Raw genomic sequence first — 54,372 nt, 5'->3', positions numbered from 1 at the left:
TACCTGGCGCTGTACCCGGGCCTGGCCAGCTGGCTGAGCGTACGCATGCACGACCGGCCCGCAGTGCGCTGGCTGCTGCTGTTCCCTGCGGCTTGGACGCTGGGCGAATGGCTGCGCAGCTGGGTCATGACCGGCTTCCCCTGGGGCGCTATCGGCTATAGCCAGATTACCGAAAGCCCGCTGTCGGGCCTGGCGCCGGTAGGCGGCATTCACGCCGTGACGCTGGCGGTCGCGCTCAGCGCCGGCATCCTCGGGCTGCTACCCCAAGCTGGCTTGCAGACCGCACGCCGTGCCGCACTGGGCGGCTTGCTGCTGGCCCTGTGGGGCAGCGCGGCCTGGCTGCAACAGCAAAGCTGGACCACGCCAGCCGGCCCGGCCATGCGGGTGGCGCTGCTACAAGGCAATATCCCGCAGGCACTGAAGTGGGACCCGGCCACGTTTGACTACACGCTGGCTACCTACTACCGCATGGTAGTGCAAGCGCCGGCGGCCAACCTCATCCTGCTGCCGGAAACCGCCCTGCCAGTGTTTCTGGACGATCTGCCCTCCGGCTACCTCACCATGATAAATGGCGCCGCAGATCGCAAAGGCAGCACACTGATCGCCGGGCTGCCACGGCGTACCCCGGATGGTCGTGGCTATCTCAACGCTGTGATCGCCCTGAACCAGCCTGCGCAAGACTACTACGCCAAAAACCACCTGGTACCGTTTGGCGAATTCATCCCGCTGCCAGCCATCACCGGCTGGCTGTACCGCTTCATGAACATGCCACTGGCCGGCTTTACCCCTGGCGGTGACAATCAGCCCCCCCTCACGGTCGGGCAACAAAAAGTAGCATTCAACATCTGCTACGAAGATGGCTTTGGCGAAGAGTTGATCGGCCCGGCAGCAAACGCCACCATACTGGCCAACGTCAGCAATCTGGCCTGGTTCGGCAAGAGCAATGCCATGAGTCAGCATCTGCAGCTGTCACAGGCACGGGCACTGGAAACTGGCCGCCCCATGCTGCGTGCTACTAATACCGGGATGACCGCCGCCATCGACCATCGCGGGGAACTGATCGCCGCTGCCGCGCCAGACACCCGCCAGACACTGCTGGCCACGGTGCAGGGCCATAGCGGGCTGACACCCTATATGCGCCACGGCAACGCGCCGGTGCTAATGCTATGCGTGGCACTGCTGCTACTGGCCGGCGGCTGGGGGCTGTGGCACCGCCGCACGGCCCAAAGCAACGACCATGCTGCGGCGTGAATGTATAGTGGGCAAGGTCATAAGGCCTTTGCCCACTTTACTCACGACTGCTACATTATTTCCGAGCCGGCCTAATATCAATATTGCATACATAAATCACATCATGCTTCCATGGTGATCCATCAGCTACGTGTGTTGCATTGTTAGCTGGAGACAAACCAACAGCCCAAGGATGAGCCATGGAAGAAGTGAGCCTAGTCGTGATGATTGAAGTGATCCCTGGGCAACGCGATGCCCAGCTTGATCTGTACAGAAAACTTAAGCCATTAGTTGACGCCGAGCCAGGATGTTTGCAGTACACGCTATTCTCGGATGCCGCTAACGAAAATAGATTTGTGCTGCTTGAAAAATGGGCAACTCAAAGTGCACTTGATGCACACGATGTCACCGAACACATGATTGCCGCCGATGCCCTTACCCCTACTTTCCGGACCGGTCCTGCACGGGTAATCAGAATGAGCGCAATCACAGCCTAAGCCTGTATTAGCCTGATACCACAGCCCTGTCTGCAGCGATCGCCAGGCGAACCCAAGCTCCAAACCCTCCTAAACATGCCAAATCAAGAAAAAGGTTGGCCGCATGCCCTGTAACAGGATGTGGCCAACCTTTTTTTGTCTTACCAGTAACGTCGCCTGGCTACACCTGAAAACGCGACACCATCGCCCGCAGGCGCTGGGTCAGCTCGTTCAGCTCGCCAATCGCCTGTGACGACTGGCTGGAGGCTGCCGCGTTACTGGAGGCCGCCTGGGCAATCTGCTCCACATTCCGCGTAATCTCCTCGCTGGCGTGGCCCTGCTCGGCCAAGGCCTGCGAGATGTCTTTCACCACCCCCACCACGCCATTGGCGCTATCGCGGATCTGGTGAATCGCCTCGCCGCCTTGCTCCGCTAATGCCAGGCCCGCTTTCACCCGGTTGACAGCCTCTTCCATATTGCTACGCGACGCTTCCGAACCAGCCTGGATCTCGCTGATCATGCCAGCAATCTCCTGAGTAGCGGCAGCCGTGCGCTCCGACAGCTTGCGCACCTCGTCTGCCACCACCGCAAAGCCGCGACCGGTTTCGCCAGCGCGCGCCGCCTCGATGGCAGCGTTCAGCGCCAGCAGGTTGGTTTGGTCGGCAATGTCCTTGATCACTTGCATGATGGTGGAAATGGTCTGGGTCTTGCTGACCAGCTCGCCAATGGTACCGGCCGCCTGATCTACCGCCCCGTTAATGCGCTGCATTTCAGTCACGGCGCTGGCAATGACCTCGCCACCCTGGTTCGACAGCTGGCCGGAACGCGCCGAGACGTCGCGTGCGTGCTCGGCCAGTTCGGCAATTTGCTTGATGCTGGCGGTCATCTGCTCGATGGAGGCGGCCATTTCGGTAGCGGCCTGGCTTTGCTGACCAGAGCTGGAAGCGACCGCAGCCGCACTACCAGCGATATTGCCTGCCATACCGCTCAGGGTCTGGCTACTGCCGGCGATACCACCAACAAGCTCACGCAGGTGCAGCTGCATATTGGCTACTGCAGCCAGCAGGCTATCGTTGTCGCCCGCGGCCAATGGCACCTGTACGTGCAGGTCGCCTTTAGCAATGCGGTGCACCACGTCGCGCGTCAACGCCGGCTCACCGCCCAGCTGTTGCATGACGCTGCGGCGGATGAGATAGCCTACGATGATGACAATGATAATGGCCAGCAGTACCTCAGCCGTCAGCACATAGGCCTGCTGCATGAAGCTACTATGCACATCATCCAGATAGATACCGGTACCCAGCACCCAACCCCATTTCGCAGTGGTCATCAGGTAGGATAATTTGTCCTGTGGCGTATCAAAACCGGGCTTGTCCCACACATAACGGGCAAACCCCTTGCCGCCCCCTTGTTGCAGCGCGTCAGCAAACAGCACTTGCAGAGGCTGACCGGCGGCGTCTTTGACAGTCTGGAGGTTCTTGCCAATCATCGCGGCCTTGGCGCCATGCGCTACCCAATTCCACTCGCGGTCGAAGGCAAAGAAGTATTCACGTTGGTCGTAACGTATGGCATTGAGTACCGCGGCAGCTTGTTGCTTGGCGGCCGCCTCGGACAGCTCGCCACGCGCGGCCTTGTCTTCATAAGCCGCTACCACGGTCACGGCAGACTCAACCAGGTTACGAACTTTGTCGTTACGATCCTGCAGCATGGTAGCGCGCTCGTGCATCAGCGACAGACCACCCAGCACACAGAGAATCACCGCAACCAAAATCACCTGTAACTGCAACCTGCGTTTCAGAGATAAACCCGCTTTATTGTGCATTCCAGTACTCCCGCGCAGCATTTTTATCGAGTGATGCGGCCGTAAACCGCTTATTTATATCAAGCAATTTAAACTGCGCCGGCACGCTTGTCATGCCCTGACACAAAAAAACCCGGCTAACAGCCGGGTTAAAACAGCAAACCAAGGGGTTCCCCTCGATGTAAACATCATTTCATAGCGGGCAACGTCCACCTCATCTTGAGTAGCACATGACTTTAGCGCCCAATCCACCATGACAAAGCGGTTAGACATGAAGATGTAATGAGCTGCACAGATTTCTAGTGCGCATTACAAATACTCTTGGACTCTAAAGCGTAGTGCTACTGAGATCGGGGGACGTCGATCCGTGAAGAATGCAAAAAGCCAGCCCTAAGGCTGGCTTTTCTGGGACGAGTACTGATTACTCAGCAGCTTCTTCCACAACTACTTCACCTTCCGGACGGTCCACCAGTTCAACCAGTGCCATCGGAGCGTTGTCGCCCTGACGGAAACCGTACTTCAGGATACGCACGTAACCGCCGTTACGGGCAGCGTAACGCGGGCCCAGAACGTCGAACAGTTTTACAACCATTTCGCGGTCGCGAGTGCGGTCGAAAGCCAGACGACGGTTAGCCAGGGACGGCTTCTTACCCAGGGTAATCAGCGGCTCGGCTACGCGGCGCAGTTCTTTGGCCTTCGGCAGGGTGGTCACGATGACTTCGTGACGGAGCAGCGAGTTCGCCATGTTGCGAAGCATCGCCAGGCGATGGCTGCTCGTGCGGTTCAGTTTACGATTGCTATTACGATGACGCATTGTAGTGTCCTTTTATCCCAAACTTACGGCTTCTCGAGACCAGCCGGCGGCCAGTTTTCGAGTTTCATGCCGAGTGTCAGGCCTTTAGAAGCGAGAACTTCCTTGATCTCGTTCAGCGACTTACGACCAAGGTTCGGGGTCTTCAGCAGCTCGGTTTCCGTACGCTGAATCAGATCACCGATGTAGTAAATGTTCTCGGCCTTCAGACAATTGGCGGAACGAACAGTAAGTTCGAGATCATCGACCGGACGCAGCAAGATCGGATCGATCGGCGGCGCCTTCTCAACGACTTCCTCAACTGCTGTACCTTGCAAGTCTGCAAAGATCGACAGCTGATCTACCAGGATGCGGGCCGCCAGGCGTACCGCTTCTTCCGGTTCGATCACACCGTTGGTCTCGATGTCCAGTACCAGACGATCCAGGTCGGTACGTTGTTCTACACGGGCGCTTTCAACATTGAAGCTGACGCGGCGCACCGGGGAGAAGGAAGCATCAAGCTGGATGGTGCCAATCGCACGATTGTCGTCATGGTTGACGCGGGAAGCTACCGGCTGGTAGCCGCGGCCCTTCTCAACCTTGATTTCCATATCGATTTTACCGCCAGCGGACAGATAGCAGATAACGTGATCAGGGTTGATCACTTCTACATCGTGCGGCAGTTCGATGTCACCAGCCAGGACAGGGCCTTCACCCTCTTTCTTCAGAGAGAGGATCAGGCTGTCACGACCATGCAGCTTAAGCACTACGCCCTTCAGGTTCAGGAGGATGTCAACGACATCTTCCCGAACACCGTCAAGAGCGGAATACTCATGCAAAACGCCAGCGATTGTTACTTCGGTCGGAGCATAACCCGGCATGGACGAGAGCAGGATGCGACGCAGGGCGTTACCCAGAGTGTGGGCGTAGCCTCGCTCGAACGGCTCCATCGACACACGAGCATGCGTAGCCGAAACAGGCTGCACATCGATCAGTCGCGGTTTCAGAAATTCCGAAGCGCTGTTTTGCATAGTCATTCCTTAAGAGCTAGCGATTACTTGGAGTAGAATTCCACAACGAGTTGTTCGTTGATATCGCTAGACAACTCGGAACGCTCAGGAGCAGTTTTGAAGACACCTTCCATCTTCTTGGTGTCAACGGCAACCCAAGCCGGGAAGCCAATCTGCTCAGCCAAAGCCAGACCTTCTTGAATACGAACCTGTTTCTTGGCCTTTTCACGAACAGCAACCACATCACCAGCTTTAACCTGGTAAGACGGGATGTTCACTACAACGCCATTAACGGTGATCGCTTTGTGGCTAACCAGTTGGCGAGCTTCTGCGCGGGTAGAACCGAAGCCCATGCGATAAACAACGTTATCCAGACGAGCTTCCAGAATCTTCAGCAGGTTTTCACCAGTGGAGCCTTGGCGACGCGCAGCTTCAGCAAAGTATTTACGGAACTGACGCTCCATAACACCGTAGATGCGACGTACTTTTTGTTTTTCACGCAGTTGAACACCGAAGTCCGACAGACGGGTGTTCTTGGCGCCGTGCTGGCCAGGTGCGGTATCCAGTTTGCACTTGGTATCCAGTGCACGACGAGCGCTCTTCAGGAAGAGATCAGTCCCTTCACGACGAGCCAGTTTACATTTAGGGCCGGTGTAACGTGCCATTTCTCAGACTCTCCTAAATTAGATACGACGTTTTTTGGGAGGACGGCAGCCGTTGTGCGGAACGGGCGTCACGTCGGAGATGCTGGTCACTTTGAAACCCAGCGCATTCAGGGCGCGAACAGAAGATTCACGACCCGGGCCAGGGCCCTTGATGCGGACTTCCAGGTTCTTAACACCGTATTCTTGGGCAACTTTACCAGCGTGCTCTGCTGCTACCTGAGCGGCAAAGGGTGTACTTTTACGCGAGCCTTTAAAGCCAGCACCACCGGAGGTAGCCCAAGACAAAGCATTTCCCTGACGGTCAGTGATGGTAATGATGGTGTTATTGAAGGAAGCGTGCACGTGCACGATACCGTCGCTAACAGACTTGCGTACTTTTTTGCGTACACGGACAGCTGTGTTTGCTTTAGCCATTATCTGTGTTCCTTAAAATTACTTCTTACCGGCGATAGCCTTGCGCGGACCTTTGCGGGTACGGGCATTGGTACGAGTGCGCTGGCCACGGCACGGCAGACCACGACGATGGCGGAAACCACGATAGCAACCCATGTCCATCAGACGTTTGATGCTCATGGTAATTTCGCGACGCAGATCACCTTCTACGGTGAACTTGGCGACTTCTACACGCAGCGACTCCATCTCGGCTTCGGTCAGATCCTTCACTTTGGAGGAAGGATTGATACCAGCGGAAGCACAAATGAGCTTCGCGCGGGTAGCACCGATACCATAGATAGCCTGCAGGCCGATAACAGCATGCGCATGATTGGGGATGTTTACCCCTGCAATACGGGCCATTCTCTTTCCTTAAGCCTTAAGCTTGAAAAGGTTGCGATTGTAACATGACAAAACCAGGCTAACAAATATTAGCCTTGCTTTTGTTTGTGACGCGGATCAGTGCAGATCACTCGCACAACACGGTTGCGACGAATGATTTTGCAGTTACGGCAAATTTTCTTTACCGAAGGTTGTACACGCATTTCAGTTCCTTTCTATCTGAAAAGAGCAAGTGCGATTACTTCGCACGGAACACGATACGGGCACGAGACAGGTCATACGGAGTCATTTCTACCGTAACCTTGTCACCCGGGAGGATGCGTATGTAATGCATACGCATCTTGCCAGAGATGTGACCGAGAACAACGTGTCCATTTTCGAGCTTGACCCGGAAAGTTGCGTTAGGCAGCGTTTCCAGGACTTCGCCCTGCATCTGGATAGTATCTTCTTTCGCCATAAAGCCAGTTACCGTTTACCTTAGCGGCTGACGCCACTCTTGAAGTTAGCTTTCTTGAGCAGGCCCTCGTACTGATGGGAAAGAACATACGACTGTACTTGAGCCATGAAATCCATCGTTACCACAACCATGATCAGCAGCGAGGTACCACCGAAGTAGAAGGGAACGTTCCAGTTAAGAATAAGGAACTCTGGCATCAAGCAAACAAGTGTGATGTAGATCGCACCAATCAATGTGAGACGCAGAATGATCTTCTCGATGTAACGGGAAGTCTGCTCACCCGGGCGGATACCTGGGATGAAAGCCCCACTCTTCTTCAGGTTATCTGCCGTTTCCTTGGGGTTGAACACCAAGGCAGTGTAGAAGTAACAGAAGAAAATGATTGCTGCAGCGTACAGCAGCACGTATACCGGCTGACCAGGATGCAGCTTGTCCGCAATGGACTTCAGCAAGCCCAGACCTTCGGTATTACCGAACCAACCCAAAACCGTAGCCGGGAACAAAATAATGCTCGAAGCAAAAATCGGAGGAATCACACCTGCCATATTCAGCTTCAATGGCATGTGGGTACTCTGACCCTGCACGACACGGTTGCCGACCTGACGTTTGGCATAATTCACTAGGACCTTGCGCTGGCCACGTTCCACAAATACAACCAGATAGGTAACTGCAATGACCGCCACAAACAGCGCGATTACCAGCAGGATAGGCAGCGAACCCTGGCTAGTTAGCGTCAAGGTCTTGCCAATCGCAGCCGGAACACCTGCAGCAATACCTGCACAGATGATCAGGGAAATACCGTTCCCCAAACCACGCTCCGTAATCTGCTCACCGAGCCACATCAGGAACATGGTACCGGTCACCAGAGTCACCACTGTCGTTACATAGAACTCCAGTTGCGGCACGGCTACCAGATTGGGTTGCTTGAACAGCATTACTGCGATACCGAAACTCTGGAAAGTCGCCAGAGCCAAGGTTGCATAGCGGGTGTACTGGGTTATTTTGCGACGTCCCGCATCGCCCTCTTTCTTCAGTTGCTTCAGCGTCGGTACGATTTCAGACGCCAGTTGCAACACGATAGAGGCGGAGATGTACGGCATGATGCCAAGAGCAAATACCGTAAACCTCTCCAAGGCGCCTCCTGAAAACATGTTGAACATGTCCAGGAGGCCCGTTTGCGACGACTGGAACAACTTCGCTAGCTCTACAGGATTGATACCCGGCACCGGCACATGTGCACCGATACGGTAAACAATCAAAGCCCCGATCAGAAAAAAGATACGGCGCCTGAGATCACCAAACTTGTTGGTGTTTCCAACTAGAGAAGTATTCGCCACGGATTGCGCCTTATTCTACGAAACTGCCACCGGCAGCTTCGATCGCAGCTTTAGCACCGGCAGTAGCAGTAACGCCACGCAGGGTGAAGGCACGATCAACAGTACCGGACAGGATCAGCTTGGCGCCCAGTGCTTGAGCGTGTACCAGGCCAGCCTGTTTCAGTGCCAGCAGGTCAACCTCGCCAACCGGCAGCAGCGCCAGTTCGGACAGGCGAACTTCAGCTACGTTGCCAGCAGTCAGCGACTTGAAGCCACGCTTCGGCAGGCGACGTTGCAGCGGCATTTGACCGCCTTCGAAGCCTACTTTATGGAAGCCACCAGCGCGGCTCTTCTGACCTTTGTGACCACGACCAGCGGTTTTACCCAGGCCGCTACCGATGCCACGGCCAACGCGACGCTTAGCGTGCTTGGCACCTGCGCCCGGCTTAATGGTATTCAGCAACATTTATCAGCCCTCGCTCTTAACCAGGTAGCTGATCTTGTTGATCATGCCACGGTTAGCTGCAGTGTCGATAACTTCAACGGTCTGATTGATTTTCTTCAGACCGAGACCACGTGCGCAAGCCTTGTGCGATTCAATACGACCAATCAGGCTCTTCACCAGAGTCACTTTGATGGTTTTGATATCACTCATGATCCGCCCCCAGGATTTGCTCCACGGTCAGACCACGCTTAGCAGCGATCTGGGCCGGAGTATGGATCTTGCTCAGGCCGTCCAGAGTTGCACGAACCACGTTGTACGGGTTGGTGGAACCGTGGATCTTGGCGGACACGTTGTGTACGCCCAGCGCTTCGAAAATTGCACGCATCGGGCCACCGGCTTTAACACCGGCACCGTCTTTAGCGGGCTGCATGAACACGGTAGTAGCACCGTGTTTGCCTACAACTGCATGATGCAGGGTACCGTTTTTCAGCGGTACTTTGATCATGTTGCGACGAGCCTGTTCCATACCCTTCTGTACAGCGGCAGGAACTTCTTTGGAACGGCCCTTACCCATGCCGATACCACCGTCGCCATCACCTACGACAGTCAGAGCCGAGAAGGCCATGATACGGCCACCCTTCACCACTTTGGTGACACGGTTTACGCCGATCATTTTCTCGATCAGACCATCGCCACGATCTTCGATCTCGTGCTTAGCCATTCTTAACTCCGATTAGAATACAAGACCGTTTTCACGGGCAGCGTCTGCCAGGGCCTTGATGCGACCATGGTATTTGAAGCCGGAACGATCAAATGCAACTTGACTAACGCCTGCAGCCTTGGCTTTTTCAGCGATTGCCTTGCCCACCACAACTGCGGCAGCAATGTTGCCACCGTTTGCAAGATTAGCGCGCACATCAGCTTCAAGACTGGAAGCACTTGCCAGAACGCGGCTACCAGTTTCGTCAATGACCTGAGCGTAAATGTGGCTATTAGTGCGGTATACGCACAGACGAGCCATCTTGAGCTCCGCAATGCGTGCACGGGTTTTGCGTGCGCGGCGGAGTCGAGTCTGTTTCTTGTCCATTTCAGTGCCTCAATTACTTCTTCTTGGTCTCTTTCAGAACCACCACTTCATCAGCGTAACGAACGCCCTTGCCTTTGTACGGCTCAGGGGAACGGTAAGCGCGGATTTCAGCAGCCACCTGGCCAACGCGCTGTTTGTCAGCGCCTTTGATCAGGATCTCGGTCTGAGTCGGCGTTTCACACTTAACGCCTTCCGGCATTTGGTGTACGACCGGGTGAGAGAAGCCAAGAGACAGGTTCAGGGCGTCACCTTGTGCCTGAGCACGGTAACCTACGCCTACCAGTTGCAGTTTCTTCTCGAAGCCTTTGCTAACGCCATTTACCATGTTGTTCAGCAGGGCACGCAGGGTGCCAGACATCGAACGGGCAAATTTGGAGTCATTGTTGGCCGCGAAAACCAGTTGGTTATCAACCAGTTTTACGTCAACGTCAGCAACCAGCGCAGTGCTCAGAGCGCCCAGCGGGCCCTTCACGGTCACTTCGCCAGCACCGAATTTAACTTCAACGCCTGCCGGGATAACCACGGGGTTTTTAGCTACGCGAGACATTACACCCTCCGATTAAGCCACGACGCAGAGCAGCTCACCGCCGATACCGGCAGCACGCGCTTTACGATCAGTCATTACGCCACGAGAGGTAGAAACGATGGTTACGCCCAAACCGTTCATTACCTTCGGGATCTCGGTGGAGCCCTTGTAAACGCGCAGGCCAGGACGGGAAACGCGCTCGATGCGCTCGATTACCGGACGACCAACGTAGTACTTCAGTTCCACTTCCAGAACCGGCTTCTTATCAGCTTCGGTTACGGAGAAGTTCTCGATATAGCCTTCATCCTTCAGGACCTGGGCGATCGCCACTTTCAGTTTCGACGACGGCATCGAAACAGAAGTCTTAGCAGCGCGCTGGCCGTTACGGATGCGGGTCAGCATATCGGAAATAGGATCTTGCATGCTCATTCTGTATCTCCTATTACCAGCTAGCTTTAACCACGCCCGGGATCTCGCCTTTCATAGCGATTTCACGGAGCTTGTTACGAGCCAGACCGAACTTGCGGAATACACCACGCGGACGACCGGTCAGGGCGCAACGACGACGCTGACGTACCGGGCTAGCGTTACGCGGCAGCTGCTGCAGCTTCAGACGAGCGGCAAAACGCTCTTCTTCAGACAGATTCGGGTTGTTGATGATGGCGAGAAGTTGCTCGCGCTTGCCGGCGTACTTAGCCACGAGCTTCGCGCGCTTCTCTTCGCGATTAATCAGTGCAAGAGTTGCCATTTGCTTAGCCCTTAAACGGGAATTTGAACGCAGCCAGCAGTGCGCGGGCTTCTTCGTCAGTCTTCGCGGTGGTGGTGATGGTAATGTTCATACCACGCAGAGCATCGATCTTGTCGTACTCGATTTCCGGGAAGATGATCTGTTCCTTAACGCCCATGTTGTAGTTACCGCGGCCGTCGAAGGACTTGGCGGAAACACCACGGAAGTCACGAACGCGCGGCAGCGAGATCGTCACCAGGCGGTCCAGGAATTCGTACATACGTTCACGGCGCAGGGTAACCTTGCAACCAACCGGGTAGTTATCGCGAATTTTGAAGCCAGCGATGGACTTGCGGGCAGTGGTAACTACCGGCTTCTGACCGGCGATCTTTTCCAGATCACCCACAGCGTGGTCCATCACTTTTTTGTCGGCAACAGCTTCGCCAACACCCATGTTCAGGGTGATCTTCTCGATGCGCGGCACTTCCATGATGGACTTGTAGCCGAACTTTTCGATCAGCGCCGGAACAACGGTGCTTTTGTAGAAATCATACAAACGTGCCATTTTTGCTCCTTACGCGCCCACGATTTCGCCAGTGGACTTGAAGATGCGCACTTTTTTGCCATCTTCCAGCACTTTGAAACCTACGCGGTCAGCTTTCTGGGTTGCCGCGTTGAAAATAGCGACATTGGAAACATCCAGCGGCATGGTTTTTTCCACGATACCGCCAGCTACGCCGCGGACCGGGTTCGGCTTCTGGTGTTTTTTCACCAGGTTGATGCCTTCAACCACCACCTTGCCCTCGAGCACGCGCAGTACGGCACCACGTTTGCCTTTGTCTTTGCCGGTGATTACGACTACTTCGTCGCCTTTACGAATCTTACGCATGGGTACTCTCCTTACAGAACTTCAGGAGCCAGCGACACGATCTTCATGAAGCGCTCGGTACGCAGTTCACGCGTAACAGGCCCGAAGATACGAGTACCGATCGGCTCAAGCTTGTTGTTGAGCAGAACAGCCGCGTTGCTGTCAAATTTAATCAGAGAGCCATCAGGACGACGAACGCCTTTAGCGGTACGAACCACTACTGCGTTGTATACGTCACCCTTTTTGACACGACCACGGGGAGCAGCATCCTTGATGCTCACCTTGATGATGTCACCCACGCCGGCATAGCGACGCTTGGAGCCGCCCAACACTTTGATGCACATTACGGAACGCGCACCGGTGTTGTCTGCAACATCCAAAATGGACTGCATTTGAATCATGTTTGATTACCTTTCTATCCAACTTAATTCCGCCTCTTTCCCTCTCAAGATGAAGGAAACGCCGCAAAAATTGCGGCGTGTCTAGCGGCCAGTCTTGGACCCCGTCAGGGATGATTTCGGAGGAACCCCCGAAAACAACCATTATACAGAGGGGTTGCCCCCTCTGCAAGCATTACACTTGGCGAGCCTTCTCGACCAGTGCAGTGACAGCCCAAGTTTTTGTTTTGGAGAGCGGACGGGTCTCGCTGATGACGACGATGTCGCCAGCGCGGAACTCGTTGTTCTCGTCATGGGCATGAAACTTCTTGGAGCGACGGATCACTTTACCGTAGATCGGGTGCTTAACCTTGCGCTCTACCAGTACAGTAACGGTCTTGTCCATTTTGTCGCTGACTACTTTACCAGTCAGCGTACGAACCACTTTAGTTTCGCTCATCTTAAGCAGCCTTCTCTTTCAGAACGGTGCGAACACGCGCGATGTCACGACGCACTTTCTTCAGCTCGCTGGTTTTAGCCAGTTGCTGGGTAGCGTGTTGCATGCGCAGTGCGAATTGAGCTTTCAGGAGACCGAGCAGCTCGACCTTCAGCTCATCAACGCTCTTGGCTTTCAGTTCAGTCGCTTTCATTACTGACCCACCTGTTTAGTCACAAATACCGTCGGGATCGGCAGCTTGGCAGCGGCCAGACGGAAGGCTTCACGAGCCAGTTCTTCAGCAACGCCGTCCATTTCGTACAGCATCTTGCCTGGCTGGATTTCAGCTACGTAGTACTCCGGCGAACCTTTACCCCCACCCATACGAACTTCGGCAGGCTTGGAAGTAATCGGCTTGTCCGGGAATACACGGATCCAGATGCGACCGCCACGTTTGATGTGACGGGTCATCGCACGACGGGCAGCTTCGATTTGACGAGCAGTCAGACGACCACGGCCAATAGCTTTCAGACCGAAGTCACCAAAGCTCACTTTGTTGCCACGGGTAGCAATACCAGTATTGCGACCTTTGTGCTGTTTGCGGTATTTGAGTCTAGTTGGCTGCAGCATTACGAGCTCCTGCCTTTCTGGATTTCTTCTCAGGTGCTACCGGGGCGGCCTGAACCTGACCAGGTTTGATGTCGCCCTTGTATACCCATACCTTGATACCGATCACACCGTAAGTGGTGTGAGCTTCGGAAGTCGCGTAGTCCACGTCAGCACGCAGGGTGTGCAGCGGAACGCGGCCTTCGCGGTACCATTCGCTACGAGCGATATCGATACCGTTCAGACGGCCGGAGCTCATGATCTTGATGCCCTGGGCGCCCATGCGCATGGCGTTCTGCATGGAACGCTTCATGGCGCGACGGAACATCACACGCTTCTCCAGCTGGGAAGCGATACCGTCAGCGATGATTTGCGCATCGATTTCCGGCTTGCGAACTTCTTCGATGTTCACGTGTACAGGTACACCCATACGACGCTGCAGTTCTTTTTTCAGAACTTCGATGTCTTCGCCTTTTTTACCGATTACAACACCCGGACGGGCGCTGTGAATGGTGATACGGGCGGACTTGGCCGGACGCTCGATAACGATGCGGCCAACAGCGGCATGAGCGAGCTTCTTCTTCAGGAATTCACGTACTTCGATATCCTGCTTCAGTTGACCTGCAAAGTCGTGCGAGTTTGCAAACCACTTGGAAGCCCAGTTTTTGGTTACTGCAAGACGGAAACCCGTCGGATGAATCTTCTGACCCATTGCTTACCCCTTAGTTGCCTACACTGAGCGTGATGTGGCAGGTCTGCTTCTCGATGCGGTTACCGCGGCCTTTGGCGCGTGCGGTGAAACGCTTCAGGGAAGGACCCTTGTCAACATAGATGCTCGTCACTTTCAGAGTGTCGATATCCGCGCCTTCGTTGTGTTCAGCGTTGGCGATTGCGGATTCCAGAACTTTCTTGATCAGTGCAGCACCCTTTTTCGGGCTGAAGGTCAGGATGTTCAGTGCTTGACCCACGTCTTTACCGCGGATCAGGTCTGCTACCAAGCGGCACTTCTGTGCCGAAAGGCGTGCATTATTCAGTTGTGCAGAAACTTTCATCGCATCACCTTATTTCTTCTTGGCCTTCTTATCAGCCGCATGGCCTTTGAAGGTACGAGTCAGCGAGAATTCACCAAGCTTGTGACCAACCATGTTCTCGGACACATAAACCGGCACGTGAGTGCGGCCGTTGTGTACGGCGATAGTCAGACCGATGAAGTCCGGCAGAATAGTCGAGCGACGGGACCAGGTCTTGATCGGGCGCTTGTCGTTCGTTGCACGCACCGCATCCACTTTCTTCAGCAGGTGGAGATCAACGAACGGGCCTTTTTTAAGCGAACGTGCCATAAGTCAGTTATCCCTTATTTCGAAAAGCGACGGCGTACGATCATATTGTCGGTACGCTTGTTGCGACGGGTACGGAAGCCCTTAGTCGGGGTACCCCACGGGCTAACAGGCACGCGACCTTCACCAGTACGACCTTCACCACCACCGTGCGGGTGATCCACCGGGTTCATGGCAGTACCACGAACAGTCGGACGGATACCGCGCCAGCGGTTAGCACCGGCTTTACCGATCTTGCGCAGGCTGTGCTCTTCGTTGCCTACTTCACCAACAGTGGCGCGGCAGTCAACGTGAACCTTGCGGATCTCGCCCGAGCGCAGGCGCAGCTGGGCGTAAACGCCTTCGCGGGCCAGCAGCATGGCGGAGGAGCCAGCGGAACGTGCAATCTGGGCACCTTTGCCCGGCTGCAGTTCGATGCAGTGGATGGTGGTACCTACCGGGATGTTGCGGATCGGCAGGGCGTTACCAGCCTTGATCGGCGCTTCGGCACCAGACATCAGCTCGGCACCCGGCTTCACGCCGCGCGGAGCGATGATGTAGCGACGCTCACCGTCTGCGTAGCACAGCAGGGCGATGTGGGCGGTACGGTTCGGATCGTATTCGATACGCTCAACTTTAGCCGGGATGGCATCTTTGTTGCGACGGAAGTCTACGATACGGTAGTGCTTCTTATGACCACCACCCTTGTGACGGGTAGTGATGTGACCGTTGTTGTTACGGCCAGCAGTCGAAGTTTTCTTTTCAACCAGCGCTGCGAACGGAGCGCCTTTGTGCAGGTCAGGATGTACGACCTTAACAACGGCACGACGACCAGCGGAAGTCGGTTTAACTTTTACGAGAGGCATGCTCTATCTCCTTACTCCGCAACGGCCGGGGTGGCGGTCAGGTCAAGTTCTTGACCCGGAACCAGGCTTACATAAGCCTTTTTCCAGTCCTTGCGGCGGCCAACGAAACGGCCAAAACGCTTGGTCTTGCCTTTAACGTTGACAGTGGAAACACCTTCAACCTTGACATTGAACAGCAGTTCAACGGCAGCCTTGATTTCCGGCTTAGTTGCATCGGTAGCAACGCGGAAAGCAACCTGCTGGTTTTTCTCGGCAACCAGAGTGCTCTTTTCAGACACGATCGGCGCCAGGATTACTTGCAGCAAACGTTCCTGGTTCATACCCACTGCTCCTCGAGTTGCTTCACGGCATCACGGGTGATTACCACTTTCTTGAAGCGGACCAGGCTGAACGGGTCAGCTTGCTGAGCTTCAATTACCAGCACGTTAGGCAGGTTACGGGAAGATAGATACAGATTCTCATCCAGCTCTTTGGTGATGATCAGCGCACGATCCAGACCCAGGGATTTCACTTTGGCAGCGAATTCCTTGGTTTTCGGGGAAGCAACGGTCAGTTCATCAACAATGATCAGGCGCTCGTCGCGAACCAGCTGGGACAGAATGGTAGCCATACCAGCACGGTATTGCTTACGGTTCACCTTCTGGGTGAAGTTCTCGTCCGGCTTGTTCGGGAAGGTGCGACCACCACCACGCCACAGCGGGGAGGAAGTCATACCAGCACGGGCGCGGCCAGTACCTTTCTGACGGAAAGGTTTCTTGGTCGAGTGTTTAACCTCGGCACGGGTCAACTGGGCACGGTTGGCGCTACGAGCGTTTGCCAGGAAGGCGGTAACCACCTGGTGTACCAGTGCTTCGTTGTAGTCACGTGCAAACAGTGCTTCAGAGGCTTGCAGGGCTTCTACTTGCTGGCCCTGAGCATTGATCACTTTCAATTCCATTATGCACCTGCCTTCACGCTAGGACGCACTACCACGTCACCGTTCTTGGCACCCGGCACTGCGCCTTTGACCAGAATCAGTTGACGCTCCACGTCGATACGAACGATTTCGAGGCACTGAACAGTGCTCTTCACATTACCGTACTGACCTGCCATGCGCTTACCCGGGAATACACGGCCCGGATCTTGCGCCTGACCGATAGAGCCAGGGGAGTTGTGGGAAACCGAGTTACCGTGGGAAGCACGGTTGGACGAGAAGTTGTGGCGCTTGATGGCACCGGAGAAGCCTTTACCCTTGGAGGTACCGGTAACGTCTACCAGCTGGCCTACGGCAAAGATTTCAACGGACAGTGCATCACCAACATTCAGCGCTGCCAGCGCTTCTGCGGTAGCGGTAAACTCGCGCAGAGTGCGGGCGGCTTCGATGCCAGCCTTAGCAAAGTGACCGGCTTCAGCCTTGGTCACACGATTAGCCTTGCGGGCACCAGCAGCAACCTGTACGGCTACGTAGCCGTCGGTGTCTGCAGTTTTGATTTGCGATACGCGGTTTGCGGACATGTCCAGCACAGTTACCGGAACGGATACACCGTCCTCAGCAAATACGCGGGTCATGCCGACTTTGCGACCGACTAGACCTAAAGTCATGGTTATTTCCTTTACAGGCGCCGATTACGATTGACCGGCTTGCTCAAAGAAAAGCGGACTCATCAAAATGATGAGTCCGCGACTTTATCACAGAAAAATCAATGCTTGCAAGCACTTAGACCGACAAACATTGTAAATCCGTAATTACTGAAGCTTGATTTCCACATCCACGCCAGCCGGCAGGTCCAGCTTCATCAGCGCGTCGACAGTTTTGTCTGTCGGATCAACGATGTCCATCAGGCGCAGGTGGGTACGGATTTCCAGCTGATCGCGGGAAGTCTTGTTCACGTGCGGGGAACGCAGAACGTTGAAACGCTCGATTTTGGTCGGCAGCGGAACCGGGCCTTTAACAACGGCACCAGTGCGCTTGGCGGTCTCAACGATCTCCTGAGCGGAACGGTCGATCAGGTTGTAATCAAATGCCTTCAGGCGGATACGGATTTTCTGGCTTTGCATGGTATTGACTCCGCGTCCGATTAGGCGATGATTTTGGCAACAACGCCAGCACCAACGGTGCGGCCGCCTTCACGGATCGCGAAACGCAGACCTTCTTCCATAGCGATCGGAGCGATCAGTTCTACGGTGATTTCTACGTTGTCACCCGGCATAACCATTTCCACACCTTCGGACAGGCCAACAGCGCCAGTCACGTCAGTAGTACGGAAGTAGAACTGCGGACGGTAGTTAGCGAAGAACGGAGTGTGACGACCACCTTCTTCTTTGCTCAGTACGTATACCGAAGCAGCAAACTTGGTGTGCGGGGTAATGGAACCCGGCTTGGCCAGAACCTGACCACGCTCTACGTCTTCACGCTTGGTGCCACGCAGCAGCACGCCTACGTTGTCACCAGCCTGACCTTGATCCAGCAGCTTGCGGAACATTTCCACGCCGGTGCAAGTGGTCTTAACGGTGTTTTTCAGACCAACGATTTCCAGCTCTTCGCCGACTTTAACGATACCGCGCTCAACACGACCGGTAACTACAGTACCACGACCAGAGATCGAGAACACGTCTTCGATCGGCAGCAGGAACGGCTTGTCGATAGCACGCTCCGGAGTCGGGATGTAGGAATCCAGAGCATCAGCCAGGCGGAAGATTGCCGGCTCGCCGTATTCGGATTGGTCGCCTTCCAGTGCCAGACGAGCGGAACCGGTAACGATCGGGGTGTCATCGCCCGGGAAGTCGTAGGAAGACAGCAGATCGCGCACTTCCATTTCAACCAGTTCCAGCAGCTCAGCGTCGTCCACCAGGTCAGCCTTGTTCAGGAAGACGATGATGTACGGTACGCCTACTTGGCGGGACAGCAGGATGTGTTCGCGAGTTTGCGGCATCGGGCCGTCAGCAGCGGAACATACCAGGATAGCGCCGTCCATCTGGGCAGCACCGGTAATCATGTTTTTTACGTAGTCGGCGTGACCCGGGCAGTCTACGTGAGCGTAGTGGCGGGTAGCAGTTTCGTATTCTACGTGAGCGGTATTAATGGTAATACCACGAGCTTTTTCTTCCGGCGCGCTGTCGATCTGGGAGTAATCTTTAGCTTCGCCACCGAATTTCTTGGACAGAATGGTGGTGATAGCAGCGGTCAGAGTGGTTTTACCGTGGTCGACGTGACCGATGGTGCCAACGTTTACGTGCGGCTTGGTCCGCTCAAACTTTTCTTTTGCCATTTTGCAAATTTCCTTAATTAAAGAACAAACAGTTCAGAGGTTGGCCGCATGCGGCCAACCTCGTCGCGCAGATTACTTACGCGCCGCCATTACGGCGTCAGCGATATGACGCGGGGCTTCAGAGTAGTGCTTGAACTCCATGGAGTAGGTAGCACGGCCCTGGGTAGCGGAACGCAGGTCGGTGGAGTAACCGAACATTTCGGACAGCGGTACTTCAGCGCGGATCTTCTTACCACCCACACCATCGTCGTCCATGCCCTGGACGATGCCACGACGACGGTTCAGGTCGCCCATTACATCGCCCATGTACTCTTCCGGGGTTTCCACTTCAACGGCCATCATCGGCTCGAGGATGCACGGACCAGCACGACGCATGGCTTCTTTGAAAGCCAGGGAGCCTGCCAGTTCGAACGCGATCTGCGAGGAGTCAACGTCGTGGTAGGAACCGAAGGTCAGACGTACGGTTACGTCCACCACCGGGTAGCCAGCCAGAATACCGTTGTTCAGCGAGTTGCGGATACCCTTGTCAACCGACGGGATGAATTCGCGAGGAATGACACCACCTTTGATCTCGTCGATGAACTTGTAGCCCTGACCTTCGCCGGACGGTTCCAGCGTGATCGTACAATCACCGTACTGACCTTTACCACCGGATTGCTTGGCGTGTTTACCTTGCACGTCGGTAACGGTCTTGGTGATGGTTTCGCGGTAGGCTACTTGCGGTGCACCTACGTTGGCTTCCACACCGAATTCACGCTTCATGCGGTCAACCAGAATTTCCAGGTGCAGTTCACCCATACCGGAAATGATGGTCTGTGCCGATTCTTCATCGGTACGCACGCGGAAGGACGGATCTTCCTTGGCCAGACGGTTCAGGGCAACACCCATCTTCTCTTGGTCGGCCTTGGTTTTCGGCTCAACGGCAACGTGAATTACCGGCTCCGGGAATACCATGCGTTCCAGAACGATCGGGGCGTCAACCGCACACAGGGTCTCACCAGTGGTTACTTCTTTCAGGCCGATACCCGCGGCGATATCGCCAGCGCGTACTTCGGTGATTTCCTGACGGTCGTTAGCGTGCATCTGCACGATACGGCCCATGCGCTCTTTCTTGCCTTTAACCGAGTTCAGCACGGTGTCGCCAGAGTTAACCACACCAGAGTAAACGCGGAAGAAGGTCAGTTGACCAACGTACGGGTCGTTCATCAGTTTGAACGCCAGCGCGGAGAACGGCGCATCGTCGGAGGCTTCACGAACGGCCGGGGTGCCGTCTTCGTTTTCGCCCGGTACCGGCGGTACATCCAGCGGGCTCGGCAGCAGTTCAACAACCGCGTCCAGCATGCGCTGTACGCCTTTGTTCTTGAACGCGGAACCACACAGCATCGGCTGGATTTCGCAACGCAGGGTACGCTGACGCAGACCATTCACGATTTCTTCTTCGCTCAGGGTCTCGCCTTCCAGGTACTTGTTCATGGTGTCTTCGTCGACTTCCGCCGCCGCTTCAACCATTTTCTCGCGCCATTCTTCAGCTACTGCAACCAGGTCAGCCGGGATGTCGCCGTACTCGAATTTCATGCCTTGGGAAGCTTCGTCCCAAATGATGGCCTTCATCTTCAGCAGGTCAACAACACCTTCGAAACCTTCTTCAGCACCGATAGGCACAACGATAGGCACCGGGTTACCACGCAGACGGGTCTTCACTTGCTCTACGGCACGGAAGAAGTTGGCACCCTGACGGTCCATCTTGTTCACGAAAGCGATACGCGGCACTTTGTACTTGTTCGCTTGACGCCATACGGTCTCGGACTGCGGCTGAACGCCACCTACCGCGCAGTACACCATCACGGCACCGTCCAGAACACGCATGGAACGCTCTACCTCAATAGTAAAGTCCACGTGACCCGGGGTGTCGATGATGTTGAAGCGGTGTTCCGGGAACTGCATGCCCATACCTTTCCAGAAGGTAGTGGTAGCAGCGGAAGTAATGGTAATACCGCGCTCTTGCTCTTGTTCCATCCAGTCCATGGTGGCAGCGCCATCATGCACTTCACCGATCTTGTGGTTTACACCGGTGTAGAACAGGATACGTTCGGTAGTAGTGGTCTTACCAGCGTCAATGTGAGCCGAGATACCGATGTTACGGTAACGCTCAATGGGGGTCTTTCTAGCCATGGCCAGAATCCTTTCGCGGGATGGTAATTAGAAGCGGAAGTGCGAGAACGCCTTGTTGGCTTCAGCCATGCGGTGAACTTCGTCACGCTTCTTCATCGCGCCGCCACGGCCTTCGGCTGCATCGATCAGCTCGCCAGCCAGACGCAGGTCCATGGATTTTTCGCCACGCTTACGAGCGGCGTCGCGCAGCCAGCGCATTGCCAGCGCCAGACGACGGGAAGGACGTACTTCAACAGGAACTTGATAGTTGGCACCACCTACACGGCGGCTTTTTACTTCCACGATCGGCTTGGCGTTGGAGATGGCAGTGTTGAACACTTCCACCGCGTTTTTGCCGGTTTTTTTCTCGATTTGCTCGAGGGCGCCGTAAATGATGCGTTCAGCAACAGACTTCTTGCCATCGATCATTACAACGTTCATGAATTTGGTCAGATCCTGGCTACCGAACTTCGGATCCGGCAGGATATCGCGCTTGGGCACTTCTCTGCGTCTTGGCATTTCAATTCCTTCAATCTATTCAGTTGAGCTTTACGCTCGCGACTGCTCAACAAAGCAGCCACTTACTCGACGGATAACTCCGCCGCACATGCCCTAAATTACTTAGGACGCTTGGCACCGTACTTGGAGCGAGCCTGCTTACGATCTTTAACGCCAGCAGTGTCCAGGGAGCCGCGAACGGTGTGGTAACGTACACCCGGCAAGTCTTTTACACGACCGCCGCGGATCAGTACCACCGAGTGTTCCTGCAGGTTGTGGCCTTCACCACCGATGTAGGAGATCACCTCGAAACCGTTGGTCAGGCGCACTTTGCACACTTTACGCAGAGCGGAGTTCGGTTTTTTCGGGGTAGTGGTGTATACACGGGTGCACACGCCACGCTTCTGCGGGCAGGCCTCCAGTGCAGGCACCTTGCTCTTCGACAGAACCGCGGTACGGCCTTTGCGAACGAGTTGGTTAATGGTTGGCATTACTATCAGTTCCTAGTTGATTCTCTTGGCGGCACCATACCACCAAGAAAGACGTGGATTATATTTTAGTCAAACACTTAGCGTCAATGAAATAACGCTGCCCTTCCAACGTTAGACGTTGAAAGGACAGCGTTTTTTGGTGTCAACGCAACTTACAGTGCGTTATTGCCAGCGTCGATCTCGGCTTCCAGCGGTGCGAACTCCACCGGCACGTCACCGGCAGCCGCCTGGCGACGACGGTTGCGGTGGTAAGCCAGACCGGTACCTGCCGGGATCAGGCGGCCAACGATCACGTTTTCTTTCAGACCACGCAGATCGTCTTTCTTGCCCATGATCGCCGCTTCGGTCAGCACGCGAGTGGTTTCCTGGAAGGACGCCGCGGAGATGAAGGAGTCGGTGGACAGCGATGCCTTGGTGATACCCAGCAGTACGTTGTCGTACTGCGCCGGGATCTTGCCGTCGGCGATCATCTGGTCGTTGGTCTCCAGCACTTCTGCGCGCTCTACCTGTTCGCCGGTGATGAAGTCGGTATCGCCGGAATCGGTGATCACCACACGACGCAGCATCTGGCGAACGATCACCTCGATGTGCTTGTCGTTAATCTTCACGCCCTGCAGACGGTAAACCTCTTGTACTTCCTGGCCGATGTAGCGGGCCAGCGCCTCGATACCCTGCAGGCGCAGGATGTCGTGCGGATCGACCGGGCCGTCGACGATCAATTCGCCGCGGTTCACTACCTGGCCATCGTGTACCAGTACGTGCTTGTCTTTCGGGATCAGGCTTTCGTAGGCATTGCCGTCCAGATCGGTAATGATCAGACGTTGCTTGCCCTTGGTGTCCTTACCGAAGGAAACGGTACCGGTCACCTCGGCCAGCATGCCGGCGTCTTTCGGCGAACGGGCTTCGAACAGCTCGGCTACACGCGGCAGACCACCGGTAATATCGCGGGTCTTGGACGATTCTTGCGGAATACGTGCCAGTACTTCACCCTTGCCGACTTCCTGACCGTCACGCACGGTAATGATCGCGCCAACCTGGAAGGTGATGGATACCGACGCATCGGAACCCGCCAGCTTCACTTCGTTGCCGTTGTCGTCCAGCAGCTTCACCAACGGGCGCAGCATCTTGGACTGGGCACCAGCACGACGCTTGGCATCGATCACCACCAGAGTGGACAAACCGGTTACTTCGTCAGTCTGCTTGGCAACGGTGGCGCCCTCTTCCACGTTTTCGAACTTCACGCGACCAGCGTACTCGGTGATGATCGGACGGGTGTGCGGGTCCCACGTTGCCAGTACGGCACCAGCCTTGATGCTCAGACCGTCGGTCACCATCAGGGTCGCACCGTACGGTACTTTGTGACGCTCGCGCTCGCGGCCAACGTCATCGTGAATCACCACTTCGCCGGAGCGGCTGATCACGATCAGCTCGTCCTTGGTGTTCTTCACGTAACGCATCTGGCTGGAGAAACGTACGGTACCGTTCGACTTACCTTCTACCTGGCTGGCAGCGGCATTTCGGGACGCGGCACCACCGATGTGGAAGGTACGCATGGTCAGCTGGGTACCCGGCTCACCAATCGACTGCGCAGCAATCACACCCACGGCCTCACCGGCGTTCACGCGCTTACCGCGGGCCAGATCGCGACCGTAACACTGGGCACACAGACCGTAGCGGGTGTCGCAAGTGATGGCGGTACGCACTTTCACTTCGTCGATACCACGCTCGTCGATCAGGTCTACCAAGCTCTCGTCCAGCAGGGTGCCGGCTTCGATCACGGTTTCGCTGGTGGACGGATCCACCACGTCGTTGGCGGTGACACGGCCCAGGATACGGTCGCGCAGCGGCTCGATCACGTCACCGCCTTGTACCACGGCCTTCATTACGAAGCCGTTTGTGGTGCCGCAATCGTCTTCGATCACCACCAGATCCTGCGTCACGTCTACCAGACGACGGGTCAGGTAACCGGAGTTCGCCGTCTTCAGTGCCGTATCCGCCAGACCCTTACGTGCACCGTGGGTGGAGATAAAGTACTGCAGTACGGTCAGACCTTCGCGGAAGTTCGCGGTAATCGGCGTTTCGATAATGGAACCGTCCGGCTTGGCCATCAGACCACGCATACCGGCCAGCTGTTTGATCTGGGCTGCGGAACCCCGCGCACCCGAGTCAGCCATCATGTAAATCGAGTTGAACGATTCTTGCTCGACTTCCTTGCCTTCGCGGTCGATCACCTTCTGCTTGGACAGCTCGTCCATCATCGCCTTGGCAATCTTATCACCGGTACGGCCCCAGATATCCACTACCTTGTTGTAGCGCTCGCCCTGGGTAACCAGACCTTGGCGGTATTGCTCTTCGATCTCTTTGACTTCTTTTTGCGCTTCGCCCAGCAGGTCGAACTTCTTGGCCGGGATTTCCATGTCGTCCACGCAGATGGAGATACCACCGCGGGTCGAGTAGGCAAAACCGGTGTACATCAGCTGGTCGGCGAAAATCACCGTGTCGCGAATGCCGCAGCGACGGAACGAAGCGTTGATCAGACGAGAGATCTCTTTCTTCTTCAGCGCGCGGTTGATGAACTCGAACGGCAGACCCTTCGGCAGGATCTCGGACAGAATGGCGCGGCCAACGGTGGTGTTGTAGCGCTTGATCACCGACACGAACTCGCCTTGCTCGTCTTTTTCCCACTCTTTCAGACGCACGGTAATGCGCGTGCCCAGTTCCACCTGACGGGTTTCGTAAGCGCGATGCACTTCGTTGGTGTCGGCAAATACCATGCCTTCACCCTTGCCGTTGATCTTGTCGCGGGTCATGTAGTACAGACCCAATACGATATCCTGCGACGGAACGATGATCGGTTCGCCGTTGGCCGGGGACAGCACGTTGTTGGTGGCCAGCATCAGGGTGCGGGCTTCCATCTGCGCTTCCAGCGACAGCGGCACGTGAACGGCCATCTGGTCACCGTCAAAGTCGGCGTTGAATGCCGCGCAGACCAGCGGGTGCAGCTGGATGGCCTTGCCTTCGATCAGCAGCGGTTCGAACGCCTGGATACCCAAACGGTGCAGCGTCGGTGCACGGTTCAGCAGTACCGGATGCTCGCGGATCACGTCTTCCAGGATGTCCCATACTTCCGGCACTTCCTGCTCTACCAGCTTCTTGGCAGCCTTGATGGTGGACGCCAAGCCCAGCACTTCCAGCTTGTGGAAGATGAACGGCTTGAACAGTTCCAGCGCCATTTTCTTCGGCAGACCGCACTGGTGCAGACGCAGGGTCGGGCCCACGGTAATCACGGAACGACCGGAGTAGTCCACGCGCTTACCCAGCAAGTTCTGACGGAAGCGACCGCCCTTGCCCTTGATCATGTCGGCCAGCGATTTCAGCGGACGCTTGTTGGCGCCAGTCATGGCTTTGCCGCGACGGCCGTTATCCAGCAGCGAGTCAACCGATTCCTGCAGCATCCGCTTCTCGTTGCGCACGATGATGTCCGGTGCGCGCAGTTCCAGCAGGCGCTTCAGACGGTTGTTACGGTTGATGACGCGACGGTACAGGTCGTTCAGGTCGGAGGTCGCGAAGCGGCCACCATCCAGCGGTACCAGCGGACGCAGTTCCGGCGGCAGCACCGGCAGCACTTCCATGATCATCCATTCCGGCTTCATGCCGGAACGCTGGAACGCCTCCAGCACCTTGAGGCGCTTGGCGATCTTCTTGATCTTGGTGTCGGAGCTGGTGGCTTCCAGTTCGCGGCGCAGGGTCTCGATCTCGCTCGTGAGGTCCAGACGCTTCAGCAGCTCGCGCACGGCTTCGGCACCCATCAGGGCAACGAACTCTTCGCCGTACTCGTCCAGCTTGTCGAGGTAGTCTTCCTCGGTCAGCAGCTGGCGCGGTTGCAGGCTGGTCAGGCCCGGCTCGGTCACGACGAATGCTTCAAAGTACAGCACGCGTTCGATATCGCGCAGGGTCATGTCCAGGACCATACCCAGACGCGACGGCAGCGATTTCAGGAACCAGATGTGCGCTACCGGCGATGCCAGTTCGATGTGGCCCATGCGCTCGCGGCGCACTTTGGACAGGGTCACTTCCACGCCGCACTTCTCGCAGATTACACCGCGATGCTTCAGGCGCTTGTATTTGCCGCACAGGCATTCGTAGTCCTTAACCGGACCGAAAATGCGCGCGCAGAACAGGCCATCACGTTCCGGCTTGAAAGTACGGTAGTTGATGGTTTCAGGCTTTTTGACTTCACCGAACGACCAGGAACGGATCTTGTCCGGGGAGGCGATGCCGATCTTAATCGCATCAAACTCTTCTTCTTGCGTCACTTGCTTAAAGAGGTCGAGCAGAGCTTTCATTGCGTCTCCATTCAGGAGGAAGCCTGCGGCCAACGTTGGCCGCAGACTGCCTTACCTAATTAATAACGTTCCAGGTCGATATCCAGGCCCAGCGAACGGATTTCCTTCACCAGCACGTTGAAGGATTCCGGCATGCCGGCATCGATCTTGTGTTCGCCCTTGACGATGTTTTCGTAGATCTTGGTACGACCGGTCACATCGTCCGACTTCACAGTCAGCATTTCCTGCAGGGTGTAGGCGGCACCGTAAGCTTCCAGTGCCCACACTTCCATCTCACCGAAACGCTGACCACCGAACTGCGCCTTACCACCCAGCGGCTGCTGGGTAACCAGCGAGTACGGACCGGTGGAACGGGCGTGCATCTTGTCGTCAACCAGGTGATGCAGCTTCAGGTAGTGCATCACACCCACGGTAACCTTGCGGTCGAAGGCTTCGCCGGAGCGGCCGTCGAACAGGGTCATCTGGGTCTTGCTGCTGTTGAACGACAGCTGTTCGGTATGCGGGTCTTCGTCCGGGTACGCCAGATTCAGCATATGACGGATTTCGGACTCTTTGGCGCCATCGAATACCGGGGTAGCAAAGGTCATGCCCTTGCGCAGGTTTTCGGCCAGCAGCTTCACTTCCGCGTCGCTCATCTCGGCCAGCTCAACCTTCTTGCCGGTATCGTTGTAGATGCGCTCCAGGTAGTTACGCAGCTCGTCGACGCTTTGCTGTTGTTTCAGCATGCGGTCGATACGCTCGCCAATACCCTTGGCAGCCCAACCCAGGTGCACTTCCAGAATCTGACCGATGTTCATACGCGACGGTACGCCCAGCGGGTTAAGCACGATGTCTACCGGACGACCGTCAGCCATGTAAGGCATGTCTTCTACCGGCAGGATGCGCGATACCACACCCTTGTTACCGTGACGACCGGCCATCTTGTCACCGGCTTGCAGACGACGTTTAACGGCGATGTACACCTTCACCATCTTCTGTACGCCCGGCGGCAGTTCGTCACCCTGGGTCAGCTTGCGTTTCTTGTCTTCGAACTTGAGGTCGAATTCTTCACGCTTCTGCGCCAAGCTTTCCTTGATCAGTTCCAGCTGCTTGGCGATGTCTTCATCAGCCATGCGGATGTCGAACCAGTCGTGCTTGGTCGGCAGGCCGGCCAGGTACTCGTTGTCGATCACGGTGCCTTTGGCCAGACGCTTCGGACCACCGTTGGCGACTTTGCCCACGATCAGGCGCTCGATACGGCTGAACGCATCGTTATCGAAAATACGCAGCTGGTCGTTCAGGTCGAGGCGGTAGCGCTTCAGTTCGGCATCAATGATGGACTGGGCGCGCTTGTCGCGCTCGATACCTTCGCGGGTGAACACCTGCACGTCGATCACGGTGCCGGTCATACCGGTCGGTACGCGCAGCGAGGTGTCTTTCACGTCGGAGGCTTTTTCACCGAAGATCGCACGCAGCAGTTTTTCTTCCGGAGTCAGCTGGGTTTCGCCTTTCGGGGTTACCTTGCCGACCAGTACGTCACCAGCGGTCACTTCCGCGCCGATGTAGACGATACCGGAATCATCCAGACGGCCGGCCATACGCTCGGACAGGTTCGGGATGTCGCGGGTGATTTCTTCCGGGCCCAGCTTGGTGTCACGGGCAACGACAGACAGCTCTTCGATGTGGATCGAGGTGTAACGGTCGTCTGCTACCACCTTCTCGGAGATCAGAATCGAATCCTCGAAGTTGTAGCCGTTCCACGGCATGAAGGCGATGGTCATGTTCTGACCCAGTGCCAGTTCACCGATATCGGTGGAAGCACCGTCAGCCACCACGTCACCACGTGCAATCAGGTCACCTACCTTCACGATAGGACGCTGGTTGATGTTGGTGTTCTGGTTGGAGCGGGTGAACTTGGTGAGGTTGTAGATATCCACACCCACTTCACCAGCCATCGCTTCTTCGTCGTTCACACGAACCACGACGCGGTTGGCGTCCACGTAGTCCACCACACCGCCACGACGGGCGATCACGGTGGTACCGGAGTCAACTGCCACATCGCGTTCGATGCCGGTGCCGACAAACGGTTTTTCCGGACGCAGGCACGGTACGGCCTGACGCTGCATGTTGGCGCCCATCAGTGCACGGTTCGCATCATCGTGTTCCAGGAACGGAATCAGCGAAGCAGCGACGGATACCACCTGACCGGTTGCCACGTCCATGTACTGCACGCGGTCCGGGGTTGCCAGGATGGTTTCGCCTTTTTCACGGCAGGTCACCAGCTCGTCGATCAGGTTGCCCACTTCGTCCAGCTCGGCGTTAGCCTGAGCGATCACGTAGCGGCCTTCCTCGATGGCGGACAGGTAGTCGATCTCGTTGGTGACTTTGCCGTCGATCACTTTGCGGTACGGGGTTTCCAGGAAACCGAACTCGTTGGTACGAGCGTACACGGACAGGGAGTTGATCAGACCGATGTTCGGACCCTCAGGCGTTTCGATCGGGCACACGCGACCGTAGTGAGTCGGGTGTACGTCACGTACTTCGAAGCCTGCGCGTTCGCGAGTCAGACCGCCCGGACCCAGGGCCGATACGCGGCGCTTGTGGGTCACTTCAGACAGCGGGTTGGTCTGGTCCATGAACTGGGACAGCTGGCTGGAACCGAAGAACTCTTTGATCGCAGCAGAAACCGGCTTGGCGTTGATCAGGTCGTGCGGCATCAGGTTGTCGGATTCAGCCTGGTTCAGGCGTTCCTTCACCGCGCGCTCAACACGCACCAGACCGGCGCGGAACTGGTTCTCGGCCAGCTCACCTACCGAACGCACACGACGGTTACCCAGGTGATCGATATCGTCCACTTCGCCACGGCCGTTGCGCAGTTCGCACAGGATGGCGATCACGGCAACGATGTCTTCGGTGGCCAGTACGCCGTCGGTCACGTCACGACGATGACCGAACTTCTCGCCCACCAGGGTCTTGAACCACTCCGGGGACTTCTCGTCGAACTTGTACTGGAAGGTACGGGTGTTGAACTTCATGCGGCCAACGCGGGACAGGTCGTAGCTGTCTTCGCTGAAGAACAGACGCTGGAACAGTTGCTCAACGGCGTCTTCTGTCGGCGGTTCGCCCGGGCGCATCATGCGGTAGATGGCCACGCGTGCGGACAGCTGGTCGGCGGTATCGTCACCACGCAGGGTTTGCGAGATGTAGGCACCGTGGTCCAGGTCGTTGGTGTACAGCACGTCGACTTCGGCCACATCATGGATGTCCATTTTGGCCAGCAGGTCGTCGGTGATTTCGTCGTTGGCACGCGCGATGACTTCGCCGGTTTCCGGGTTCACCACGTTACGCGCCAGCACTTTGCCTACCAGCAGGTCGAACGGTACTTCGATGCGGGTCAGGTTGGCCGCAACGATATCGCGGATGTGCTTGGCGGTAATGCGCTTATCTTTGGCAACGATCAGCTTGCCGTCTTCGCCTACGATATCGAACTTGGCCACTTCGCCCTTCAGGCGTTCAGCCACGACCTTCATGAACACGCCGTTGCCGGTGAGGTAGAAGGTGTCGGTATTGTAGAACTCGGACAGGATGCGTTCGTTGGTGTAGCCCAGTGCCTTCAGCAGGATGGACACCGGCATCTTGCGACGGCGGTCGATACGGAAGAACAGCTGGTCTTTGGCATCGAACTCGAAGTCCAGCCAGGAGCCGCGGTAAGGAATCACGCGAGCGGAGAACAGCAGTTTACCGGAAGAATGCGTCTTGCCGCGGTCGTGCTCGAAGAACACGCCCGGGGAACGGTGCAGCTGCGAAACGATAACGCGTTCGGTACCGTTGATAATGAACGACCCGTTGGAAGTCATCAGCGGGATTTCGCCCATGTAGACTTCATTTTCGCGCACTTCTTTTACCACCGGCTTGGACGATTCTTTGTCCAGGATGGTCAAGCGGATGCGGGCACGCAGCGGCGAGGCAAAGGTAATACCGCGCAGTTGGCACTCCTGTACGTCGAACGGCGGATCGCCCAGTACGTAGTGCACGAAATCCAGACGTGCGAAACCATTGTGACTGTTGATCGGAAAGATCGACTTGAATGCGGCTTGCAGGCCGACATCCTTGCGCTGATCAAACGGTGCACCCAGCTGGAGAAACTCGGTGTACGAATCGATCTGGGTCGCCAACAGGAATGGGACGTCGAGAACGGTGTTACGCTTCGCAAAACTTTTACGAATACGCTTCTTCTCAGTAAACGAATAACTCATAGAGTCTCCATCATGGGGGGGTGGCGCAAGAAACCAAACGTCAGCAACCACACAACTTGAATGCTGACCTTTGCCATCTTGCAATGCATTACAAGCGCAACAAGGCTGGCGGATTACTCCGCCAGCCTGACTAATCTTCCCTAAGGAAGATTATTTTACTTCAGCCTTAGCACCGGCTTCGGTCAGTTGCTTCAGCACGTCTTCAGCTTCAGCTTTGGACACGCCTTCTTTCACGTTCTTCGGAGCGCCGTCTACCAGGTCTTTGGCTTCTTTCAGGCCCAGACCGGTGATAGCACGAACTACCTTGATCACGTTTACTTTGTTGTCGCCAGCAGCGGTCAGAACAACGTCGAACTCGGTTTTTTCTTCAGCAGCAGCAGCGCCACCAGCAGCCGGGCCAGCAACGGCAACAGCAGCAGCGGAAACGCCGAACTTTTCTTCGAAGGCTTTAACCAGGTCGTTCAGTTCCATTACGGTCAGACCAGCAACTGCTTCGAGGATATCTTCTTTAGTGATAGCCATTTGTATTACTCCTGAATACGGTATGTGTCGAATGAATTAAGCGGCTTCGGTTTGCTTTTTCTCTGCCAGAGCGGCCAGAGCACGGGCAAAACCGGATACCGGAGCCTGCATAACGAACAGCAGCTTGGACAGCAGCTCTTCGCGGCTCGGGATAGATGCCAGTTCGGCTACTTCGGCAGCGTTCAGCACTTTGCCGTTGTAGGAACCTGCCTTGATAACAATCTTGTTATCTTCTTTGGCAAACTGGTGCAACACCTTGGCAGCAGCTACCGGGTCAGCGGATACACCGTATACCAGCGGGCCAACCATTTGGTCAGCCAGCGCTTCGAACTGGGTACCAGCAACCGCGCGGCGTACCAGCGTGTTCTTCAGAACGCGCAGGTAAACACCGTTCTCACGCGCCTTAGCGCGGAGTTTGGTCATGCTGCTAACCTCGATGCCCCGATATTCAGCGATAACGAGAGTCTGAGCATCTACCAGTTGAGCAGATACCTCAGCTACGACCGCCTTTTTATCTTCGATATTGAGACTCAAGGTCCACCTCCTAGACTGAAATGAAGCAGGTTATCCTGCCCCTCTTTGCAGCGGCGACCTAATCAGGAGACATAACAAACGGATGGTGCTCATGGGCGGAATTGAACCGCCGACCTCTCCCTTACCAAGGGAGTGCTCTACCCCTGAGCTACATGAGCTTAAACGTTGAAAAGCCTTCTAAGGGTACACCATCTGCGTAGGCCGCCTTTACAGGCATTAAGTCGCGAAACACCTACGGTCTTTGATAATCTGGCGACCCGAAGGCAGCCAGCCCAAAGCTTGGTGCTCATGGGCGGAATTGAACCGCCGACCTCTCCCTTACCAAGGGAGTGCTCTACCCCTGAGCTACATGAGCCTGTGTACTACTGCGGGCAATTAAGCCTGGGCAGCAGCAACGTCTACGCGTACACCAACACCCATGGTGCTGGATACGGCGATTTTCTTCAGGTACTGACCCTTGGCAGCGGCCGGCTTGGCTTTCACCAGGGCATCTACCAGAGCAGCAAAGTTGTCGCGCAGGGCTTCAACTTCGAAAGAAGCACGACCGATGGTGGCGTGGATGATACCAGCCTTGTCGGTACGGTACTGAACCTGACCGGCTTTAGCGTTTTTCACGGCTTCAGCAACGTTCGGGGTAACAGTGCCCACTTTCGGGTTCGGCATCAGGCCACGCGGACCCAGGATCTGACCCAGTTGACCTACAACGCGCATTGCATCCGGGGAAGCGATAACTACGTCGAAGTCCAGGTTGCCGGCTTTAACTTGCTCGGCCAAGTCGTCAAAACCGACAACTTCAGCACCGGCAGCCTTGGCGGCTTCGGCGTTGGCGCCTTGAGCAAATACAGCAACGCGTACGGATTTACCGGTACCGCGCGGCAGAACCACGGAACCACGTACAACCTGGTCGGATTTACGCGGATCAACACCCAGATTTACGGCGATGTCGATGGATTCGTCAAATTTTGCAGTAGCAGCCGCTTTAACCATGTTCAGCGCTTCGTCAACGCCGTACAGTTTGTTGCGATCTACTTGTGCTTTCAGGGCTTGTACGCGCTTGGACAGCTTAGCCATTTACACACCCTCCACTTCAAGACCCATGGAACGAGCGGAACCGGCGATGGTGCGCACGGCAGCATCCAGGTCAGCAGCGGTCAGGTCAGCTTGCTTGGTCTTGGCGATTTCTTCCAGTTGGGCGCGGGTTACCTTGCCAACCTTGTCGACGTGAGCCTTGGAAGAACCGGATTTGATACCAGCAGCTTTCTTCAGCAGGAAGGTCGCCGGCGGCGTCTTCATGGTGAAGGTGAAGGATTTGTCTGCGTAAGCGGTGATCACAACCGGAATCGGCATGCCCGGCTCCATGCCCTGAGTCTGGGCATTGAAGGCCTTGCAGAATTCCATGATGTTCAGACCACGCTGACCCAGTGCCGGACCGATCGGCGGCGACGGGTTTGCTTTACCAGCCGCAACTTGCAGCTTGATATAGCCAACAATTTTCTTAGCCACGTTAGAGCTCCTAAATTCGGGTATAACGCATTGCGACGTGCAACGCTCCCCACACGAAGCGCAAGAGTATATCTAAGCGCTTCAAAAAAAACAAGTATTACAGCTTCTCGACTTGCGAAAATTCCAGCTCGACCGGCGTATCGCGACCAAAAATCTGCACCGAAACGCGCAGTTTGTTGCGCTCGTAATTCACCTCGTCGACCGTACCATTGAAATCGGTGAACGGACCCTCATTGACACGAACGCGCTCGCCCACTTCAAACAGTACTTTCGGCTTCGGCTTCTCTACGCCATCCTGCATTTGCTGCATGATGGATTCCACTTCCTTGGCGGAAATGGGTGCCGGACGGTTGGCCGTACCACCCACAAAGCCGGTTACTTTCGGCGTGCTCTTGACCAAGTGCCAGGTGTCGTCGGTCATTTCCATCTCGACCAGCACATAACCCGGGAAGAACTTGCGCTCAGAAATGGAGCGCTTGCCGTTCTTCACATCCACAACCTCTTCCACCGGCACCAACACCTGGCCGAAAAGATCCTGCATGCTCTCGCGCTCGATACGCTCTCTCAACGCTTTTTGCACGCTCTTCTCGAAACCCGAGTAAGCATGCACAACATACCAACGTTTAGCCATTATCAACCCCGACGAAGCAGTACATCATAGAAGAGCCAGGACAAGGACGAGTCAACCAGCCACATAAACAAGGCAAGAACAAAAACGAACACAAACACCATCATGGTCATTTGCGTGGTTTCCTTGCGGGAAGGCCACACTACCTTGCGCGCCTCCACCAGCGATTCTTGCGCATAGGCAACAAATTCACGGCCCGGGGCAGAGAACCAGAATACCGCAGCACCCGCAGCAACGGACGCCACAAACACCAGGACGCGCAGCACGGTCTGGGTTTCCGGCAACAGATAGAAGCCAACCACGCCAGCAGCCACCAGCAGGCCAACCAGACCCAGCTTGAGCTTATCTTGCATTTCCATATGAATTCTCGCGTTGCATATACGTGAAAAGACTAACCGGCGTAAACGCCGGTTAGTCTTATTTGGCAGGCCAGGAGGGTCTCGAACCCCCAACCCTCGGTTTTGGAGACCGATACTCTACCAATTGAGCTACTGGCCTAAAACCTTTATCAAGCAATAATCTTGGCTACTACGCCGGCGCCAACAGTGCGGCCGCCTTCACGGATCGCGAAACGCAGACCTTCTTCCATAGCGATCGGAGCGATCAGTTCTACGGTGATTTCTACGTTGTCACCCGGCATAACCATTTCCACACCTTCGGACAGGCCAACAGCGCCAGTCACGTCAGTAGTACGGAAGTAGAACTGCGGACGGTAGTTAGCGAAGAACGGAGTGTGACGACCACCTTCTTCTTTGCTCAGTACGTATACCGAAGCAGCAAACTTGGTGTGCGGGGTAATGGAACCCGGCTTGGCCAGAACCTGACCACGCTCTACGTCTTCACGCTTGGTGCCACGCAGCAGCACGCCTACGTTGTCACCAGCCTGACCTTGATCCAGCAGCTTGCGGAACATTTCCACGCCGGTGCAAGTGGTCTTAACGGTGTTTTTCAGACCAACGATTTCCAGCTCTTCGCCGACTTTAACGATACCGCGCTCAACACGACCGGTAACTACAGTACCACGACCAGAGATCGAGAACACGTCTTCGATCGGCAGCAGGAACGGCTTGTCGATAGCACGCTCCGGAGTCGGGATGTAGGAATCCAGAGCATCAGCCAGGCGGAAGATTGCCGGCTCGCCGTATTCGGATTGGTCGCCTTCCAGTGCCAGACGAGCGGAACCGGTAACGATCGGGGTGTCATCGCCCGGGAAGTCGTAGGAAGACAGCAGATCGCGCACTTCCATTTCAACCAGTTCCAGCAGCTCAGCGTCGTCCACCAGGTCAGCCTTGTTCAGGAAGACGATGATGTACGGTACGCCTACTTGGCGGGACAGCAGGATGTGTTCGCGAGTTTGCGGCATCGGGCCGTCAGCAGCGGAACATACCAGGATAGCGCCGTCCATCTGGGCAGCACCGGTAATCATGTTTTTTACGTAGTCGGCGTGACCCGGGCAGTCTACGTGAGCGTAGTGGCGGGTAGCAGTTTCGTATTCTACGTGAGCGGTATTAATGGTAATACCACGAGCTTTTTCTTCCGGCGCGCTGTCGATCTGGGAGTAATCTTTAGCTTCGCCACCAAATTTCTTGGACAGAATGGTGGTGATAGCAGCGGTCAGAGTGGTTTTACCATGGTCTACGTGACCGATGGTGCCAACGTTTACGTGCGGCTTGGTCCGCTCAAACTTTTCCTTAGCCATGGCAAATTCCCTGAATACGAATAAAGTTTAAAATTGATGGTGCTCATGGGCGGAATTGAACCGCCGACCTCTCCCTTACCAAGGGAGTGCTCTACCCCTGAGCTACATGAGCTTCACACAACAATAATCTACAGCAACCTGGAGCGGGTGAAGGGAATCGAACCCTCGTCGTAAGCTTGGAAGGCTTCTGCTCTACCATTGAGCTACACCCGCCTACGATCCGAGCGACTTCACCATCGCCGCCAAGATACATAGCAACTGGTGGGGGGAGAAGGATTCGAACCTTCGAAGGCAGAGCCGTCAGATTTACAGTCTGATCCCTTTGACCGCTCGGGAATCCCCCCGTGAAGAAGCCCGAATAGTATAGACACCTTGCAGGCACGTCAACAGCTTTTGCCGATTTTTTTTCAATTTTCCAAACAAAAGCCCCGCATGACGCGGGGCTCTGTGGCAAATCAGTCACTTACATCAGGCCTTACCGGTAATCACCAGGTACTTCTGATGCAGCTCTTCCTGGGTTTCCGGGCGATCCGGATCCAGCGGAATGCAATCTACCGGACAGACTTGCTGACACTGCGGCTCGTCGTAGTGGCCAACACACTGGGTGCACAGGTTAGGATCGATCTGGTAGATCTCTTCGCCCTGCGAGATCGCATTGTTCGGGCATTCCGGTTCACAGACGTCGCAGTTGATGCATTCGTCGGTAATGATCAAAGCCATAGTAATTTCCTCAGGTATTTCACATAGTGAATTCTGTCACTCACCCCGCGCAGTAGCAAGTTCGCAGGGTTATATCCTTATACGGCAGGCTCCGGCTGTAGCAACCAGGAGTGCACCTTGCCCGCCCTCATCGCACGTAGCACCTGCCAGCCGGCAAATTCCGCCGGTGCCGGCGTTTCCACGTATACCACCGCCCCCGGGGCGAGCAATGGCGGCAACATGGCCAGCACCTGCTGCTGCAGCGCTAGCTGATACGGCGGGTCAACGAAGACGATATCGAAACAGTGGCGGCAGTGCTTCAGGTAAAGCAGTGCATCCTGTGACTGGATATCGATTTCGCTGGCCCCCAACAGTTGCCGGTTTTTACGCAAAACCTCCGCCACGCCACGCGACTTCTCTACCAGCACCACGCGCCGCGCCTCGCGCGAGGCCGCTTCGAAGCCCAGCGCACCGCTGCCGGCAAACAAATCCAGGCAGCTCTTGCCGTGCAGCTCCTGACCCAGCCAGTTGAATAAGGTCTCGCGTACCCGGTCCGGGGTTGGCCGCAGCCCTTCCGCCTCGGGCACATCCAGCAGCCGGCGTCGGTATTTGCCGGCAATGATTCTGACCTTGTTGCGCTGCTGCGTCATGCATCCTCCTGAATTCAAGGGCAGAATTCTACCCTGTCCCCGCTTCGCCGTCCTGCTTCTTCACAGCGCAGCGCATTCCTTATATATACATTGCAGGAGTTTGTAGGCGAATGCTGTTTCAAGGCAGCGTAACAGCCCGTTTTAAGGCTACAATCTGGCTTTCTTTTGTGCGCAGATTCAATAAGCATGTTCAGCTTCTTCAAGAAAAAAACTCCCCCGGCCGAGCAGGTTGCCCAGCCAGCAGTACCGGAAAGCGCTGCCGCGCCACAAGACAACCCAACACCGCTAACCACGGCCCCTGCAGTGGACGCTGCCACCACCGCGCCGTCGCAAGCGCCTGAGCGCAAACTCAGCTGGACCGAGCGACTGAAAGCCGGCTTGTCCAAAACCCGCGACAAGCTGGGCAAGCAACTGGCCTCGCTGTTTGGTGGCGGCCAGATCGATGAAGACCTGTACGAAGAGCTGGAAACCGTACTACTTACCGCCGATATGGGCGTAGACGCTACCAACCACTTGCTGAAAGACGTGCGTAACCGTGTCAGCCTGGGCGGACTGAAAGATTCGGCAGAGCTGAAAGGGGCGCTGAAGGACTCGCTGGGCGAACTGATCAACCCGCTGGAGCAGCCGCTGGATGTTAGCACCAAGAAGCCCTTTGTCATCATGATGGTGGGCGTCAACGGCGCCGGCAAAACCACCTCCATCGGCAAGCTGGCCAAGTACTACCAAAGCCAGGGCAAGAGCGTGCTGCTGGCCGCAGGTGATACGTTCCGTGCTGCCGCGCGCGAACAGCTGATGGCCTGGGGTGAACGCAACAACGTGACCGTCATCGCGCAGCAAAGCGGCGATGCCGCTGCCGTCTGTTTCGACGCCATCCAGGCAGCCACCGCCCGCGGGATCGACATCGTGCTGGCCGATACAGCCGGCCGCTTGCCGACCCAGCTGCACCTGATGGAAGAAATCAAGAAGGTGAAGCGCGTGATCCAGAAGGCCATTCCGGATGGCCCGCACGAGGTGATGCTGGTGCTGGATGCCAATATCGGCCAAAACGCCATCAACCAGGTCATCGCCTTTGACGATGCACTGGGCCTGACCGGCCTGGTACTGACCAAGCTGGACGGCACCGCCAAGGGTGGCGTGATTGCTGCCATCGCCAAACAGCGCCCGGTACCGCTGCGCTTTATCGGTGTCGGCGAAACCATCGATGACCTGCGCCCGTTCCAGGCAGGCCCGTACATCGATGCCCTGTTTGATTGATGCCGCGCCTGCGGCCAACCTCTGACTGTCACAGGATGCAGCAATGATCCAGTTTGAACAGGTAAGCAAACGCTACCCCGGCGGCCATGAAGCGCTGAAAAACCTGTCGTTTACCATCGACAGTGGCGAGATGCTGTTTCTGGCCGGCCACTCCGGCGCCGGCAAGAGCACGCTGCTGAAGCTGATTAGCGGCATCGAGCGCGCCACCAGCGGCAGCGTGCTGGTGAACGACCAGAACCTCAGTAAACTGCGCGCCAGCCAGTTGCCTTATGTCCGCCAGCACATCGGGATCGTGTTCCAGGACCACAAGATCCTGTTCGACCGCAATGTATTCGATAACGTGATGCTGCCGCTGGACATCATCGGCTTTGATCGCCGTGAGGCGGCCAAGCGGGTACGCGCCGCGCTGGACAAGGTGGGTTTGCTGGGCAAGGAAAAGGTGATGCCGGTGCGCCTGTCCGGCGGTGAACAGCAACGCCTGTGCATTGCCCGCGCCGTCGTGCATCGCCCCAGCATCCTGCTGGCTGACGAGCCGTCAGCCAACCTGGACCGCGCCTACGCGCTGGACATCATGGAACTGTTCAAATCGTTCCACCAGGTCGGCGTCACCGTGATCGTATCGGCCCACGACGAAACCCTGATGGAAGACTACGGTCGCCGCATCATCCGCTTGCGCGAGGGCCAGTTCGCATCATGAAACACTATTTCTACCTGCACTGGCAGGATGCCCGCCTGGCCCTGCTGAAAATGCTGCGCCAGCCGGTGGGTAGCCTGCTGAACCTGCTGATGCTGGCCATTGCCCTGTCGCTGCCGGTATCGCTGTATCTGGGCGCCAGCAGCGTACAAAGCTGGGTCGGCAAGCTGACCGCCACCCCGCAAATCACGCTGTTCATGGAACTGTCGGCCGAGCAGGCTGACCTGGCGGCGGTACAAGCCAGCCTGCAAACCCACCCTAAAGTGGCCGGCTTCAGCTTTGTCTCCAAGCAGCAGGCCTTGCAGCAACTGGAACAGCGCAGCGGCATGAGCGGGATTGGCGAAGGTCTGGGCAGCAACCCGCTGCCCGATGCCTTCATCGTCCAGCCTAAAGCGGACGCCCCGCCTGAAGCGCTGGAAATGCTGCAGCGCGAGCTTTCCGGGCTGCCGATGGTCGAGCAAGCGCAGTTTGACGCGGCCTGGGCCAAACGCCTGCACGGTTTGCTGGAGCTGGCCATGCAACTGGCGTGGTTCCTGGGCATCAGCTTTGGCCTGGCGCTGATGCTGATTACCCATAACAGCATCCGCATGGAGATCCTGGCGCGGCAGGAGGAGATCGAAGTGGCCAAACTGATCGGCGCCACCGACAGTTTCATCCGCCGGCCGTTCATGTACTACGCCGTCTGGCAGGGTGTGCTCAGCACGCTGCTGTGCTGGGCGCTGTGCAGTGTATTCGTGGCGCAGGCAGCGCCAGCACTGGACGGTTTTGCCCAGCTGTATAACGAACGCATCCTGCTGCGCAGCCTGACGGCGCAGGAGTTACTGCTGCTGGTCGGTGCCACCATCGCCCTGGGCATCATCGGTGCCAGGTTGGCCGCAGACCACCATCTGCGCCGGCTGCGCGCCCGTTAATTGCTATCACCCCGATTTAAAAATGCCATCACCGGGAACCTGTGCTGTTCTGGCACTCTCATAACGAGAGTGCTAAGATCAGCTCAGGTTTCCATGAGGATAATCCGCGTATGACCACGATTGCTTTGCCAGTACTCTCCGCCAACGGTAGCCTGGAACAGTACATCCAGACCGTGAACAGCATTCCGATGCTGACGCCGGAAGAAGAGTTCGAGCTTGCCAAGCGCCAGCAGCACGACGGCGACCTGGAAGCAGCCAAGCGTCTGGTGCTGTCGCACCTGCGCGTGGTGGTATCCATCGCCCGCGGTTACGCTGGTTATGGCCTGCCACAAGCCGACCTGATCCAGGAAGGCAATATCGGCCTGATGAAGGCGGTAAAACGCTTTGAACCCACCCGCGGCGTGCGTCTGTTCTCGTTTGCCGTGCACTGGATCAAGGCCGAAATCCACGAATTCATCCTGCGCAACTGGCGCCTGGTGCGCATTGCCACCACCAAGCCGCAGCGCAAGCTGTTCTTCAACCTGCGTAGCATGAAGCAGGGCTTTTCTGCACTGTCGGAAAAAGAAGCCCAAGACATTGCCGAACAGCTAGGCGTGAAAGCGGAAGAAGTGCGCGAAATGGAAACGCGCATGAGCGGACAAGATGTGGCACTACTGGCCGACGATGGCGACGACGAGGGCTTTGCCCCGATCGACTGGCTGGCCGACAGCCACCACGAGCCTACCCGTGCCATCGAACGCCAGGCATTGGATAGCCTGCAAAGCGAGGGTATCGAGCACGCGCTTGCCAGCCTGGACGCCCGCAGCCGCCGCATCATCGAAGCGCGCTGGCTGGCCGATGATGGCGGCGCCACCTTGCACGATCTTGCCGCCGAGTTTGGCGTGTCCGCCGAGCGCATCCGCCAGATTGAAGCCAAGGCGCTGGGCAAAATGAAGGCCGCGCTGAGCCACGGCGTCGTCATCGACGCTTAGGCGTGCTGATCGCAAAAAAGCCACCGCCGTGCGGTGGCTTTTTTTATGTGCATATTCAACGATACTGTGGTGGCAGTTTATCCACCGCTTGCTGTGCCTGCTGGCGCAACCCGGCCCAGGCCGGTTCGTCTTCATCCAGCTCCGCCAGAAAATCAGGCGCATAAGTGGGGAACGAGGCCAGCGCCAGACTGAAGGTATGCGCAGCTTTGTCGTATTCGCCTGCCAGTGCCTCCATCTGCGCTTTGCGACGCAACACATCCGGGTAGGGGCGGAAGGCAGCCATTTTTTCCAGCCAGTGACGCTGTGTCTTCAGACTGCTGCTGCTTGGCCTGATCACATCGTCCAACAGACCCAAAGCGTGAGAAGCGAACATCGGTTCGTGACGGATGATCTGCTCCAGACGCTGTTGCTGGCGCTGACTGGTGGGGTAGTACAAACCCTGCATTTCGCGATAGCGCAAGCTGCCATAAGCGGCCAACACCAGCAATACAATGGCCAGCAAGGCATAAACCGGCATCAGCCAGCCATGCTCGGGGGCATCGGTTTCCGGCGCCAAGGTCAGCATCATCACCAGCACGGCAGGAAAGTACAGATACCACAGCGGGTATTCCAGCATGCTGTGAATCATCGTCACCGCCATGATAGCCAGCGGGATCAGGTGCACCACTTCGACCCGACGGCCAAAGTACGGCCAGGCCGCCCATAAGAAACCCAGCAGCGCACACAAGGTGCCAAGCAAACCCATCTCGGCCAGTAACTGGAAAACGAGGTTGTGCGCGTTGGCAAACAATCCACTATTGACGCCCGCATTGGCAAACTGCGGCAGCATCTGCAAGCGTACGCTTTCCGAAGCGTACTGATACCAGCCAATACCGAACCATGGCTGTTCGGTAAACACGATCCAGGCTTTACCCCACTCTGCAAGCCGGCGTGCGCCCATACCATCGCTGTTAGCGGCCAACCTTTCCAAGCCGCTGGCCGCTACCGGGCCGTGCAGCAATGGCGCCAGCAATTTTTCGGTCAGCGGCAGCGCAAACTGCATGGCCACCATAATTGCCATCGCCAAAGCCACGATCTTGAGCAGCTGCCAGGTTTGAGGCCTGCGCAGACGCCAGTGCCACCATGCAGCCAGCAACAAGATAGCAACCGTATACAGCAACACGGTACGTGAACCGGCAAAAGCAATCGACAATGCCAGCCAGGCAATGGCAGCCCAGCCCCAGCGCCGCGCCAGCTGGCCGCTGGCCAGCAGCCAGGCGGCCGCGATCACCCCCCAGGTCAGATAGTGCGCGTACTGGTTGCGCTGGCCGATATGGCCGAACACATTGGTAGTGGGGTGGCTACTATCGTAAAACAGCACACCGCCCATCGCCGCAGCCAGACCGGTGACCTGAGCCAAGCCGATCAGCGACTGCAGTAGCGTGCCGATCAGCAAGGCTTTGGCCAGGGTAGTGATCACGGCTTCGCTCCCTGCCTGGCTACGCCAGCGCGCAACTGCCAGTGCCAGTACCGATAGCGAAACAAAAGCCAGTGCGGTGGCTTGATTAAGGCCGGGGAAATGCAGGCTGACAAACCACGGCTGCAGTGACCACACAGCCGCCATCAGCATCAGCCACAGGCTGCTACGGGGCCAAGGCATGGCACGAGCCGGTAGCAGTAGCATGGCCAACGCAGCGAGCATGACAACGGTGATTTCACCCCACCACTGCGGCAAAGGCAGAAAGTGGAAACGCGACAGGAACGGGAAAATGGCAATCGCCGCCAGCAAGCCGGCGGCGAAGGTCAGACGTCTGGAATGATCAAGCAAAGGGACATGCATCGGATACGCCCGGCAATATGAGCAAAGCGGCAAGCATAGCCCAGACCCTCACCTGACGGCAAAGCCCTATTCCGGCAACTGTGGCAGACGTGGAGGACGCAGTGCTACCCCGGCGACGGCTTGCGCTGCCACGGCGGCCTCCCCTTGTTGCTGTAAAGTCAAGGCCGCCGTCGATACCGTGCCCAGCAGGCCTTGCAAGCGGGCATCGTTGCGCGATGCGATCATCACCGCACAGTTGGCCGCCATATTCGGATACGCCGCCAATAGCATGCGCAAGCTGTCTTCTGCTGCCTGCGACCGACCAGACCACTGCTGCATGATGGCCGTCTTGCACAGCAAGGTAGGGTACGGCCGGTAAGCCACCAGCGCTTCATGATGCTGCAGCTTGATGGCCAGTTGCTGCTTGGTGGGCACCAGATAGTTGCTGAGCATCAGCTCGGCCTCGAAACGCCAGAACGGGTTGGCCGACAAATCGATCAGGCCTTCAATACGCTGCTGGTTGATCTTGATGTCACGCGAAGGTTGCTGGCTTTCGGTTAGCAAACCAAACACGCTGGCGCCGTGCACCACATACAGCAAACCTGCCACGCCGAGTATCAGCGCGCCAGTCCGGCGCATCGACGCTCGTAACGCCAGCGTGAGCGGCGGGCGCGGCGACAGCGCCAGGATGGTAAAGAACGCAAAACTGAACGGCAGGTACCACAACGGGTATTCGAACATCGAATGCCCCAGCGTCACAGCCGCCATACCCAGCAAGAAGGCATTTTCTGCGCTGGCATTTTCCCGCTTCAGGTACGGCCACAGGCAATAGCTGACGACGGCAGCCGCCAGCAAAGTAGCCGGTACGCCAGTCTCGGCCAGCAGCTGGGTCACCAGATTATGGCTATGGGTAAACAGACTGCTTTCCGGTACCCGGCCATAGCCGCCAAACGCTTCCAGCCATACCGACTGGTAGGCATAGCCGCCAACACCCGTGCCCAGCCACGGATAGGTAGTAACAATCTGCCAGCATTTGTCCCACTCCACCCGGCGGCGGGCGCCAAAACCGGCGTCGTTAAGGCGGTCCAGCCCTGAGCCGATATCGACCGCGAACAGCCACTGCGCCAGATACTTGCCAGTGAACTGAAACAACAGAATGCTGGCCGCAGCCCATAGCAGTGCCTTGCCAATACCCGACTGCGGCAGACGGGCGCGCATCAACACACCCAGTACCGCAATGGCGGCAGCGTAAGCCAAAGGCAGACGCCCGCCAGACCAGGCCGATAGCAACGACAGGTAAAGGCACAACGCAATAGTCAGCCACGCAGGCAAGCGCCGTTGCGAATACAGATAGGCAGCGGCCAGCATGCCCCAGGTAAGTACATGGGCAAACTGGTTGCGCTGGCCGATATTGCCCATGATCTCCATACCGCTGGACAACAGCCAGCCATTGGACTGCGGCGCCAGGCCCGCCATCTGGCTGGTACCGATCAGCGCCTGCAGCGCCGCCCCCAACAGTATCGACCAGGCAATGGCGGTCACCAGTTGCGAGCGGCCAAGGCGCTGCTGTTCATGCGCCAGTAACACTGCACCCAGTGCCGCCAACAGCAGGCCGAACAATTCAAACGGCAGCATGCCGGCTTGCTGCCATTGATAGCGCAGCAGGCTACCCGCCCACAGCAATAGCCACCACAACAGGAATGCCGGCAGAAACCACACTGTTTGCACGGTGCGGCCGGACTGCCCGCGCAAGCGCCAGGCGGCAATCAGTAGCCCGCTACTGATGAAACCCAGCGTTATGGCATTGGTCCACCAGTCTTGCAGCGGGCTGTAGCGGGCAAAGTTGAAGAATGGCAAAGCAAAGATACACACCAGTGCCAGGGTAAGCGGATGACGCAACATGCTGACTCGCAATAAAAAAGGGGGTGATAAACACCCCCTTATTGGGACAACTCAGCTAAGCAAATGACGGCTTAGCGGCAGTTGGTCGGGCGGATATTGGAGGCAATAGTACCGTCAGTGCAAGCCCAAGTAATCGAACCACCGCTAACGGTACCTTGCAGTACCAAGGTAGCACCATCAGAAACACGATTATTGTAAGTAATGGTGATTTGCGAAGCGTTTACATTGACAGCACTAACAGCATTGCCAGTGATACTGCCGGAGGCAGCCAAGCCAGCGGAGGCATTATTTGCCGGCCAAGCATTATTGGTCGAGAAAAACTCGGTTACAGCGGTCTTGGCTGCTGCTGCCAGGTTCAGGCCTTCCGACACGTGGGCACGGCGGGTGTAATCCTGGTAAGCCGGAATAGCAATGGCAGCCAGAATACCGATGATGGCGACCACAATCATCAGTTCGATCAGGGTAAAACCTTGCTGTACGCGTTTCATAGTGAACACTCCATGGTTGTAATCAAGTTGGCCATGTGGCCGGGTGGGTAAGCTTATTCTCGGCAGTTGGACGGTAGTACTCTCGCTAGGTCGCTGTCGCCACTGCACACCCAGCGGTAAGCACCCGAGGTGTTCTCCTGCGGCACCAGCCACACATGCGCACCCGATGCGACCTTGCTGCTGAGTTCGATATTGATCATGCTGACGTTACCGGAAGCCTGGATCTCCAGCCTGGCGATACTGCTGCCACGACTGGCAGTGGCATCGGCAATGCCAGCGCTGGCATTGGTGGCCGGCCAGACATTATTGGTAGCATGGTACTCCTCCATCGCCACTTTGGCGGCGCTGGCGGCAACCAGTGCTTCGCTGATATAGGCACGGCGGGTGTAATCCTGATAAGCCGGGATGGCGATGGCGGCCAGGATGCCGATGATGGCAACCACGATCATCAGCTCGATAAGGGTAAAGCCACTTTGCCTGTTGCCACTGTGCATGATGAGGGAGCATTGCTTCCGGGTTAGTCGTGGCGGGGTAAATGCAAATGGCGTGCCAGCACCGAATTCCGCTGCTATCACGATGCGCTTGCCGCAATGCGTGACCATCTTGCGCCTGTACTGACAATTTTCGTCACTTCCGGCGCCATGGAGCGGGCGTGGTAGCATCCGGCATTCCTGTCTTTGCCGGATTCGTCATGACCTCGCACAACGATCAATGGCTGGCCCGCAGCCGCGCCGCTGTATGGCACCCGTGTACCCAGATGAAACGCCATGAAACCCTGCCCATCGTCCCCATTGCCCGGGCAGATGGCATCTGGCTAGAAGATTTTGACGGCAAGCGCTATATCGATGCCGTCAGCTCCTGGTGGGTAAACCTGTTCGGCCATAACCATCCGCGCATCAAGCAAGCCATCAAGGACCAGCTGGATACGCTGGAGCACGTGATCCTGGCCGGTTTTACCCAGCAGCCGGTGGTAGAGCTGTCCGAGAAGCTGGCAGCCGCGTCCGGCCTTGGGCACGCGTTTTATGGCTCTGATGGCGCCAGCGCCACCGAAATCGCGCTGAAGATGAGCTTCCATTACTGGCGCAACCACGGGCAAGGCAGCAAGCAGCGCTTTGTCAGCCTGGAAAACAGCTACCACGGCGAAACCGCGGGTGCGCTGGCCGTCACCGACGTGCCGCTGTTCTCGCAAACCTATGCCCCGCTGTTGCAACAGAACTTCCGCGTGCCCAGCCCGGACGCCAGGTTGGCCGCAGACGGTGAAAGCGCCGAAGGCTACGCGCTGCGTGCTGCCGACGCGCTGGCAGCCTTGCTGGCCGCCGAACACGGCCAGATTGCCGCGCTGATCGTCGAGCCGCTGGTACAAGGCGCCGCCGGCATGGCGATGTACCATCCCGCCTACCTGCAGCGAGCCCGTGCGCTGTGTGACCGCTACCAGATACACCTGATTGCCGATGAAATCGCCGCCGGCTTCGGCCGTACCGGCACCCTGTTTGCCTACCAGCAAGCCGGCATCACGCCAGACTTCCTGTGCCTGTCCAAAGGCATCACCGGCGGCTACCTGCCCTTGTCGTGCGTGCTCACCACCGACAGCGTGTACCAGGCGTTCTACGACGACGACGTCGCCCGTGGTTTTCTGCACTCGCACAGCTATACCGGGAACGCACTGGCCTGCCGTGCCGCGCTGGAAGTACTGGCCATTTTCGACGATGAAAACGTGCTGGCCCGCAACCGTGTCACCGCCGAACGCTTCAGCCAGGTCCTGGCACCGCTCGCCGCCCACCCGGCAGTGAGGCATTTCCGGCACCAGGGCATGATCTGGGCCTTTGATGTAGACAGCCCGCGCAGCGACTTTGCCGTCGCCTTCTTCCAGGCCATGCTGGCACGCGGCTGTCTGGTGCGCCCGATCGGCAAAACGGTGTACTTCATGCCGCCTTACATCATCAAGGAGGCACAGATGTTGCAACTGGTACAAGCCAGCCTGGCCACACTGAACGAGTTGGCCGCAGGCACAAGCCCGGGCTGTGGTAAAGAGACGGCACTGCCGTAGATAGTCATGGCCTTGCTACTGCCAGATTTTATATACTTGCCTGCATATTCATATTGACTAGATGCAATGCTCAACCTGTCGCTACACGCACCTCACCTTGACCCGGTCATGGTGATGTGCGACCCCGATCAACTGGACGCCTGGCTGCAACACCTGCCCTACACCCAGCCATTCGACTGTGCGCAGCTGATACGGGACGCGCTGGCACAGTTGAACTGCATCAAGCTGCCACCGTCCAGCCGGCTGCAACTGTTGCGCCTGTACCTGCAAGCGCAAGACCGCTTGCTGCCAGTGCTAGAGGCCGAAGCACGCCCCGGCGAGCTCACCAGCCACAGCCGTGCCCGTCGTGCTGCCTTGCTGGCACAGCACCTGTCCATCCTGATCCACAACGGTTTCAAGCGTGTGCTGCTCGACCGCAGCCACGAACACGGGCTGTTTGCGCTGGACCGCCACAAAGTCGAGGCGCTGAACCTCACCATGCTCAGCGCGCGCCAACTGGCCTTGCTGTACGCCCGCACCTACACCACAGCACCGCCAGGCTTCTGGCGCGATTGCCACCAGATTTTCCTGTATGCGCTGGAACAAGGCTGGGAGAGCAAGGCACTGAGCGAAAAAGAAGACAGCGTCGGCTCGCTATACCGTCAGCTGCTGTTGCTGGGCATGACCTCGTGCAACCGCATGGAGCCGGCACTGATCGACTACACGCTGCTGCTGATCCGCAAATACGCCAAATGTCTGCATCTGGTACAGGTAGACCGGCTGCCAGAGCGACACGGTGCTTTCGCCTACCGTAGCGAACAAGACGGCCCGCCCCGCTTCTACAGCGAAGCCCCTGGGCATGGACATATTTTCTGGATTGTGGATACCCAGCACCTGCAGCAAGAACTACTGGAAAAACTGCTCAGCCTCCAGCGGCTGCTGCAGAACCGCAGTGACGACACCCTGCTGGCAGAAGAGCTGCAGCGGGTATTGCGCCTGATGCAGGAGTGGCAAAGCGCGCCGCAACGACGTTATCCGCGCCATGACAGCCATCAAACGGTCGAGCTGGTGACCCTGCTGCCTACCTGCTGGTTTATTGCCAACCAGGCCAGCTGGGACTTTCCGTTGCCCGCCCCGGCCGACATCGACACGGCGGCCAACCCGACACTGCCGCATGCCGATACCGCCACGCCGGGCGCCGAAGACACCGCACCACCGGCACGCTTCCAGCGGCCGCTCCCGGCAGCGCCTTCGCACATCACCATGCTCAACCTCAGCGCCGGCGGCATGTTGCTGCGCGGCGAATCGCACTACCACCCGCTGCGCACCGGCGAACTGGCCATGTTGCGTGTACCAGGCAAAGCCTGGCATCTGGCCAGCGTGCGCTGGGTCAACCTGCGCGGCGAAGGCATGGAAGCCGAATGCGGGCTGGAACAACTGGGCCCGTTACCGGAGGCGGTGATGGTGATGCCGGTCATCACCCACCCCAACGACCAGTTCCAGATGGCGCTGCTGCTGTCACCACCGACCGGTAGCAATCGCCAGCCCATGCTGGTACTGGCCGGCCGCCCCTACCAGAAACTGCGCGAATTCCGCCTGCTGACCCGCCATGGCGAACAGCTGGTGCGCCTGACCGCACTGGATGCCCAGACCGCCTACTACCAGTTCGTGGAATTCCAGCCCAGCAGCGCCTTCTGACGCGCCGCACCATCGCCGCGGAATGCGTTACACTGATACTCCGTTTTTTGTCGAACAGGAAGCAGTACGGATGCAATCGGTGATTCATACCGCCACGCGTATCGTGGTGAAAGTAGGCTCCAGCCTGGTAACCAACGACGGCAAAGGCCTGGACCACGGCGCGCTGGCGCGCTGGGCCGCCGAGATCGCCGAACTGCGCCGCCGTGGCAAGCAGGTGGTGCTGGTTTCCAGTGGTGCCATTGCCGAAGGCTGCCAGCGTCTGGGCTGGGCCAAGCGCCCGAAAGCCGTACACGAGCTGCAAGCCGCCGCCGCCGTCGGCCAGATGGGCCTGTGCCAGGCGTATGAAAGCGCATTTCGCGAGTACGGCCTGCAAACTGCCCAGGTGCTGCTGACCCACGAAGACCTGTCCGACCGCCTGCGTTACCTGAACGCCCGCACCACGCTGTCCACCCTGCTGACGCTGGGCGTGGTACCCATCATCAACGAGAACGACACCGTGGTCACCAGCGAGATCCGCTTTGGCGATAACGACACGCTGGGCGCGCTGGTCACCAACCTGATCGAAGCCGACGCGCTGGTCATCCTCACCGACCAGCGTGGCCTGTACAGTGCCGACCCGCGCAAACACCCCGACGCCGAGTTCATCCACGAAGCCGAAGCCGGCAACCCGGCGCTGGAAGCCATGGCCGGCGGCGCCGGCTCCAGCGTGGGCACCGGCGGCATGTACACCAAGATCATCGCTGCCAAGCGCGCGGCGCGCAGCGGTGCCGCCACCGTGATTGCCAGCGGCCGCGAAGCCAGCGTGCTGTCGCGCCTGGCCGACGGTGAAGGCATCGGCACCCAGCTGAATGCGCCCACCACCCGCCTGGCGGCGCGCAAGCAGTGGCTGGCCGACCACCTGCAGCTGTCCGGCAAGCTGGTACTGGACGCCGGCGCCGCGCTGGCGGTACGCGAAAAAGGCACCAGCCTGCTGCCGATCGGCGTTATCGCGGTAGAGGGCAGCTTCCTGCGCGGCGACGCCGTGGCCTGCGTGGACGAGCAGGGTCTGGAAGTGGCGCGCGGGCTGGTGAACTACAGCTCGGAAGAAGCGCGGCTGATCATGCGCAAGGCCACCTGCGACATCGAAGGCGTGCTGGGCTATCTGGTAGAGCCGGAGCTGGTACACAGAGACAATATGGTGACGCTGTAAGCGCCAAACGGCGGTGGTTGCGGCCAACCCTGATGCCGTCCCCCTTGCGGGGGGCGGCATTTTTCATGGCGGGCGCTACAGGCTGTCCACGTCCTGCAGATAGGCCTCGGCCTGCGCCAATAAGGCCTGGCGGGCGCCCTCGTCCATCTTGCGCCAGCTGGCGTACGGCATCGCCAGCCGAGGGTTGGCCGCGAGCTTGGCGTCGTGTCGCGCCAGAAAGTGCCAGTACAGGCTGTTGAACGGGCAGGCACCAGGGCCGGTTTTTTGCTTTACCGCGTAGCGGCACTGCGCGCAGTGGTCGCCCATGCGCGCCAGGTACGCACCGCCCGACACGTACGGCTTGCTGGCCATGAAGCCGCCGTCGGCCCACTGGCTCATACCGCGCGTATTGGGCTGCTCCACCCACTCGAAGGCATCGATATAGATGCCCAGGTACCAAGCGTCTACTTCATCCGGGTGGCAACCCAGCAGCAGCGCGATATTGCCGGTTACCATCAAGCGCTGGATGTGGTGGGCGTAAGCGTGTTGCAGGCTGCCTTGCACCGCCTGTGCCACGCAGGCCATGCCGGTGTCGCCGCTCCAGAACCAGCGCGGCAACGGCCGCTGGTGCTGCAAGGCGTTGACGCTGCCAAAGTCCGGCCGCGCCCAGTACACGCCGCGCACGTACTCGCGCCAGCCCAGAATCTGGCGGATGAAGCCCTCCACGCTGGCCAGCGGCAGCGTCGGGTCGCTGCGCCAGGCCGCTTCCGCCGCCTGCACCACTTCGTGCGGCGACAGCATCTTGCTGTTCAGCGCAAAGCTCAGCCCGCTGTGGAACAGCCAAGCCTCGCCGTGCACCAGCGCGTCCTGGTAGCGGCCAAAGTGACGCAAGCGGTGCTGCAGAAAATCGGCCAGCCAGGCCCGTGCCTCGCGCCGTGTCAGCGGCCACGGCAGCGCCCCGGCCTGCGGCTCGCCCAGCGTCTGCACACCGGCCTCGACAATCTCCTGCCACAGCGCGCCCAGGTCATGGGCGGCAAACGGCCACGGCGCCAGCGCCACCTCGCCACGGTACGGCTCGCGGTTGGCCGCGTCGTAGTTCCACTGCCCGCCTTCCGGCTTGCCGGCAGCGTCCAGCAGCACGCCGTGCTGCTGCCGCATGCGCCGGTAGAAGGTTTCCATGCGCCAGCCCTTGCTGCCGAACAGCCGCGCCGCCTCGTCACGAGTGGTATAGAAATGCTCGCTGTCCACCTGCGTCAGCGGCAGGCCCACCTGCTGCGGCAACGCGGCCAGCAGCGCATCAACACGGCGTTCGTCGGCCAGCTGGCAGGCCAGACTGCTGGCGCCATAGTGCGCGGCCAGCCACGCCAGGTTGGCGGCAAAATCGTGCTGGTTGGCCGCATCGCCAATGCGCAGGTAATGCACGCGGTGGCCGGCCGCCTGCAGCGCCTCGGCAAAGCGGCGCATGGCGGCAAATACGGCCAGCACCTTTTGCGCGTGGTGGCGCACGTAGTCGGTTTCGCTGCGCGTTTCCATCAGCACGTACACCACGTCGTCGCGGCGTTCGCGGTACCAGCTGTGGGCAGCGTTAAGCTGGTCGCCCAGAATCAGGCGCAGTTGCATGGCAGGCTCCAGAACAAAGGCAGGTCATCGGTGCCGGCTGCCTGCGGAGGCAGGGCCGGATGGCTGAAATCGGGGCGCTCGGGCCAAAACAAAACCCCGTTTGCACGGCAAACGGGGTTAGCGGGTAGCAGACCGGCTGACGGCTCAGGCGGCGTCGTCGTCACGCTGCGAGGAACGGCGTTGCTCGCGGCTGCTTTCGGCCACGCGCATGATGACGTAGGCCACCATCGCGCACAGGAAAAACAGCAGCATCACCCAGGAAATCTGCGACAAGGTGTCGATAACGGTACGGTATATTTCGATGGTCCAGCGCGGGCCGTTCAGTTCCATCACCTGCTCGCGGCCGTTTTGCAGGTATTTCTGGATTTCGTAGGTACTGACACCACCAGACACCCCCACCACCACGATGGCGAAACTCATGTACTTGCGCCAGGCGTCGGCCAGGTCAGGCCCGATGATGCTTTTGAGGATCTTCAGCACGGCGTCGCTGAAAAAGCGCGCCACCAATACCGAGGTCAACAGCGCCACCGCCAAGGTGACAATAAGCAAGGCGTAGAACATGGTTTCTCCCTTTTGATTATGCCGCATGGCGGCTAGCCGGCATTCTACGCCTAGGCAGGCTGTACCAGCAAAGTAGCAAAGCGGCGCAGCAGTGCAGCGGCCTCCGGCGTGGGGCAAACCGCTGCGGCCAACTGCTGTGGCTGCAGGCCGTCGCGTTCCAGCGCCGGGGCGGCCACGTGGATCAACTGCCGCGTGGCTTCGGCGTCGAACTCGGGGTGGAACTGCAGGCCCCAGCTATTGCCCAGGCGGAAGGCGTGGTGCGGCTCCCAATCGTTGCTGGCCAGCGGAATGGCCCCCGGCGGCAGCTTCAGCACTGTCTGCCAGTGAAAGGCGTTAGCGGCAAAACGCGGTGGCAGCTCGCCCAGCAACGGGTCGGCCGCGGCGTGCTCGTGGCGCCGGATATGCACCGAGCCCACTTCCGGCCCCTGCGGGTGATAACCGACCTCGCCGCCCAGTGCGTGCGCCAGCAGCTGGTGACCGTAACAGATGCCCAGCAGCGGCAGCTGCGCCGCGTGCGCCTGGCGCAGCCACGCCGCCGTCGCCTCGCTCCACGGCAAACGGTCGCTGACCATCGCCAGCGAGCCGGTGATCACCGCGCCGGCCACGCGCTCTACCGGCGGCAGCGTCTCGCCCGCCGCCACCCAGACCACCTGCCAGCTGCCCGGCGTCTCGCCCATTTCGCGCACGATCCAGTCTTCGAAACGGCCGCGGTGGTCGCGCACCGGGCTGCCGGGTTCGCCGGTCTTGATGATCAGTTTCAACTTCATGCTCAGTCTTTCATCGGCAGGCCAAAGTGCGTGTACGCCAGTGCCGTGGCCATCCGGCCCCGCGGTGTGCGCTGCAGATAGCCTTGCTGGATCAGATAGGGTTCGATCACGTCTTCGATGGTGTCGGTGGATTCGCCAATGGCCGCTGCCACGTTGTCCAGCCCCACCGGCCCGCCACCGAACTTGTCCAGAATGGCCTGAAGCAATTTGCGGTCCATCACGTCCAGGCCGGCCGGGTCCACGTCCAGCATCGCCAGCGCGGCGTCGGCCACCTCGGCGCTGACCACACCGTTGGCGCGCACCTCCGCGTAATCGCGCACCCGGCGCAGCAGGCGGTTGGCAATACGCGGCGTGCCGCGGCTGCGGCGGGCCACCTCGAAGGCGCCGTCGTCGGCCAACTCCACGTTCAGCAGACCGGCCGAGCGGGTGACGATGCGCGTCAGCTCCTCGGCGTTGTAAAACTCCAGCCGCGCCACGATGCCGAATCGGTCGCGCAGCGGGTTGGTCAGCATGCCGGCGCGGGTGGTGGCGCCGATCAGCGTGAACGGCGGCAGGTCGATCTTCACCGAACGCGCGGCCGGGCCTTCGCCGATCATGATGTCGATCTGGTAGTCCTCCAGCGCCGGGTAGAGGATCTCCTCCACCACCGGGCTGAGGCGGTGGATTTCGTCGATGAACAGCACGTCGTGCGGTTCCAGATTGGTCAGCAGCGCCGCCAGGTCGCCGGCGCGTTCCAGCACCGGGCCGCTGGTCTGGCGCAGATTGACGCCCATTTCGCGTGCCACGATGTGCGCCAGCGTGGTCTTGCCCAGGCCCGGCGGGCCGAACAGCAGCACGTGGTCCAGCGCTTCGCCACGCTTCTTGGCCGCCTCAATGAAGATTTCCAGCTGTTCGCGTGCCTTTTTCTGGCCCACGTACTCGTCCAGTAGCTTGGGGCGCAGCGCGCGCTCCAGCGCCTCTTCCTGCTCGGAAGCACGTTGCGGGGTGACGATGCGGCGCTCGGGTGCGCCGCCGATCAGGTTATCGGTCTGGATCATGGCGAAATCGGTAACAGGCAATGGGCTGATGTTACCACTGCAAGCAGGCTGCTGCGGCCAACGTTGGCCGCACACCGTCAGGCCACTTACCCGCGCCCGCCCTTGCGGCCGCCGCCGTTGCCGGGCTTCAGGCGGATGGACACGCCGCCACGGCCGCTGCTGGCCTTGTGCACCTCGAACCAGCCGGATTTCACCACCAGGTCGGATAGCTTGGCAAAGCCGTAGTTGCGCGGGTCGAAGTCCGGCATCCACTGCCCCAGCAGGCTGCCAACGCCGCCCAGGTCGGCCCAGCCTTCGTCGTCGTCCATGCTTTCGATGCCCTTCTGGAACTGCGCACGCAGCTTCTTATCCAGCGGGCGCAGCACGCGGCTGGCTTGCGCCGCCTTGCCACTGCTGGCGGCCTCCTCTTTGCCACCGGCATCGTCTGCTTTGGCCGCCTCATCAGCCAGCGCCAGCACCTCCACGTACACGAACTTGCTGCAGGCGTTGACGAAGGCGGC

The 54,372-nt window shown here is 57.9% G+C and carries 63 protein-coding genes and 6 tRNA genes (2 of these 69 running past the window's edge); 9 read left to right on the top strand and 60 right to left on the bottom strand.

Translation table 11 applies throughout. From position 1 onward, the window contains the following. On the top strand, positions 1–1,251 hold the 3' portion of the coding sequence (gene lnt, locus ACK4FZ_RS03980; protein ID WP_409818356.1) for an apolipoprotein N-acyltransferase. It extends 276 nt beyond the left edge of the window; only the last 1,251 of its 1,527 coding nucleotides appear in the window; the start codon falls outside the window, past its left edge; its stop codon occupies positions 1,249–1,251. Between the two features lie 179 nt (positions 1,252–1,430). Then, the gene (locus tag ACK4FZ_RS03975) at positions 1,431–1,727 is read left to right on the top strand and encodes a putative quinol monooxygenase (RefSeq protein ID WP_409818355.1); all 297 of its coding nucleotides are present in this window, start codon (positions 1,431–1,433) and stop codon (positions 1,725–1,727) included. A 160-nt stretch (positions 1,728–1,887) separates the two neighbouring features. Here the strand turns inward: ACK4FZ_RS03975 and ACK4FZ_RS03970 are convergent, their stop codons facing one another. The 51 genes from ACK4FZ_RS03970 to rsmD all read right to left on the bottom strand — a co-directional run bounded on the left by ACK4FZ_RS03970 (position 1,888) and on the right by rsmD (position 36,977). Further along, on the bottom strand, positions 1,888–3,480 hold the full coding sequence (locus tag ACK4FZ_RS03970) for a methyl-accepting chemotaxis protein (protein ID WP_409818354.1): 1,593 nt from the start codon (positions 3,478–3,480) through the stop codon (positions 1,888–1,890). A 448-nt stretch (positions 3,481–3,928) separates the two neighbouring features. Continuing rightward, the gene (rplQ, locus tag ACK4FZ_RS03965; protein ID WP_026107677.1) at positions 3,929–4,321 is read right to left on the bottom strand and encodes a 50S ribosomal protein L17; all 393 of its coding nucleotides are present in this window, start codon (positions 4,319–4,321) and stop codon (positions 3,929–3,931) included. Positions 4,322–4,344: 23 nt separating this feature from the next. After that, the gene (locus ACK4FZ_RS03960) at positions 4,345–5,328 is read right to left on the bottom strand and encodes a DNA-directed RNA polymerase subunit alpha (RefSeq protein WP_144372266.1); all 984 of its coding nucleotides are present in this window, start codon (positions 5,326–5,328) and stop codon (positions 4,345–4,347) included. Positions 5,329–5,351: 23 nt separating this feature from the next. Continuing rightward, the gene (gene rpsD, locus ACK4FZ_RS03955) at positions 5,352–5,972 is read right to left on the bottom strand and encodes a 30S ribosomal protein S4 (RefSeq protein WP_144372265.1); all 621 of its coding nucleotides are present in this window, start codon (positions 5,970–5,972) and stop codon (positions 5,352–5,354) included. Between the two features lie 18 nt (positions 5,973–5,990). Next, a complete protein-coding gene (gene rpsK, locus ACK4FZ_RS03950; protein WP_017507353.1) occupies positions 5,991–6,386 on the bottom strand; it encodes a 30S ribosomal protein S11 in 396 nt (131 codons plus the stop codon). Between the two features lie 18 nt (positions 6,387–6,404). Then, entirely contained in the window at positions 6,405–6,767 is a 363-nt protein-coding gene (rpsM, locus tag ACK4FZ_RS03945) for a 30S ribosomal protein S13 (protein ID WP_144372264.1), read from the bottom strand. Positions 6,768–6,835: 68 nt separating this feature from the next. Next, positions 6,836–6,949: a 50S ribosomal protein L36 gene (gene rpmJ / locus ACK4FZ_RS03940; RefSeq protein WP_011137711.1), complete on the bottom strand. Its 114-nt coding sequence runs from the start codon at positions 6,947–6,949 to the stop codon at positions 6,836–6,838. A 35-nt stretch (positions 6,950–6,984) separates the two neighbouring features. Continuing rightward, on the bottom strand, positions 6,985–7,203 hold the full coding sequence (gene infA / locus ACK4FZ_RS03935) for a translation initiation factor IF-1 (protein ID WP_144372263.1): 219 nt from the start codon (positions 7,201–7,203) through the stop codon (positions 6,985–6,987). 20 nt (positions 7,204–7,223) lie between these two features. Continuing rightward, positions 7,224–8,540: a preprotein translocase subunit SecY gene (secY, locus tag ACK4FZ_RS03930; RefSeq protein WP_409818353.1), complete on the bottom strand. Its 1,317-nt coding sequence runs from the start codon at positions 8,538–8,540 to the stop codon at positions 7,224–7,226. 10 nt (positions 8,541–8,550) lie between these two features. After that, positions 8,551–8,985, bottom strand: coding sequence for a 50S ribosomal protein L15 (rplO, locus tag ACK4FZ_RS03925; protein WP_144372261.1), 435 nt, complete (start codon positions 8,983–8,985; stop codon positions 8,551–8,553). A 3-nt stretch (positions 8,986–8,988) separates the two neighbouring features. Next, a complete protein-coding gene (gene rpmD, locus ACK4FZ_RS03920; protein ID WP_017507358.1) occupies positions 8,989–9,174 on the bottom strand; it encodes a 50S ribosomal protein L30 in 186 nt (61 codons plus the stop codon). Next, positions 9,167–9,685, bottom strand: a complete 519-nt coding sequence (gene rpsE, locus ACK4FZ_RS03915) for a 30S ribosomal protein S5 (protein WP_144372260.1) — start codon at positions 9,683–9,685, stop codon at positions 9,167–9,169. The genes rpmD and rpsE overlap by 8 nt, the downstream gene beginning before the upstream one ends. Before the next feature lie 12 nt (positions 9,686–9,697). Continuing rightward, positions 9,698–10,051: a 50S ribosomal protein L18 gene (gene rplR, locus ACK4FZ_RS03910; RefSeq protein WP_144372259.1), complete on the bottom strand. Its 354-nt coding sequence runs from the start codon at positions 10,049–10,051 to the stop codon at positions 9,698–9,700. Between the two features lie 13 nt (positions 10,052–10,064). After that, positions 10,065–10,598 (bottom strand): 50S ribosomal protein L6, encoded by a 534-nt coding sequence (gene rplF, locus ACK4FZ_RS03905; protein WP_144372258.1) that lies wholly within the window; start codon positions 10,596–10,598, stop codon positions 10,065–10,067. 12 nt (positions 10,599–10,610) lie between these two features. Further along, positions 10,611–11,006, bottom strand: coding sequence for a 30S ribosomal protein S8 (gene rpsH / locus ACK4FZ_RS03900; protein WP_144372257.1), 396 nt, complete (start codon positions 11,004–11,006; stop codon positions 10,611–10,613). Between the two features lie 13 nt (positions 11,007–11,019). Then, positions 11,020–11,325: a 30S ribosomal protein S14 gene (gene rpsN / locus ACK4FZ_RS03895; RefSeq protein WP_026107680.1), complete on the bottom strand. Its 306-nt coding sequence runs from the start codon at positions 11,323–11,325 to the stop codon at positions 11,020–11,022. 4 nt (positions 11,326–11,329) lie between these two features. Continuing rightward, entirely contained in the window at positions 11,330–11,869 is a 540-nt protein-coding gene (gene rplE / locus ACK4FZ_RS03890; RefSeq protein WP_144372256.1) for a 50S ribosomal protein L5, read from the bottom strand. Between the two features lie 9 nt (positions 11,870–11,878). Further along, positions 11,879–12,193, bottom strand: coding sequence for a 50S ribosomal protein L24 (gene rplX / locus ACK4FZ_RS03885; RefSeq protein ID WP_144372255.1), 315 nt, complete (start codon positions 12,191–12,193; stop codon positions 11,879–11,881). Between the two features lie 11 nt (positions 12,194–12,204). Further along, positions 12,205–12,573: a 50S ribosomal protein L14 gene (gene rplN, locus ACK4FZ_RS03880; protein WP_017507366.1), complete on the bottom strand. Its 369-nt coding sequence runs from the start codon at positions 12,571–12,573 to the stop codon at positions 12,205–12,207. 172 nt (positions 12,574–12,745) lie between these two features. After that, positions 12,746–13,009, bottom strand: a complete 264-nt coding sequence (gene rpsQ, locus ACK4FZ_RS03875; protein WP_144372254.1) for a 30S ribosomal protein S17 — start codon at positions 13,007–13,009, stop codon at positions 12,746–12,748. Position 13,010: 1 nt separating this feature from the next. After that, on the bottom strand, positions 13,011–13,199 hold the full coding sequence (gene rpmC / locus ACK4FZ_RS03870) for a 50S ribosomal protein L29 (protein ID WP_409818352.1): 189 nt from the start codon (positions 13,197–13,199) through the stop codon (positions 13,011–13,013). Continuing rightward, a complete protein-coding gene (gene rplP, locus ACK4FZ_RS03865) occupies positions 13,199–13,615 on the bottom strand; it encodes a 50S ribosomal protein L16 (RefSeq protein WP_144372252.1) in 417 nt (138 codons plus the stop codon). The genes rpmC and rplP overlap by 1 nt, the downstream gene beginning before the upstream one ends. Continuing rightward, positions 13,599–14,303 carry a 30S ribosomal protein S3 gene (rpsC, locus tag ACK4FZ_RS03860; RefSeq protein WP_144372251.1) on the bottom strand — a complete coding sequence of 235 codons (705 nt, stop codon included), beginning with the start codon at positions 14,301–14,303 and terminating at the stop codon, positions 13,599–13,601. Before rpsC ends, rplP begins: the two co-directional genes overlap by 17 nt. A 10-nt stretch (positions 14,304–14,313) precedes the next feature. After that, complete coding sequence (gene rplV, locus ACK4FZ_RS03855; protein WP_144372250.1) at positions 14,314–14,643, bottom strand: 50S ribosomal protein L22; 330 nt, start codon at positions 14,641–14,643, stop codon at positions 14,314–14,316. A 9-nt stretch (positions 14,644–14,652) separates the two neighbouring features. After that, positions 14,653–14,931 carry a 30S ribosomal protein S19 gene (gene rpsS / locus ACK4FZ_RS03850; RefSeq protein ID WP_017507372.1) on the bottom strand — a complete coding sequence of 93 codons (279 nt, stop codon included), beginning with the start codon at positions 14,929–14,931 and terminating at the stop codon, positions 14,653–14,655. A 14-nt stretch (positions 14,932–14,945) separates the two neighbouring features. Then, positions 14,946–15,773, bottom strand: coding sequence for a 50S ribosomal protein L2 (rplB, locus tag ACK4FZ_RS03845; RefSeq protein ID WP_017507373.1), 828 nt, complete (start codon positions 15,771–15,773; stop codon positions 14,946–14,948). Between the two features lie 11 nt (positions 15,774–15,784). Beyond that, complete coding sequence (gene rplW, locus ACK4FZ_RS03840; RefSeq protein ID WP_017507374.1) at positions 15,785–16,093, bottom strand: 50S ribosomal protein L23; 309 nt, start codon at positions 16,091–16,093, stop codon at positions 15,785–15,787. After that, positions 16,090–16,710, bottom strand: a complete 621-nt coding sequence (rplD, locus tag ACK4FZ_RS03835) for a 50S ribosomal protein L4 (protein ID WP_144372249.1) — start codon at positions 16,708–16,710, stop codon at positions 16,090–16,092. The genes rplW and rplD overlap by 4 nt, the downstream gene beginning before the upstream one ends. Further along, positions 16,710–17,354 carry a 50S ribosomal protein L3 gene (rplC, locus tag ACK4FZ_RS03830; protein WP_144372248.1) on the bottom strand — a complete coding sequence of 215 codons (645 nt, stop codon included), beginning with the start codon at positions 17,352–17,354 and terminating at the stop codon, positions 16,710–16,712. The genes rplD and rplC overlap by 1 nt, the downstream gene beginning before the upstream one ends. A gap of 144 nt (positions 17,355–17,498) precedes the next feature. Then, positions 17,499–17,810, bottom strand: a complete 312-nt coding sequence (gene rpsJ / locus ACK4FZ_RS03825) for a 30S ribosomal protein S10 (RefSeq protein ID WP_017507377.1) — start codon at positions 17,808–17,810, stop codon at positions 17,499–17,501. Between the two features lie 20 nt (positions 17,811–17,830). Continuing rightward, positions 17,831–19,021: an elongation factor Tu gene (gene tuf / locus ACK4FZ_RS03820; protein WP_144372247.1), complete on the bottom strand. Its 1,191-nt coding sequence runs from the start codon at positions 19,019–19,021 to the stop codon at positions 17,831–17,833. A gap of 72 nt (positions 19,022–19,093) precedes the next feature. Continuing rightward, complete coding sequence (gene fusA, locus ACK4FZ_RS03815) at positions 19,094–21,193, bottom strand: elongation factor G (RefSeq protein WP_144372246.1); 2,100 nt, start codon at positions 21,191–21,193, stop codon at positions 19,094–19,096. Between the two features lie 27 nt (positions 21,194–21,220). After that, positions 21,221–21,691 (bottom strand): 30S ribosomal protein S7, encoded by a 471-nt coding sequence (rpsG, locus tag ACK4FZ_RS03810; protein ID WP_144372245.1) that lies wholly within the window; start codon positions 21,689–21,691, stop codon positions 21,221–21,223. 98 nt (positions 21,692–21,789) lie between these two features. After that, positions 21,790–22,161, bottom strand: a complete 372-nt coding sequence (gene rpsL / locus ACK4FZ_RS03805) for a 30S ribosomal protein S12 (RefSeq protein WP_017507381.1) — start codon at positions 22,159–22,161, stop codon at positions 21,790–21,792. 152 nt (positions 22,162–22,313) lie between these two features. Then, positions 22,314–26,507, bottom strand: coding sequence for a DNA-directed RNA polymerase subunit beta' (gene rpoC / locus ACK4FZ_RS03800; protein ID WP_409818351.1), 4,194 nt, complete (start codon positions 26,505–26,507; stop codon positions 22,314–22,316). A gap of 59 nt (positions 26,508–26,566) precedes the next feature. Then, positions 26,567–30,742, bottom strand: coding sequence for a DNA-directed RNA polymerase subunit beta (gene rpoB / locus ACK4FZ_RS03795; protein WP_144372243.1), 4,176 nt, complete (start codon positions 30,740–30,742; stop codon positions 26,567–26,569). Positions 30,743–30,892: 150 nt separating this feature from the next. After that, complete coding sequence (gene rplL, locus ACK4FZ_RS03790; protein ID WP_144372242.1) at positions 30,893–31,264, bottom strand: 50S ribosomal protein L7/L12; 372 nt, start codon at positions 31,262–31,264, stop codon at positions 30,893–30,895. A 36-nt stretch (positions 31,265–31,300) separates the two neighbouring features. After that, on the bottom strand, positions 31,301–31,798 hold the full coding sequence (rplJ, locus tag ACK4FZ_RS03785) for a 50S ribosomal protein L10 (protein ID WP_144372241.1): 498 nt from the start codon (positions 31,796–31,798) through the stop codon (positions 31,301–31,303). Positions 31,799–31,881: 83 nt separating this feature from the next. After that, a tRNA-Thr gene (locus ACK4FZ_RS03780) sits at positions 31,882–31,956 on the bottom strand. Positions 31,957–32,078: 122 nt separating this feature from the next. Next, positions 32,079–32,153, bottom strand: a tRNA-Thr gene (locus ACK4FZ_RS03775). A 20-nt stretch (positions 32,154–32,173) separates the two neighbouring features. Further along, positions 32,174–32,869 carry a 50S ribosomal protein L1 gene (gene rplA / locus ACK4FZ_RS03770; protein WP_144371085.1) on the bottom strand — a complete coding sequence of 232 codons (696 nt, stop codon included), beginning with the start codon at positions 32,867–32,869 and terminating at the stop codon, positions 32,174–32,176. Next, the gene (gene rplK, locus ACK4FZ_RS03765) at positions 32,870–33,301 is read right to left on the bottom strand and encodes a 50S ribosomal protein L11 (protein ID WP_144371084.1); all 432 of its coding nucleotides are present in this window, start codon (positions 33,299–33,301) and stop codon (positions 32,870–32,872) included. Between the two features lie 97 nt (positions 33,302–33,398). Further along, positions 33,399–33,932 carry a transcription termination/antitermination protein NusG gene (gene nusG / locus ACK4FZ_RS03760; protein ID WP_144371083.1) on the bottom strand — a complete coding sequence of 178 codons (534 nt, stop codon included), beginning with the start codon at positions 33,930–33,932 and terminating at the stop codon, positions 33,399–33,401. A 2-nt stretch (positions 33,933–33,934) separates the two neighbouring features. After that, positions 33,935–34,282 carry a preprotein translocase subunit SecE gene (gene secE / locus ACK4FZ_RS03755; protein ID WP_144371097.1) on the bottom strand — a complete coding sequence of 116 codons (348 nt, stop codon included), beginning with the start codon at positions 34,280–34,282 and terminating at the stop codon, positions 33,935–33,937. Between the two features lie 69 nt (positions 34,283–34,351). After that, a tRNA-Trp gene (locus tag ACK4FZ_RS03750) sits at positions 34,352–34,427 on the bottom strand. 10 nt (positions 34,428–34,437) lie between these two features. Beyond that, on the bottom strand, positions 34,438–35,628 hold the full coding sequence (gene tuf / locus ACK4FZ_RS03745) for an elongation factor Tu (protein WP_144372247.1): 1,191 nt from the start codon (positions 35,626–35,628) through the stop codon (positions 34,438–34,440). 37 nt (positions 35,629–35,665) lie between these two features. Further along, positions 35,666–35,740 (bottom strand) — tRNA-Thr (locus tag ACK4FZ_RS03740). 27 nt (positions 35,741–35,767) lie between these two features. After that, positions 35,768–35,841: transfer RNA gene (locus tag ACK4FZ_RS03735), tRNA-Gly, on the bottom strand. 46 nt (positions 35,842–35,887) lie between these two features. Then, positions 35,888–35,972, bottom strand: a tRNA-Tyr gene (locus ACK4FZ_RS03730). A 124-nt stretch (positions 35,973–36,096) separates the two neighbouring features. Beyond that, positions 36,097–36,348, bottom strand: a complete 252-nt coding sequence (locus tag ACK4FZ_RS03725) for a YfhL family 4Fe-4S dicluster ferredoxin (protein WP_144371081.1) — start codon at positions 36,346–36,348, stop codon at positions 36,097–36,099. A gap of 77 nt (positions 36,349–36,425) precedes the next feature. Next, the gene (gene rsmD, locus ACK4FZ_RS03720) at positions 36,426–36,977 is read right to left on the bottom strand and encodes a 16S rRNA (guanine(966)-N(2))-methyltransferase RsmD (protein WP_409818350.1); all 552 of its coding nucleotides are present in this window, start codon (positions 36,975–36,977) and stop codon (positions 36,426–36,428) included. A 186-nt stretch (positions 36,978–37,163) separates the two neighbouring features. On the opposite strand from rsmD, the gene ftsY reads away from it, so the two are divergent. The 4 genes from ftsY (at position 37,164) to rpoH (ending at position 40,807) form a co-directional block, all read left to right on the top strand. Beyond that, a complete protein-coding gene (ftsY, locus tag ACK4FZ_RS03715; protein WP_409818349.1) occupies positions 37,164–38,231 on the top strand; it encodes a signal recognition particle-docking protein FtsY in 1,068 nt (355 codons plus the stop codon). Between the two features lie 43 nt (positions 38,232–38,274). Continuing rightward, complete coding sequence (ftsE, locus tag ACK4FZ_RS03710; protein ID WP_144371078.1) at positions 38,275–38,928, top strand: cell division ATP-binding protein FtsE; 654 nt, start codon at positions 38,275–38,277, stop codon at positions 38,926–38,928. Next, on the top strand, positions 38,925–39,836 hold the full coding sequence (ftsX, locus tag ACK4FZ_RS03705; protein ID WP_409818348.1) for a permease-like cell division protein FtsX: 912 nt from the start codon (positions 38,925–38,927) through the stop codon (positions 39,834–39,836). The genes ftsE and ftsX overlap by 4 nt, the downstream gene beginning before the upstream one ends. A gap of 110 nt (positions 39,837–39,946) precedes the next feature. Next, positions 39,947–40,807, top strand: coding sequence for an RNA polymerase sigma factor RpoH (rpoH, locus tag ACK4FZ_RS03700; protein ID WP_409818347.1), 861 nt, complete (start codon positions 39,947–39,949; stop codon positions 40,805–40,807). Positions 40,808–40,862: 55 nt separating this feature from the next. Here the strand turns inward: rpoH and ACK4FZ_RS03695 are convergent, their stop codons facing one another. The 4 genes from ACK4FZ_RS03695 to ACK4FZ_RS03680 form a co-directional block, all read right to left on the bottom strand. Continuing rightward, the gene (locus ACK4FZ_RS03695) at positions 40,863–42,626 is read right to left on the bottom strand and encodes a Wzy polymerase domain-containing protein (RefSeq protein ID WP_409818346.1); all 1,764 of its coding nucleotides are present in this window, start codon (positions 42,624–42,626) and stop codon (positions 40,863–40,865) included. A gap of 66 nt (positions 42,627–42,692) precedes the next feature. Then, the gene (locus ACK4FZ_RS03690) at positions 42,693–44,507 is read right to left on the bottom strand and encodes a Wzy polymerase domain-containing protein (RefSeq protein ID WP_409818345.1); all 1,815 of its coding nucleotides are present in this window, start codon (positions 44,505–44,507) and stop codon (positions 42,693–42,695) included. 71 nt (positions 44,508–44,578) lie between these two features. Further along, positions 44,579–44,995 (bottom strand): pilin, encoded by a 417-nt coding sequence (locus tag ACK4FZ_RS03685; RefSeq protein ID WP_409818344.1) that lies wholly within the window; start codon positions 44,993–44,995, stop codon positions 44,579–44,581. Between the two features lie 53 nt (positions 44,996–45,048). Beyond that, positions 45,049–45,489: a pilin gene (locus tag ACK4FZ_RS03680; protein WP_409818343.1), complete on the bottom strand. Its 441-nt coding sequence runs from the start codon at positions 45,487–45,489 to the stop codon at positions 45,049–45,051. Between the two features lie 197 nt (positions 45,490–45,686). On the opposite strand from ACK4FZ_RS03680, the gene bioA reads away from it, so the two are divergent. From bioA to proB, 3 genes are all read left to right on the top strand, one after another. Next, positions 45,687–47,042, top strand: a complete 1,356-nt coding sequence (bioA, locus tag ACK4FZ_RS03675) for an adenosylmethionine--8-amino-7-oxononanoate transaminase (protein ID WP_409818342.1) — start codon at positions 45,687–45,689, stop codon at positions 47,040–47,042. A gap of 114 nt (positions 47,043–47,156) precedes the next feature. Beyond that, complete coding sequence (locus ACK4FZ_RS03670; protein ID WP_409818341.1) at positions 47,157–48,719, top strand: hypothetical protein; 1,563 nt, start codon at positions 47,157–47,159, stop codon at positions 48,717–48,719. A gap of 70 nt (positions 48,720–48,789) precedes the next feature. Next, positions 48,790–49,908, top strand: a complete 1,119-nt coding sequence (gene proB, locus ACK4FZ_RS03665; RefSeq protein ID WP_409818340.1) for a glutamate 5-kinase — start codon at positions 48,790–48,792, stop codon at positions 49,906–49,908. A 75-nt stretch (positions 49,909–49,983) separates the two neighbouring features. Here proB and ACK4FZ_RS03660 read toward each other — a convergent pair whose 3' ends face one another. The 5 genes from ACK4FZ_RS03660 to ACK4FZ_RS03640 all read right to left on the bottom strand — a co-directional run. Beyond that, positions 49,984–51,507 carry a cryptochrome/photolyase family protein gene (locus ACK4FZ_RS03660; RefSeq protein WP_409818339.1) on the bottom strand — a complete coding sequence of 508 codons (1,524 nt, stop codon included), beginning with the start codon at positions 51,505–51,507 and terminating at the stop codon, positions 49,984–49,986. Positions 51,508–51,651: 144 nt separating this feature from the next. After that, on the bottom strand, positions 51,652–52,068 hold the full coding sequence (locus ACK4FZ_RS03655; RefSeq protein ID WP_409818338.1) for a hypothetical protein: 417 nt from the start codon (positions 52,066–52,068) through the stop codon (positions 51,652–51,654). A 50-nt stretch (positions 52,069–52,118) separates the two neighbouring features. Then, positions 52,119–52,835 carry a glutamine amidotransferase gene (locus ACK4FZ_RS03650; RefSeq protein ID WP_409818337.1) on the bottom strand — a complete coding sequence of 239 codons (717 nt, stop codon included), beginning with the start codon at positions 52,833–52,835 and terminating at the stop codon, positions 52,119–52,121. 2 nt (positions 52,836–52,837) lie between these two features. Beyond that, positions 52,838–53,872: a Holliday junction branch migration DNA helicase RuvB gene (gene ruvB, locus ACK4FZ_RS03645; RefSeq protein WP_144371065.1), complete on the bottom strand. Its 1,035-nt coding sequence runs from the start codon at positions 53,870–53,872 to the stop codon at positions 52,838–52,840. A gap of 86 nt (positions 53,873–53,958) precedes the next feature. Next, a protein-coding gene (locus ACK4FZ_RS03640) for an NYN domain-containing protein (RefSeq protein WP_409818336.1) crosses the window boundary here: on the bottom strand, positions 53,959–54,372 show its 3' portion. It continues 369 nt past the right edge of the window; the window shows 414 of its 783 coding nt (coding positions 370–783); its start codon lies beyond the right edge, outside the window; it ends in the stop codon at positions 53,959–53,961.

The sequence above is a fragment of the Vogesella sp. genome, from assembly GCF_046297735.1.
GTDB lineage: Bacteria > Pseudomonadota > Gammaproteobacteria > Burkholderiales > Chromobacteriaceae > Vogesella > Vogesella urethralis.
This window is presented reverse-complemented; position numbering and strand designations above follow the sequence as displayed.

Excerpts from the sequence above, each read along its gene's own strand:
- ACK4FZ_RS03975 (WP_409818355.1), top strand. The coding sequence starts at position 1,431 with ATGGAAGAAGTGAGCCTAGTCGTGATGATTGAAGTGATCCCTGGGCAA.
- rplQ (WP_026107677.1), bottom strand. The coding sequence starts at position 4,321 with ATGCGTCATCGTAATAGCAATCGTAAACTGAACCGCACGAGCAGCCAT.
- ACK4FZ_RS03960 (WP_144372266.1), bottom strand. The coding sequence starts at position 5,328 with ATGCAAAACAGCGCTTCGGAATTTCTGAAACCGCGACTGATCGATGTG.
- rpsD (WP_144372265.1), bottom strand. The coding sequence starts at position 5,972 with ATGGCACGTTACACCGGCCCTAAATGTAAACTGGCTCGTCGTGAAGGG.
- rpsK (WP_017507353.1), bottom strand. The coding sequence starts at position 6,386 with ATGGCTAAAGCAAACACAGCTGTCCGTGTACGCAAAAAAGTACGCAAG.
- rpsM (WP_144372264.1), bottom strand. The coding sequence starts at position 6,767 with ATGGCCCGTATTGCAGGGGTAAACATCCCCAATCATGCGCATGCTGTT.
- rpmJ (WP_011137711.1), bottom strand. The coding sequence starts at position 6,949 with ATGCGTGTACAACCTTCGGTAAAGAAAATTTGCCGTAACTGCAAAATC.
- infA (WP_144372263.1), bottom strand. The coding sequence starts at position 7,203 with ATGGCGAAAGAAGATACTATCCAGATGCAGGGCGAAGTCCTGGAAACG.
- rplO (WP_144372261.1), bottom strand. The coding sequence starts at position 8,985 with ATGTTGCTGAATACCATTAAGCCGGGCGCAGGTGCCAAGCACGCTAAG.
- rpmD (WP_017507358.1), bottom strand. The coding sequence starts at position 9,174 with ATGAGTGATATCAAAACCATCAAAGTGACTCTGGTGAAGAGCCTGATT.
- rpsE (WP_144372260.1), bottom strand. The coding sequence starts at position 9,685 with ATGGCTAAGCACGAGATCGAAGATCGTGGCGATGGTCTGATCGAGAAA.
- rplR (WP_144372259.1), bottom strand. The coding sequence starts at position 10,051 with ATGGACAAGAAACAGACTCGACTCCGCCGCGCACGCAAAACCCGTGCA.
- rplF (WP_144372258.1), bottom strand. The coding sequence starts at position 10,598 with ATGTCTCGCGTAGCTAAAAACCCCGTGGTTATCCCGGCAGGCGTTGAA.
- rpsH (WP_144372257.1), bottom strand. The coding sequence starts at position 11,006 with ATGAGCATGCAAGATCCTATTTCCGATATGCTGACCCGCATCCGTAAC.
- rpsN (WP_026107680.1), bottom strand. The coding sequence starts at position 11,325 with ATGGCAACTCTTGCACTGATTAATCGCGAAGAGAAGCGCGCGAAGCTC.
- rplE (WP_144372256.1), bottom strand. The coding sequence starts at position 11,869 with ATGGCACGTTTGTATGATTTCTACAAAAGCACCGTTGTTCCGGCGCTG.
- rplX (WP_144372255.1), bottom strand. The coding sequence starts at position 12,193 with ATGCGTAAGATTCGTAAAGGCGACGAAGTAGTCGTAATCACCGGCAAA.
- rplN (WP_017507366.1), bottom strand. The coding sequence starts at position 12,573 with ATGATTCAAATGCAGTCCATTTTGGATGTTGCAGACAACACCGGTGCG.
- rpsQ (WP_144372254.1), bottom strand. The coding sequence starts at position 13,009 with ATGAGCGAAACTAAAGTGGTTCGTACGCTGACTGGTAAAGTAGTCAGC.
- rpmC (WP_409818352.1), bottom strand. The coding sequence starts at position 13,199 with ATGAAAGCGACTGAACTGAAAGCCAAGAGCGTTGATGAGCTGAAGGTC.
- rplP (WP_144372252.1), bottom strand. The coding sequence starts at position 13,615 with ATGCTGCAGCCAACTAGACTCAAATACCGCAAACAGCACAAAGGTCGC.
- rpsC (WP_144372251.1), bottom strand. The coding sequence starts at position 14,303 with ATGGGTCAGAAGATTCATCCGACGGGTTTCCGTCTTGCAGTAACCAAA.
- rplV (WP_144372250.1), bottom strand. The coding sequence starts at position 14,643 with ATGAAAGTTTCTGCACAACTGAATAATGCACGCCTTTCGGCACAGAAG.
- rpsS (WP_017507372.1), bottom strand. The coding sequence starts at position 14,931 with ATGGCACGTTCGCTTAAAAAAGGCCCGTTCGTTGATCTCCACCTGCTG.
- rplB (WP_017507373.1), bottom strand. The coding sequence starts at position 15,773 with ATGCCTCTCGTAAAAGTTAAACCGACTTCCGCTGGTCGTCGTGCCGTT.
- rplW (WP_017507374.1), bottom strand. The coding sequence starts at position 16,093 with ATGAACCAGGAACGTTTGCTGCAAGTAATCCTGGCGCCGATCGTGTCT.
- rplD (WP_144372249.1), bottom strand. The coding sequence starts at position 16,710 with ATGGAATTGAAAGTGATCAATGCTCAGGGCCAGCAAGTAGAAGCCCTG.
- rplC (WP_144372248.1), bottom strand. The coding sequence starts at position 17,354 with ATGACTTTAGGTCTAGTCGGTCGCAAAGTCGGCATGACCCGCGTATTT.
- rpsJ (WP_017507377.1), bottom strand. The coding sequence starts at position 17,810 with ATGCAAAGCCAGAAAATCCGTATCCGCCTGAAGGCATTTGATTACAAC.
- tuf (WP_144372247.1), bottom strand. The coding sequence starts at position 19,021 with ATGGCAAAAGAAAAGTTTGAGCGGACCAAGCCGCACGTAAACGTTGGC.
- fusA (WP_144372246.1), bottom strand. The coding sequence starts at position 21,193 with ATGGCTAGAAAGACCCCCATTGAGCGTTACCGTAACATCGGTATCTCG.
- rpsG (WP_144372245.1), bottom strand. The coding sequence starts at position 21,691 with ATGCCAAGACGCAGAGAAGTGCCCAAGCGCGATATCCTGCCGGATCCG.
- rpsL (WP_017507381.1), bottom strand. The coding sequence starts at position 22,161 with ATGCCAACCATTAACCAACTCGTTCGCAAAGGCCGTACCGCGGTTCTG.
- rpoC (WP_409818351.1), bottom strand. The coding sequence starts at position 26,507 with ATGAAAGCTCTGCTCGACCTCTTTAAGCAAGTGACGCAAGAAGAAGAG.
- rpoB (WP_144372243.1), bottom strand. The coding sequence starts at position 30,742 with ATGAGTTATTCGTTTACTGAGAAGAAGCGTATTCGTAAAAGTTTTGCG.
- rplL (WP_144372242.1), bottom strand. The coding sequence starts at position 31,264 with ATGGCTATCACTAAAGAAGATATCCTCGAAGCAGTTGCTGGTCTGACC.
- rplA (WP_144371085.1), bottom strand. The coding sequence starts at position 32,869 with ATGGCTAAGCTGTCCAAGCGCGTACAAGCCCTGAAAGCACAAGTAGAT.
- nusG (WP_144371083.1), bottom strand. The coding sequence starts at position 33,932 with ATGGCTAAACGTTGGTATGTTGTGCATGCTTACTCGGGTTTCGAGAAG.
- secE (WP_144371097.1), bottom strand. The coding sequence starts at position 34,282 with ATGCAAGATAAGCTCAAGCTGGGTCTGGTTGGCCTGCTGGTGGCTGCT.
- tuf (WP_144372247.1), bottom strand. The coding sequence starts at position 35,628 with ATGGCTAAGGAAAAGTTTGAGCGGACCAAGCCGCACGTAAACGTTGGC.
- ACK4FZ_RS03725 (WP_144371081.1), bottom strand. The coding sequence starts at position 36,348 with ATGGCTTTGATCATTACCGACGAATGCATCAACTGCGACGTCTGTGAA.
- rsmD (WP_409818350.1), bottom strand. The coding sequence starts at position 36,977 with ATGACGCAGCAGCGCAACAAGGTCAGAATCATTGCCGGCAAATACCGA.
- ftsY (WP_409818349.1), top strand. The coding sequence starts at position 37,164 with ATGTTCAGCTTCTTCAAGAAAAAAACTCCCCCGGCCGAGCAGGTTGCC.
- ftsE (WP_144371078.1), top strand. The coding sequence starts at position 38,275 with ATGATCCAGTTTGAACAGGTAAGCAAACGCTACCCCGGCGGCCATGAA.
- ftsX (WP_409818348.1), top strand. The coding sequence starts at position 38,925 with ATGAAACACTATTTCTACCTGCACTGGCAGGATGCCCGCCTGGCCCTG.
- rpoH (WP_409818347.1), top strand. The coding sequence starts at position 39,947 with ATGACCACGATTGCTTTGCCAGTACTCTCCGCCAACGGTAGCCTGGAA.
- ACK4FZ_RS03695 (WP_409818346.1), bottom strand. The coding sequence starts at position 42,626 with ATGCATGTCCCTTTGCTTGATCATTCCAGACGTCTGACCTTCGCCGCC.
- ACK4FZ_RS03690 (WP_409818345.1), bottom strand. The coding sequence starts at position 44,507 with ATGTTGCGTCATCCGCTTACCCTGGCACTGGTGTGTATCTTTGCTTTG.
- ACK4FZ_RS03685 (WP_409818344.1), bottom strand. The coding sequence starts at position 44,995 with ATGAAACGCGTACAGCAAGGTTTTACCCTGATCGAACTGATGATTGTG.
- ACK4FZ_RS03680 (WP_409818343.1), bottom strand. The coding sequence starts at position 45,489 with ATGCACAGTGGCAACAGGCAAAGTGGCTTTACCCTTATCGAGCTGATG.
- bioA (WP_409818342.1), top strand. The coding sequence starts at position 45,687 with ATGACCTCGCACAACGATCAATGGCTGGCCCGCAGCCGCGCCGCTGTA.
- ACK4FZ_RS03670 (WP_409818341.1), top strand. The coding sequence starts at position 47,157 with ATGTGCGACCCCGATCAACTGGACGCCTGGCTGCAACACCTGCCCTAC.
- proB (WP_409818340.1), top strand. The coding sequence starts at position 48,790 with ATGCAATCGGTGATTCATACCGCCACGCGTATCGTGGTGAAAGTAGGC.
- ACK4FZ_RS03660 (WP_409818339.1), bottom strand. The coding sequence starts at position 51,507 with ATGCAACTGCGCCTGATTCTGGGCGACCAGCTTAACGCTGCCCACAGC.
- ACK4FZ_RS03655 (WP_409818338.1), bottom strand. The coding sequence starts at position 52,068 with ATGTTCTACGCCTTGCTTATTGTCACCTTGGCGGTGGCGCTGTTGACC.
- ACK4FZ_RS03650 (WP_409818337.1), bottom strand. The coding sequence starts at position 52,835 with ATGAAGTTGAAACTGATCATCAAGACCGGCGAACCCGGCAGCCCGGTG.
- ruvB (WP_144371065.1), bottom strand. The coding sequence starts at position 53,872 with ATGATCCAGACCGATAACCTGATCGGCGGCGCACCCGAGCGCCGCATC.